54 protein-coding genes and 3 tRNA genes (1 of these 57 running past the window's edge) are annotated in these 57,671 nt (G+C 41.2%); 15 read left to right on the forward strand and 42 right to left on the reverse strand.

Translation table 11 applies throughout. The annotated features are described in order from the left end of the window. Nucleotide 1: 1 nt before the first annotated feature. The 6 genes from Q4574_RS11485 to Q4574_RS11510 all read right to left on the reverse strand — a co-directional run bounded on the left by Q4574_RS11485 (nt 2) and on the right by Q4574_RS11510 (nt 4,261). Nucleotides 2–75 (reverse strand) — tRNA-Arg (locus Q4574_RS11485). 211 nt (nt 76–286) lie between these two features. After that, nucleotides 287–363 (reverse strand) — tRNA-Arg (locus Q4574_RS11490). 33 nt (nt 364–396) lie between these two features. Next, nucleotides 397–489 (reverse strand) — tRNA-Ser (locus Q4574_RS11495). A 236-nt stretch (nt 490–725) separates the two neighbouring features. After that, entirely contained in the window at nt 726–941 is a 216-nt protein-coding gene (gene csrA / locus Q4574_RS11500) for a carbon storage regulator CsrA (RefSeq protein WP_303474265.1), read from the reverse strand. Between the two features lie 131 nt (nt 942–1,072). Then, the gene (alaS, locus tag Q4574_RS11505; RefSeq protein WP_303474266.1) at nt 1,073–3,670 is read right to left on the reverse strand and encodes an alanine--tRNA ligase; all 2,598 of its coding nucleotides are present in this window, start codon (nt 3,668–3,670) and stop codon (nt 1,073–1,075) included. 132 nt (nt 3,671–3,802) lie between these two features. Beyond that, nucleotides 3,803–4,261, reverse strand: coding sequence for a regulatory protein RecX (locus tag Q4574_RS11510; RefSeq protein ID WP_303474267.1), 459 nt, complete (start codon nt 4,259–4,261; stop codon nt 3,803–3,805). A 39-nt stretch (nt 4,262–4,300) separates the two neighbouring features. Here Q4574_RS11510 and Q4574_RS11515 point away from each other — a divergent pair, with 39 nt between their 5' ends. Further along, entirely contained in the window at nt 4,301–5,443 is a 1,143-nt protein-coding gene (locus tag Q4574_RS11515) for a GNAT family N-acetyltransferase (protein WP_303474268.1), read from the forward strand. 20 nt (nt 5,444–5,463) lie between these two features. Here Q4574_RS11515 and Q4574_RS11520 read toward each other — a convergent pair whose 3' ends face one another. From Q4574_RS11520 to Q4574_RS11570, 11 genes are all read right to left on the reverse strand, one after another. After that, nucleotides 5,464–6,051 (reverse strand): DUF938 domain-containing protein, encoded by a 588-nt coding sequence (locus Q4574_RS11520; protein ID WP_303474269.1) that lies wholly within the window; start codon nt 6,049–6,051, stop codon nt 5,464–5,466. A gap of 22 nt (nt 6,052–6,073) precedes the next feature. Beyond that, a complete protein-coding gene (metH, locus tag Q4574_RS11525) occupies nt 6,074–8,710 on the reverse strand; it encodes a methionine synthase (RefSeq protein ID WP_303474271.1) in 2,637 nt (878 codons plus the stop codon). Between the two features lie 12 nt (nt 8,711–8,722). Then, nucleotides 8,723–9,778 (reverse strand): homocysteine S-methyltransferase family protein, encoded by a 1,056-nt coding sequence (locus tag Q4574_RS11530; protein ID WP_303474272.1) that lies wholly within the window; start codon nt 9,776–9,778, stop codon nt 8,723–8,725. 11 nt (nt 9,779–9,789) lie between these two features. Beyond that, entirely contained in the window at nt 9,790–10,716 is a 927-nt protein-coding gene (gene metA, locus Q4574_RS11535; RefSeq protein WP_303474273.1) for a homoserine O-succinyltransferase, read from the reverse strand. A 194-nt stretch (nt 10,717–10,910) separates the two neighbouring features. Continuing rightward, a complete protein-coding gene (locus Q4574_RS11540; RefSeq protein ID WP_303474275.1) occupies nt 10,911–12,551 on the reverse strand; it encodes a phosphoethanolamine transferase in 1,641 nt (546 codons plus the stop codon). Between the two features lie 186 nt (nt 12,552–12,737). Further along, complete coding sequence (locus Q4574_RS11545) at nt 12,738–14,393, reverse strand: glycosyltransferase family 39 protein (protein WP_303474276.1); 1,656 nt, start codon at nt 14,391–14,393, stop codon at nt 12,738–12,740. Between the two features lie 85 nt (nt 14,394–14,478). Next, a complete protein-coding gene (locus Q4574_RS11550) occupies nt 14,479–15,195 on the reverse strand; it encodes a TVP38/TMEM64 family protein (RefSeq protein ID WP_303474277.1) in 717 nt (238 codons plus the stop codon). A gap of 3 nt (nt 15,196–15,198) precedes the next feature. Next, nucleotides 15,199–15,927: a glycosyltransferase gene (locus Q4574_RS11555; RefSeq protein ID WP_303474278.1), complete on the reverse strand. Its 729-nt coding sequence runs from the start codon at nt 15,925–15,927 to the stop codon at nt 15,199–15,201. Between the two features lie 162 nt (nt 15,928–16,089). Further along, complete coding sequence (gene map, locus Q4574_RS11560) at nt 16,090–16,860, reverse strand: type I methionyl aminopeptidase (protein WP_303474279.1); 771 nt, start codon at nt 16,858–16,860, stop codon at nt 16,090–16,092. After that, nucleotides 16,853–17,059 carry a ParD-like family protein gene (locus Q4574_RS11565; RefSeq protein ID WP_216050079.1) on the reverse strand — a complete coding sequence of 69 codons (207 nt, stop codon included), beginning with the start codon at nt 17,057–17,059 and terminating at the stop codon, nt 16,853–16,855. The genes map and Q4574_RS11565 overlap by 8 nt, the downstream gene beginning before the upstream one ends. 154 nt (nt 17,060–17,213) lie before the next feature. Next, nucleotides 17,214–17,813: a TetR/AcrR family transcriptional regulator gene (locus tag Q4574_RS11570; protein ID WP_303474281.1), complete on the reverse strand. Its 600-nt coding sequence runs from the start codon at nt 17,811–17,813 to the stop codon at nt 17,214–17,216. A gap of 199 nt (nt 17,814–18,012) precedes the next feature. Here Q4574_RS11570 and Q4574_RS11575 point away from each other — a divergent pair, with 199 nt between their 5' ends. Continuing rightward, on the forward strand, nt 18,013–18,774 hold the full coding sequence (locus Q4574_RS11575) for a haloacid dehalogenase type II (protein ID WP_303474283.1): 762 nt from the start codon (nt 18,013–18,015) through the stop codon (nt 18,772–18,774). Nucleotides 18,775–18,982: 208 nt separating this feature from the next. Here Q4574_RS11575 and Q4574_RS11580 read toward each other — a convergent pair whose 3' ends face one another. The 15 genes from Q4574_RS11580 to pssA all read right to left on the reverse strand — a co-directional run bounded on the left by Q4574_RS11580 (nt 18,983) and on the right by pssA (nt 34,442). Beyond that, nucleotides 18,983–19,999 (reverse strand): proline iminopeptidase-family hydrolase, encoded by a 1,017-nt coding sequence (locus Q4574_RS11580; protein ID WP_303474284.1) that lies wholly within the window; start codon nt 19,997–19,999, stop codon nt 18,983–18,985. Nucleotides 20,000–20,198: 199 nt separating this feature from the next. Continuing rightward, nucleotides 20,199–20,609, reverse strand: a complete 411-nt coding sequence (locus Q4574_RS11585; protein ID WP_303474285.1) for a DUF2802 domain-containing protein — start codon at nt 20,607–20,609, stop codon at nt 20,199–20,201. Nucleotides 20,610–20,641: 32 nt separating this feature from the next. Then, nucleotides 20,642–21,136 carry a chemotaxis protein CheW gene (locus Q4574_RS11590; RefSeq protein ID WP_303474287.1) on the reverse strand — a complete coding sequence of 165 codons (495 nt, stop codon included), beginning with the start codon at nt 21,134–21,136 and terminating at the stop codon, nt 20,642–20,644. Nucleotides 21,137–21,161: 25 nt separating this feature from the next. Next, nucleotides 21,162–21,899, reverse strand: coding sequence for a chemotaxis protein CheW (locus Q4574_RS11595; RefSeq protein WP_303474288.1), 738 nt, complete (start codon nt 21,897–21,899; stop codon nt 21,162–21,164). Next, entirely contained in the window at nt 21,896–22,678 is a 783-nt protein-coding gene (locus tag Q4574_RS11600) for a ParA family protein (RefSeq protein ID WP_303474289.1), read from the reverse strand. The genes Q4574_RS11595 and Q4574_RS11600 overlap by 4 nt, the downstream gene beginning before the upstream one ends. A gap of 34 nt (nt 22,679–22,712) precedes the next feature. After that, nucleotides 22,713–23,864, reverse strand: a complete 1,152-nt coding sequence (locus Q4574_RS11605) for a chemotaxis response regulator protein-glutamate methylesterase (RefSeq protein WP_303474290.1) — start codon at nt 23,862–23,864, stop codon at nt 22,713–22,715. Nucleotides 23,865–23,892: 28 nt separating this feature from the next. After that, nucleotides 23,893–26,133, reverse strand: a complete 2,241-nt coding sequence (locus tag Q4574_RS11610; protein WP_303474291.1) for a chemotaxis protein CheA — start codon at nt 26,131–26,133, stop codon at nt 23,893–23,895. A gap of 13 nt (nt 26,134–26,146) precedes the next feature. After that, complete coding sequence (locus Q4574_RS11615; protein ID WP_303474293.1) at nt 26,147–26,914, reverse strand: protein phosphatase CheZ; 768 nt, start codon at nt 26,912–26,914, stop codon at nt 26,147–26,149. Between the two features lie 33 nt (nt 26,915–26,947). Beyond that, on the reverse strand, nt 26,948–27,331 hold the full coding sequence (gene cheY / locus Q4574_RS11620; RefSeq protein WP_303474294.1) for a chemotaxis response regulator CheY: 384 nt from the start codon (nt 27,329–27,331) through the stop codon (nt 26,948–26,950). 38 nt (nt 27,332–27,369) lie between these two features. After that, nucleotides 27,370–28,101 carry an RNA polymerase sigma factor FliA gene (locus Q4574_RS11625; protein ID WP_303474295.1) on the reverse strand — a complete coding sequence of 244 codons (732 nt, stop codon included), beginning with the start codon at nt 28,099–28,101 and terminating at the stop codon, nt 27,370–27,372. Further along, nucleotides 28,098–28,964: a MinD/ParA family protein gene (locus Q4574_RS11630; protein WP_303474297.1), complete on the reverse strand. Its 867-nt coding sequence runs from the start codon at nt 28,962–28,964 to the stop codon at nt 28,098–28,100. The genes Q4574_RS11625 and Q4574_RS11630 overlap by 4 nt, the downstream gene beginning before the upstream one ends. Next, nucleotides 28,961–30,343, reverse strand: a complete 1,383-nt coding sequence (gene flhF, locus Q4574_RS11635; RefSeq protein ID WP_303474298.1) for a flagellar biosynthesis protein FlhF — start codon at nt 30,341–30,343, stop codon at nt 28,961–28,963. Before flhF ends, Q4574_RS11630 begins: the two co-directional genes overlap by 4 nt. A 54-nt stretch (nt 30,344–30,397) precedes the next feature. After that, entirely contained in the window at nt 30,398–32,494 is a 2,097-nt protein-coding gene (gene flhA / locus Q4574_RS11640) for a flagellar biosynthesis protein FlhA (protein WP_303474463.1), read from the reverse strand. A gap of 281 nt (nt 32,495–32,775) precedes the next feature. Beyond that, nucleotides 32,776–33,369, reverse strand: a complete 594-nt coding sequence (locus Q4574_RS11645; protein ID WP_303474300.1) for a PEP-CTERM sorting domain-containing protein — start codon at nt 33,367–33,369, stop codon at nt 32,776–32,778. A gap of 224 nt (nt 33,370–33,593) precedes the next feature. Next, a complete protein-coding gene (gene pssA / locus Q4574_RS11650) occupies nt 33,594–34,442 on the reverse strand; it encodes a CDP-diacylglycerol--serine O-phosphatidyltransferase (protein ID WP_303474301.1) in 849 nt (282 codons plus the stop codon). 457 nt (nt 34,443–34,899) lie between these two features. On the opposite strand from pssA, the gene xdp1 reads away from it, so the two are divergent. Both xdp1 and prsT read left to right on the forward strand, forming a co-directional pair. Next, complete coding sequence (gene xdp1, locus Q4574_RS11655; protein ID WP_303474303.1) at nt 34,900–35,703, forward strand: exosortase-dependent surface protein XDP1; 804 nt, start codon at nt 34,900–34,902, stop codon at nt 35,701–35,703. A gap of 182 nt (nt 35,704–35,885) precedes the next feature. Further along, complete coding sequence (gene prsT / locus Q4574_RS11660; protein ID WP_303474304.1) at nt 35,886–38,669, forward strand: XrtA/PEP-CTERM system TPR-repeat protein PrsT; 2,784 nt, start codon at nt 35,886–35,888, stop codon at nt 38,667–38,669. Between the two features lie 118 nt (nt 38,670–38,787). Here the strand turns inward: prsT and clpB are convergent, their stop codons facing one another. From clpB to rluD, 3 genes are all read right to left on the reverse strand, one after another. Continuing rightward, entirely contained in the window at nt 38,788–41,358 is a 2,571-nt protein-coding gene (clpB, locus tag Q4574_RS11665) for an ATP-dependent chaperone ClpB (protein ID WP_303474306.1), read from the reverse strand. A gap of 185 nt (nt 41,359–41,543) precedes the next feature. Beyond that, entirely contained in the window at nt 41,544–42,299 is a 756-nt protein-coding gene (gene pgeF, locus Q4574_RS11670) for a peptidoglycan editing factor PgeF (RefSeq protein ID WP_303474307.1), read from the reverse strand. Beyond that, nucleotides 42,292–43,275 carry a 23S rRNA pseudouridine(1911/1915/1917) synthase RluD gene (gene rluD, locus Q4574_RS11675; protein ID WP_303474308.1) on the reverse strand — a complete coding sequence of 328 codons (984 nt, stop codon included), beginning with the start codon at nt 43,273–43,275 and terminating at the stop codon, nt 42,292–42,294. Before rluD ends, pgeF begins: the two co-directional genes overlap by 8 nt. 245 nt (nt 43,276–43,520) lie before the next feature. Here rluD and Q4574_RS11680 point away from each other — a divergent pair, with 245 nt between their 5' ends. After that, on the forward strand, nt 43,521–44,288 hold the full coding sequence (locus tag Q4574_RS11680) for an outer membrane protein assembly factor BamD (protein ID WP_303474309.1): 768 nt from the start codon (nt 43,521–43,523) through the stop codon (nt 44,286–44,288). 96 nt (nt 44,289–44,384) lie between these two features. Here Q4574_RS11680 and Q4574_RS11685 read toward each other — a convergent pair whose 3' ends face one another. Genes Q4574_RS11685 through Q4574_RS11695 form a run of 3 tightly spaced genes read right to left on the reverse strand, consistent with a single transcriptional unit; the run spans nt 44,385 to nt 46,302 of the window. After that, nucleotides 44,385–45,056, reverse strand: a complete 672-nt coding sequence (locus Q4574_RS11685; RefSeq protein ID WP_303474310.1) for a ChrR family anti-sigma-E factor — start codon at nt 45,054–45,056, stop codon at nt 44,385–44,387. Further along, the gene (locus tag Q4574_RS11690) at nt 45,049–45,663 is read right to left on the reverse strand and encodes a sigma-70 family RNA polymerase sigma factor (RefSeq protein ID WP_303474311.1); all 615 of its coding nucleotides are present in this window, start codon (nt 45,661–45,663) and stop codon (nt 45,049–45,051) included. The genes Q4574_RS11685 and Q4574_RS11690 overlap by 8 nt, the downstream gene beginning before the upstream one ends. A 57-nt stretch (nt 45,664–45,720) precedes the next feature. Next, nucleotides 45,721–46,302, reverse strand: a complete 582-nt coding sequence (locus Q4574_RS11695; RefSeq protein WP_303474312.1) for an LON peptidase substrate-binding domain-containing protein — start codon at nt 46,300–46,302, stop codon at nt 45,721–45,723. A gap of 188 nt (nt 46,303–46,490) precedes the next feature. Here Q4574_RS11695 and Q4574_RS11700 point away from each other — a divergent pair, with 188 nt between their 5' ends. From Q4574_RS11700 to Q4574_RS11730, 7 genes are all read left to right on the forward strand, one after another. After that, complete coding sequence (locus tag Q4574_RS11700) at nt 46,491–46,913, forward strand: nuclear transport factor 2 family protein (RefSeq protein ID WP_303474314.1); 423 nt, start codon at nt 46,491–46,493, stop codon at nt 46,911–46,913. Continuing rightward, nucleotides 46,910–47,638: an SDR family NAD(P)-dependent oxidoreductase gene (locus tag Q4574_RS11705; RefSeq protein ID WP_303474316.1), complete on the forward strand. Its 729-nt coding sequence runs from the start codon at nt 46,910–46,912 to the stop codon at nt 47,636–47,638. Before Q4574_RS11700 ends, Q4574_RS11705 begins: the two co-directional genes overlap by 4 nt. Then, nucleotides 47,635–48,924: an NAD(P)/FAD-dependent oxidoreductase gene (locus Q4574_RS11710; protein WP_303474317.1), complete on the forward strand. Its 1,290-nt coding sequence runs from the start codon at nt 47,635–47,637 to the stop codon at nt 48,922–48,924. The genes Q4574_RS11705 and Q4574_RS11710 overlap by 4 nt, the downstream gene beginning before the upstream one ends. Continuing rightward, complete coding sequence (locus Q4574_RS11715) at nt 48,924–49,667, forward strand: DUF1365 domain-containing protein (RefSeq protein WP_303474319.1); 744 nt, start codon at nt 48,924–48,926, stop codon at nt 49,665–49,667. The genes Q4574_RS11710 and Q4574_RS11715 overlap by 1 nt, the downstream gene beginning before the upstream one ends. After that, on the forward strand, nt 49,657–50,910 hold the full coding sequence (locus tag Q4574_RS11720) for a cyclopropane-fatty-acyl-phospholipid synthase family protein (protein WP_303474321.1): 1,254 nt from the start codon (nt 49,657–49,659) through the stop codon (nt 50,908–50,910). Before Q4574_RS11715 ends, Q4574_RS11720 begins: the two co-directional genes overlap by 11 nt. Before the next feature lie 66 nt (nt 50,911–50,976). Beyond that, nucleotides 50,977–51,420 (forward strand): chalcone isomerase family protein, encoded by a 444-nt coding sequence (locus tag Q4574_RS11725; protein ID WP_303474322.1) that lies wholly within the window; start codon nt 50,977–50,979, stop codon nt 51,418–51,420. 2 nt (nt 51,421–51,422) lie between these two features. Then, nucleotides 51,423–51,971 carry a DUF3833 domain-containing protein gene (locus Q4574_RS11730; protein WP_303474323.1) on the forward strand — a complete coding sequence of 183 codons (549 nt, stop codon included), beginning with the start codon at nt 51,423–51,425 and terminating at the stop codon, nt 51,969–51,971. 25 nt (nt 51,972–51,996) lie between these two features. Here Q4574_RS11730 and Q4574_RS11735 read toward each other — a convergent pair whose 3' ends face one another. Together Q4574_RS11735 and pomA are read right to left on the reverse strand one after the other, a co-directional pair. After that, nucleotides 51,997–52,926, reverse strand: a complete 930-nt coding sequence (locus Q4574_RS11735; protein ID WP_303474324.1) for a flagellar motor protein MotB — start codon at nt 52,924–52,926, stop codon at nt 51,997–51,999. A gap of 3 nt (nt 52,927–52,929) precedes the next feature. Beyond that, nucleotides 52,930–53,694, reverse strand: coding sequence for a flagellar motor protein PomA (pomA, locus tag Q4574_RS11740; protein ID WP_303474325.1), 765 nt, complete (start codon nt 53,692–53,694; stop codon nt 52,930–52,932). Between the two features lie 313 nt (nt 53,695–54,007). On the opposite strand from pomA, the gene Q4574_RS11745 reads away from it, so the two are divergent. Genes Q4574_RS11745 through dxs form a run of 3 tightly spaced genes read left to right on the forward strand, consistent with a single transcriptional unit; the run spans nt 54,008 to nt 57,050 of the window. After that, the gene (locus Q4574_RS11745) at nt 54,008–54,259 is read left to right on the forward strand and encodes an exodeoxyribonuclease VII small subunit (RefSeq protein ID WP_303474328.1); all 252 of its coding nucleotides are present in this window, start codon (nt 54,008–54,010) and stop codon (nt 54,257–54,259) included. Next, nucleotides 54,256–55,149 (forward strand): (2E,6E)-farnesyl diphosphate synthase, encoded by an 894-nt coding sequence (gene ispA, locus Q4574_RS11750; protein WP_303474330.1) that lies wholly within the window; start codon nt 54,256–54,258, stop codon nt 55,147–55,149. Before Q4574_RS11745 ends, ispA begins: the two co-directional genes overlap by 4 nt. Before the next feature lie 38 nt (nt 55,150–55,187). Then, the gene (gene dxs, locus Q4574_RS11755) at nt 55,188–57,050 is read left to right on the forward strand and encodes a 1-deoxy-D-xylulose-5-phosphate synthase (RefSeq protein ID WP_303474331.1); all 1,863 of its coding nucleotides are present in this window, start codon (nt 55,188–55,190) and stop codon (nt 57,048–57,050) included. Nucleotides 57,051–57,086: 36 nt separating this feature from the next. On the opposite strand, the gene Q4574_RS11760 is transcribed toward dxs, so the two are convergent. After that, nucleotides 57,087–57,575, reverse strand: a complete 489-nt coding sequence (locus Q4574_RS11760; protein ID WP_303474332.1) for a phosphatidylglycerophosphatase A — start codon at nt 57,573–57,575, stop codon at nt 57,087–57,089. Beyond that, on the reverse strand, nt 57,572–57,671 hold the end of the coding sequence (gene thiL / locus Q4574_RS11765) for a thiamine-phosphate kinase (RefSeq protein ID WP_303474334.1). The gene runs 866 nt beyond the window's last position; 100 of the gene's 966 nt are visible here — the last part of the coding sequence; its start codon lies beyond the right edge, outside the window; it ends in the stop codon at nt 57,572–57,574. Before thiL ends, Q4574_RS11760 begins: the two co-directional genes overlap by 4 nt.

Genomic DNA, 57,671 nt, shown 5'->3' on the forward strand with positions numbered 1-57,671 from the left:
GCGCGTGTGGAAGGATTCGAACCTCCGACCGCCTGGTTCGTAGCCAGGTACTCTATCCAGCTGAGCTACACACGCGTGGTTTCTAACTTAAACTTTACTAACTAGTTGTCAGAAGGTAAAGCATCCTTCTAACAATTTCGAAACTCCTTCGGAGATTCTCATAATATGGCGCGTGTGGAAGGATGATTTCAGGCATCCTGCCTTACACCCCTCCGGGGCCATGCTGCGCATGTTCAAAATCGTTCCCGACGATTTTGTCGAACCTCCTTCGGAGATTCTCATAATATGGCGCGTGTGGAAGGATTCGAACCTCCGACCGCCTGGTTCGTAGCCAGGTACTCTATCCAGCTGAGCTACACACGCGTAAAACATTTAGTAACCATTCCTCAAAAGAAATGGCGGAGAGAGAGGGATTCGAACCCTCGATAGGGCTATAAACCCTATACTCCCTTAGCAGGGGAGCGCCTTCAGCCACTCGGCCACCTCTCCAAATGTGGGAGCGAAGTTTACTGAATCAGCAAAGGAAGTCAAACCTTTTTTTACACTTTACTACCCGTATGCTGGGATTTTAAACGATCGGCCTAAAACTACAATGTTATGCTGACTTTTTAAGCGATTTTTTAGGTTTACACTTACCTTTACTACTATTCAAATAATAAAAATAATTAAAAAAAATGCAAAAAAAAAGCTGGTGAACCAGCCTTTTTTATACTTTTTGCTTAGCTTTACTCAACATCTTCACTCGAATTGCCAGAACGCTCTGTTGCCGTTCCATTTTTTTCTGCTTGAATACGCATGTAAATTTCTTCTCGATGCACAGATACTTCTTTAGGAGCATTGACCCCTATTCTTACCTGATTCCCTTTAACACCCAATACGGTTACGGTGACTTCATCACCTACCATCAAGGTCTCACCTACACGACGGGTTAAAATTAGCATTCTATTGCTCCTTTTGCGTTATACCACAATGTTCCCTAGTTAAAATTAGCGTATTTACCAGCTCTTTCCAGAAAATACACAATTAGCACTCCTTGTTTTTGTCGTCACTTACAAAAACTGTCTAATAATACTTATAAGCGTTCTTCTAACCAACTATGTACAGAGTTGATAGCTGTATCCAGGTTTTCAGGCTGACTTCCTCCGGCTTGCGCCATATCGGGTCTACCCCCACCTTTTCCGCCTACTTGACTGGCAACATAATTAACTAATTCGCCAGCTTTAACTTTACCAACCAGATCTTTAGTTACACCGACAATAACACTCACTTTGTTGTCTGCCGGCAATCCTAGAACTATGACTCCACTACCGATTTGATTCTTCAAATCATCGACCATTGTACGCAAAGTTTTAGATTCTACCCCTTCAACTTTAGTAGAAAGGACTTTTACCCCTTTCACATCAGTGGTCTGAGATGCTAAATCACTTCCAGCTTGAGCAGCCATCTTCTGCTTAAGCTTAGACAATTCCTTTTCTAACTCTTTGGCATGTTCAATAACAGTGGTAAGTCTACCTTCCAGATTTACAGCATCTGTCTTTAATAGACCCGAGACCTTACCAATTAATTTCCCTTGATCTTGTACATATTTTAATGCCGCTTGACCGGTAATGGCTTCAATTCTTCGCACACCTGAGGCAATGCCACTTTCGCTGACGATTTTAAATAAGCCGATGTCGCCGGTTTGATTGACATGAGTACCACCACAAAGTTCCATAGAGAATGGCCCCATGCTGACAACACGCACATCATCGTCGTATTTTTCACCAAATAACGCCATCGCTCCGGCATTTTTAGCTTCCTCTAATCCCATCAGTTTAGTATTTAAACGGTGGTTAAGGCGAATTTGATCATTTACTAGGGTTTCAATATCCTCAAGTTGCTGCGCGGTCACCCCCTCAATATGGGAAAAATCGAAACGTAAGCGTTCAGCATCCACTAATGAACCTTTTTGGTTAACATGCTCACCTAGAATAGTTTTTAAGGCTGCATGCATTAAGTGGGTTGCGCTGTGATTAAGTTTGATAGCAGCTCGACGTTGCCCGTCTACTTGTGCTTCAACCATATCACCCAAGCTAATATCACTTTGAGCAATCCCCTTGTGAGCAACGGCATCATTGAGTTTCACTGTGTCTGTGACTTTAAATTCAGTGGACACACCTTTGAGTATCCCTGTGTCGCCAACTTGACCGCCTGATTCGGCATAAAATGGGGTTTTGCTCAATACCACAATGCCAGACTCCCCTGCTTTGAGTTGCTCAACAGCGCCTTTTTCACCGAACAGTTCCGTCACTTCTGCCTTGTCCGTTTCTAACTCGTAGCCACTGAATTCACTGACTGTTTTAGCATGCAAGGTGTCATTGTAGTCTTTACCAAAATTACTCGCTTGTTGAGCCCGTTCACGTTGTTGAGCCATTGCACGATCAAAGCCCTCTTGATCGATGGTAAAGCCTTTTTCGCGGGCCACATCATTGGTTAAATCCGCAGGGAAACCATAAGTATCATATAGTTTGAATGCTAACTCCCCGGGTACCACTTCGCCTTGCAGCTCAGACAGCGCCTCATTAAGTATGGTCATACCTCGTTCTAGAGTGCGTGAAAACTGTTCTTCTTCAACCCGCAACACTTTTTCAAGAACCGGCTTTTGAGCGATAAGTTCTGGGTAGGCTTCGCCCATTTGTACACCCAACTCATCAATCAATTTATAAAAGAACACGTCTTTTGCGCCTAGCTGATATCCGTGTCTCACCGCCCGACGAATGATTCTGCGAAGTACATAACCCCGGCCTTCATTGGATGGCATTACACCATCACAAATTAAAAATGCACAAGAACGTATGTGATCTGCGATCACCCGTAAGGACTTATCTTCTAAATCCTTTGTCCCTACAATTTTAGCAGCCGCTGCAATAAGCTCCTGAAAAATATCAATTTCGTAATTACTATGCACGTTTTGCATGATCGCTGAGATGCGTTCTAGCCCCATCCCAGTATCAATTGATGGCTTAGGTAATGGATGCATCACCCCGTCGGCAGTGCGATTAAACTGCATGAAAACGAGGTTCCAAATTTCGATAAAACGGTCACCATCTTCTTCAGGTGAACCAGGAGGCCCCCCCCAAATATGTTCACCATGATCGTAAAATATTTCTGAACAAGGTCCACAAGGGCCTGTATCCCCCATTGACCAAAAATTATCTGAGGTAGCGATACGAATAATCTTTTCTGCAGGAATACCAATTTCTTTATTCCAAATATCAAACGCTTCATCATCTTCGTGATAAATAGTAACCAGTAACTTTTCCTTAGGCAGCCCCAAAACATCGGTAAGAAAGTTCCATGCATAATGAATGGCTTTTTGCTTAAAATAATCGCCAAAACTAAAGTTGCCCATCATTTCAAAAAATGTGTGGTGACGAGCCGTATAACCTACATTTTCGAGATCATTGTGCTTTCCTCCAGCACGAACACAGCGCTGTGAAGAAACCGCTTTGTTGTATTTGCGGGTTTCAGTGCCAAGGAACACGTCTTTGAATTGATTCATTCCGGCATTGGTAAACAAAAGCGTAGGGTCATCCGCCGGGACCAATGAAGAACTGGGTACAATTTGATGACCTAAATTGGCATAATAATCCAAAAAGGCACTTCTAATTTCAGCGGTAGTTTTACTCATTCATTTTCCTGATTTTAAAGTTAGTTCCGACAAGTACTAAGACTTGCTAGTAAAGGGCTATAGGCGGCGAACGATAGCATAGATTAGGGAAGCTTGTTAAGCCGTGAATTCGTTACGCCCCGTAGTTATTTCTTATTCATCTAATTCGCTGTTTAATGCAACTCGAATTTGTTCATGGTTAAACCCTCGATATTGCAGAAATCGCATACGTTTTTGTTTATCCTGCCAATCCTGTATTGGTTTATTAGCGTATTTTTTACGATATGCTTGAATGGCTGTCTCAGCAAAGTCTGTTTCACAGTCTGCCAAAGCTGTTGACAGGGCACTATCATCAATATTATGTTGTTGTAGCTCGACTTGGATACGCTGTAAGCCCTGCCCTTTAAGCACGCGATTGCGTATAAAGGCCTCGACAAAACGTTTATCACTTTGAATATCTTTTTCAGCAAACAAATCGATTTGCTGTTTTACTAAATTTCTATCAAGCCCTTTTAACGTTAGCTTGGTAACTAATTCATGTCGGCTATGTTCTCGACGAGCTAACAGACGAGTAATAGAATGATTGATGATCTTCACATCATTGTCTGACATATTAATAGCCTATCAACTTGATTCATTGGAACCTTTGCTTTGTTTTTTCAATTTATCCATTCAACCAACGCCATACCTAAACAGATCTGGGATGATTTAAATCAAAATCAAGCGCTGTTTTGTAATTATGCATTTTTAACCGCTTTAGAAGAGTCTGGTTCTGTAGGCGGTGATACAGGTTGGTTACCCCATCATTTGGTAGCTTATCAGGACGACAAGGTTATCGGTATCCTACCAATGTACGAAAAAAGCCATAGTTATGGTGAATATGTATTCGATTTTGCATGGGCAGAAGCTTATCAGCGATATCATAAACAATATTACCCCAAATTAATTTGTGCAATTCCTTTTACCCCGGTTACCGGTATACGTTTGTTATCAGATAATACAATAGACACCAGGGCTTTATTGAGCCAAATGTATGAGTTTATCAAACAGCAATTGCCAGCCCTCAATTTGTCTTCAATCCATTTTCTTTTTCCAGCCCAAGACATGAGTCAACAATTACAAGGATTAGGTGCTGTACAAAGAAAAAGTGTCCAATTCCAGTGGTTTAACCGAGACTACCAAGATTTCCATGAGTTTTTGGCCACTTTCACAGCTAGACGTCGAAAAAGTGTGCGTAAAGAAAGACAAAAAATCGCACAACAAGGGTTAACCATTAAACGCTTCCACGGTGATGTGCTAACCTCAGTCGAGATGGATTTCTTTTACCATTGCTACTGCCAAACCTATTTGAAACGCAGCGGTCATAGTGGTTATTTAAGCAAATCATTCTTTTCAAAAATTCTCGCCACTATGGCAGATAAAATCTTATTAGTTATCGCTTCGCAACAAGATACACCGGTGGCTGGAGCACTCTATTTATACGATCAACAACAGCTTTGTGGACGCTATTGGGGTGCCATGGAAGAATTTGATGGTTTGCACTTTGAGTGTTGTTATTACCAAGGCATTGAATTTTGTATTGAGAAAAAAATCACCAGCTTTAATCCTGGAACTCAAGGTGAGCATAAAATTTTAAGAGGTTTCGAACCCATATTTTGTTACTCGAACCACTGGTTGCACAATCCTTCTTTCCAAGATGCGGTATCACGCTTTGTGGAGCAAGAAAGTCCAGGGATAGAAGCCTATAAAATTAGCGCTGCTGAAGTCTTACCGTTTAAAAAAGCACAAGATTAAGCTGACAGTTGAAACTCATGTTATTTACGCCACACTAATAAATGGTTGTTAGCGGGCAATTGAATTGTTTCAACCAAACTTAGTGGTTTAGCCCAGGTCTGTAATTCAACGATGTCTCTGATACCACCGTACCCTCTTTCCCGCAAGCTTTGATCAAATTGGTCATTGCTTGCGCTGGTAAACTTGCCGTCAAATTTAAATGGGCCATATTGGCAAAACACGCCATTATCAGGCAAATTATGTGCGATGGTTTCCATCATCATTTGTGCTTCGTGGGGCTGCATAATATGAGTAGTGTTGGCACTAAACACACCATCAATATCACTAAACGACCAACTATCTCTGCCAATAAAAAACTCAACTGGAGGCAATACATTGGAGCATTCCAATTCTTCTAACCAAGCATTAATGCTGTCATGATTGCCTGGAATATCGGTGGGCTGCCAAGTTAAATGTGGCAATGCGGGAGCAAAATAGGCTGCATGTTGCCCCGTACCCGAACCGATTTCCACTATCTTATTTTGATCAGCAAAATGCGTTCGTAACTGCGCCAGGATAGGTGTTTTATTATTCTCACAAGCTTGGGAAAAATCTTTGTTATTGACCATCGGGCACCTGTAAATTGTCAGATTAACCGTTTAAATTCGGCGCAAGCCACTTCTGAGCATATTCCAATGTCCAGCCTTTACGTTGAGCATAATCCTCAAGCTGATCTTGTTGAATTTGTGCCACAGCAAAATAGCGCGCATCAGGGTGAGAGAAATACCATCCAGATACAGCAGCTCCTGGCCACATTGCGTATGATTCAGTCAATTTCATACCGGTTGCATTTTCAGCGTCTAATAAATCCCAAATAACCTGCTTTTCAGTATGCTCAGGGCATGCAGCATAACCAGGCGCAGGGCGAATCCCCTGATACTTTTCGCGGATTAAATCGTCATTAGTTAGTTGTTCATCTGCGGCGTAACCCCAGATTTCTTTTCTGACTTTTGCATGCAAATACTCAGCAAAGGCTTCCGCCAAACGATCGGCAATAGCTTTTACCATAATACCGTTATAGTCATCACCATCATCAATATAGGCTTGAGCGAGCTCATCTTCCCCTATACCGGCTGTGACAGCAAAAGCGCCAATATAATCGGCTTTTTTACTGGCTTTGGGTGCAATATAATCACTTAAACAGTAATTAAAGCCTTTTGGTTTTTCTGTTTGTTGGCGCAAATGATGGGCTACCTGAATCGTGTTTTGGCGGCTATCATCGGCATAAATTTCCACGTCATCACCTACGCGGTTCGCGGCGAAAATACCGACGACCCCTTTCGCTGATAAACGCCCTGAATCACAAAGTTTCTGCAGCATAGTGGTTGCATCATGAAACAACTTTTTGGCTTCTTCACCCACCACTTCATCATCTAAAATCCGTGGATATTTACCCGCTAATGACCATGTTAGGAAAAATGGAGTCCAATCGATGTAATCAACCAATTCCGATAACTCAACACTTACCGTTTGCACCCCTAGTGATTTAGGTACTGGTGGATGATATACCTGCCAATCACAATCAAAACGATTCTCGCGCGCGGCGTCTAAACTGATTGGTTTCGAACGCGGCTTTTTACGAGCGTGCTGTTCTCGGACTACATCATATTCTTTTTGCAGTTGTGCGACGTATTCAGGCCTAAATTCATCAGAGATCAGTTTTTGACAAACTCCAACCGCTCGGCTGGCATTAGGAACATATACCACGGGTCCATGATAGTTTTGTTCAATTTTTACTGCAGTATGGGCTTTTGAAGTGGTAGCGCCGCCAATGAGTAAAGGCAAGTTCAACTCTAAACGCTGCATTTCTTTAGCAACGTGCACCATTTCATCTAAAGAAGGCGTAATTAAACCTGACAGGCCAATCATGTCGACTTTTTCATCTTTGGCCACCTGCATAATTTTAGCCGCGGGCACCATGACGCCTAAATCGATAATTTCATAGTTATTACATTGCAGAACGACACCCACAATATTTTTACCAATATCGTGCACATCACCTTTTACCGTAGCTAATAATATTTTACCGTTGCTACTGCTTTGGTCTTTTTCCAACTCGATATAAGGTTCAAGGTAGGCCACGGCTTTTTTCATGACCCGAGCAGATTTTACCACTTGGGGTAAGAACATCTTACCTTCGCCAAATAAATCCCCCACTACGTTCATGCCATCCATCAATGGACCTTCAATCACGTGCAAGGGTTTTTCAGCTTCTAAGCGCGCAGCTTCAGTATCTTCGACAATGAAGTCTGTAATACCTTTAACTAAAGCGTGCTCTAAACGTTTATTAACAGGGTAGTCTCGCCATTCAAGGTTTTCTTTAACAACGGCTTTGCCGTCACCTTGATATTTTGGTGCCAGTGCCAATAGATTATCAGTGGCATCTGGATGACGGTTTAGAATCACGTCTTCAACCGCGTCTTTTAATTCCTTGGGAATATTGTCGTAAACTTCTAGCTGACCAGCGTTAACAATGGCCATATCCATACCGGCCTTAATGGCATAGTACAAAAATACCGAGTGCATGGCCTCACGGACCGGATTATTTCCGCGAAATGAAAAGGATATATTCGATAAACCACCGGATACATGACAATGAGGTAAATTTTGTTTTATTTGACGAGTCGCTTCGATGAAATCAACCGCATAGTTGTTGTGCTCTTCAATTCCTGTTGCAACGGCAAAAATATTCGGGTCAAAAATAATATCTTCAGGTGGAAAGCCTATTTTTTCGGTGAGTAGTTTGTAACTGCGCTCACATATCTCGTATTTTCGTGCTTGGGTATCGGCTTGTCCTTGCTCATCAAACGCCATGACCACAGTTGCAGCACCATATCGTTTCAGCAATTTAGCTTGCTTTAAGAAGGGCTCTTCGCCTTCTTTTAAACTGATTGAGTTAACAATGGCTTTACCCTGAACGCACTTTAACCCAGCTTCGATGACCGTCCATTTAGAGGAGTCAATCATAATGGGGACACGAGAAATATCGGGTTCAGAGGCAATTAGACTTAAAAAGCGCACCATGGCAGCTTCTGAATCTAACATGGCTTCATCCATGTTGATATCGATGACTTGGGCACCGTTTTCGACCTGCTGACGAGCCACATCTAATGCTGCTTCATAGTTATCTTCGAGGATCAGACGTTTAAACATTGCTGAACCTGTTACGTTGGTGCGTTCACCTACGTTAACAAAGGTCGCGCTAGAATTTTGTTGTTCTTGAGACACGAAAAGCTCCTGTTAATGCACGAAGGGTTCTAAACCAGACAAGCGCATTCTAACTTCTTTTTTAACTGGGACTCGAGGCGCAATGCCCGCGACGACTTTGGCAATTTCAGCAATGTGCTCGGGTGTACTACCACAACATCCGCCTACAATATTTACCAGTCCTGATTTCGCCCACTCTTCAATATGTTCAGCCATTTCATCAGCTTCCATATCGTATTCACCAAACTCATTGGGTAAACCCGCATTAGGATGCGCAGATACCAAACATTCTGCTTGGTTGGCAATTTCTTCTACATATTGACGCAATAAATCAGGCCCAAGGGCACAGTTAAGGCCAAATGACACTGGGTTGATATGTCGTAGTGAATAGTAAAACGCTTCCGCGGTTTGACCCGATAAAGTGCGGCCAGAAGCATCGGTAATAGTCCCTGAAATCATAACGGGTAAAGCGATACCCAACTCGTCAAACACGCTATCTACTGCGAAGGCAGCCGCTTTAGCGTTCAATGTATCGAAAATAGTTTCGATTAAAATTATGTCTGCGCCCCCCTCAATCAAACCGTGAGTCGCTTCAGAATAAGCCTCCACTAGCTGATCAAAATTAACATTACGCTTGCCCGGATCATTCACATCGGGAGAAATTGACGCAGTTCTGTTTGTAGGCCCCAAAACGCCCGCCACAAAACGCGGTTTATCGGGCGTTTTTGCCGTGTATTCATCCGCCGCTTTGCGTGCTAACTTCGTTGCTTCTATATTAATTTCTTTCGCCAGTGATTGCATATCGTAATCGGCCATGGCGATAGTCGTGGCATTAAAGGTGTTGGTTTCGATGATATCAGCGCCAGCTTCAAAGTATTGGCAGTGAATATCATAGATAATTTGCGGTTGGCTTAGCACCAATAAGTCATTGTTACCTTTAACATCGCAGTGCCAATCAACAAATCGATCACCGCGGTAATCTTCTTCTTCCAGTTTATGCCGCTGAATCATTGTTCCCATTGCGCCGTCAAGAACAAGAATTCGCTCTTTGGCAATAGAGTACAGTTTATCGGTGTTATTTTGCGCCACGCAATTACCTCTTATTTTTTACTTGGAAGATCTGCAAGATCAAATGGTGTTGTCTGATAAACATAGTAGTTTAACCAGTTTGTAAACAGAAGCGAACCATGGGAGCGCCATGTTACATGATAGGGCTGACTAGGATCATCATTTTCGTAATAATTTTCTGGAACCTTAGGGCTCGAACCATTATTAAGATCTCGCTTAAACTCCTGATCCAAAGTTTCAGGATCATATTCTGGATGCCCAGTTACACACACCATACGTTTATCTTTGGAGGCGACTATATAAGCGCCGGTTTTTTCCGAACTGGCCAATACATTAAGACCTTCAACACTTTTATAGATATCGATGGGAATTTCCCCAAAACGAGAATGAGGGGCGTTAAATTGCGGATCGAAACCACGCATCAGAGCGTCATGAGGTTCATTAACATTATGGGTATAAACACCAGATAATTTATCGTCTCTAAGTCGACGGTTATGACCATAAAAATGAAACATCGCCGCATGAGCAGCCCAACAGGAATACAACGTAGACTGCGCATGACGCTGAGTCCACTCCATAATAGTGGTAATTTTATCCCAGTATTTCACTGCTGAATAATCAAGATGCGCAAGGGGTGCGCCTGTGATAATGAAACCATCGTAATTTTTATGGGCAACATCATCAAACGCTAAATAAAACGCATCCATGTGCGCTTTAGGCGTATTTTTAGGTGCCTGATTGTCAATCCGAATAAGATCAATATTAATTTGCAAAGGCGTATTGGAAAGCAGACGCAGAATCTGTACTTCAGTTTCAATCTTATTCGGCATTAAATTCAAAATCCCCACTTCAAGAGGACGAATGTCTTGCTTAGCAGCGGCTTCGCTATCCATAACGAATATATTTTCCGCGTTCAAGACCCCTTGGGCGGGCAGATCACTAGGTATTCGAATAGGCATAAGTTCTCCAATGTGGTGGTAAGGAAACAAATTTCGCTCATTCACACCCAAAAGTCAACATCTTTACGTCTAGACGTCTAAACGTTTATCCGGCCTTATAAGTTTACACCTTAAAATTTACGTTTTTCACATCAACTTTAACTGCATATTTCTCCTTAGCATTATGAGCATGGTTAACGGAACAGAGACGCAAGTTATTCACCCCTAGCGATTAATGCGATTGATTTGCATTGTTTAAAAATATCCATTTTAGGTTGATACACACTACTTTGGACATTGGCTAAGCCTAACAAGGTGTCAAAAATATTGTCTTGTGAAAATTCTGAACTCAGCTTTTCAGAAACACAGTCTGTAAAATCAGTATTTGACAGTTCTGTACTCCAATACAACATAGGCACATGGATTTGCTCCTCAGGAGCGATACTGTATGGAAAGCCATGCAGAAATAGTCCTTTTTCCCCCAGTGACTCACCATGGTCTGAGATGTATAACATGGATTTATTAGCCACACCGCTCTGCAGCAAAACGTCGATTAGCTGACTCAGAACAAAGTCGGTATAAGCAATAGTATTGTCATAGGTATTTCTTAATTGCTCTGTGCTACAACGTTGAATATCACTTTGCGGACAATCTGGCATAAAACGTTTAAAGCTGTCTGGATAGCGTCGGAAGTAGGTAGGCCCATGAGATCCTATCATATGCAAAACTATGAGTTGATTGCCTGATTCTTGCTGGCTAATTTGTTGTTGCAATTTTTCGATAAGAATTTCATCAAAACAATAATCACCATCACACAACGGTGAGTCTTGAGTTGGATCAAAGCGGATTTCACTCACTCTTTCACATACCCCTTTACAAGTACTGTTATTATCAATCCAAGTGACGTCCACGCCTGCTCGATGAATTATATCTAAAGCATTATCTTGGCTACTCGCCACTCGACTTTCATATTTGCTTCGTGGTAAACGAGAAAACATACATGGCACAGACACTGCGGTAGCAGTGCCGCAAGAGCTAACCTGTTTGAAACTGAGTATTGGGGTTTGCGCCAAAAACTTATTGGTATTGCGAGTATAACCATTTAAAGAAAAATTCTGGGCGCGAGCAGTCTCACCTACCACCATGACGGTTAAATTTTGATAACGTTGTTTTACTGGAACAAGCTTGGGTGACTTATCCAATACTTTAAATGGTAGAGGAGGATAAAAATAGTTGTCTCGTAAAAACCTAAATCCAGCATCATAAAATGCAAAAGGCACAATATACTTAACTAAAATATGATTATTTCTGCCGACGGCTGCATAGTCTTTATATAAGAAAGTAAAAATTGATGCAGTTACTGTTAACGCAACCATATTAATGACTAACACACTTTTTATTCGACTTTTTAAATCACCAATCATCCTTGCTTTATAAATCAATATTGCCGGTATCAGACCCAATAGAATAAAATAGATAAGAAAACTTAAATTAAAATAAGACGAGACTTCACGGGAATTAGTCTCAGCAATATTTTGAATCATACTTTTATCAAAAATTACACCGTACTGAATAGTTGCATAAAATAATAAACAAGCAAGCAACAAAGTGACGGCTGACACTGTTCTTGGGAAAAATACACCACCTAAAATACTAATCACTATTATAGTTAAGCAAAACAGCAGTAGAATAACTGATGCGTAGAAAGCCCACTGAGACAAGTTGTTAGGTTCAATGGCTTCAAATACGCCATTTAGAAAACAATAGTTAAAGATTAAGACGATAAATAGCGAGCTAATGGCTATAATTTGTGCAGCAGTATATTCACGATGTATAACGTTTAAAATTACATTCATTTTGTTTCATTGGTTGTTTATCACCCACTCATTATAAGAGCCTAATCTTAGCTGAAACTGAAGGTAACCCTATGTTTTACAAAAATTTATTTAGATGGCAGTAATTGTCAATTTAGTTATAACGCGTTACTCAATAAGTTGAAATTTCCGTTGTTATTGATACAAATTTGAAGCTCTAAGAGACACTTACGGTTTAGGAATATAATGATATTCAGTGATGCTATTCGTTGCCTCCGGGCATTCAATTTTGCGGCTAGCGATATTGAGTAAAACCCAGTCAGTTCGGTGGACAACCCCAAGGTGCATGACTTTATTTTTATCAAAACAAAGCCCCTCAACTAACTCAAAACTTAACAATATAAATCGATCTTTGCGCTTTCCAATCCATTGAAAAGCAGCTTTTACTTGCTCTGCGTTATCGGTGTGATAACCAAAATGAGTAATAGGATAAGGAGAGAATAGAATAAATTGTTCGGCAAAATCTACTAGCCCGATTTCAGCGTTTTGCGGAACAGTATGTTGCATTTGTTGAAATATTTTTTTGGGCGTTTTAACCATTTCTAATAGTCCGTATCCCATGGTGCAGTAAATAATCCATAATACCGAGATAAATAGTGGCCAACTCCGCCACTGTTGTTGTTTTACTGTAATAAGTGCCCCAACAAGTCCAGCGAGTCCAATAGTCATAAAAAAGTACCAAGGTGAAATATTGTATTTACTCACTAGCTTTTGGGTAAAACTGGCATTGCTTAATCCAGCCAATGCGAAAGTTAATAACCCTAGAGATATACAAGTCACCAATACCCATAAAATCCAATTGACTGCCCGTCGTTGTAGAATTTGTCGCACATAAGGTGCACTTATTAAGGCGAATATTGGTAATACCGGCAATACATATACACCTCTTTTACCGGGGCTGATACTGAAGAACACCAACACCAATACAATCCAAGTTAGTGGTAAAAGTATACGTGCATCTTGCTTTTTGATTGCATTTATCCAATTGGGAATTAACCATGGAAGAAGAATACTAAGGGGTAACCAAAAGATAGGGATTACGGAAACGAAATAATACCAAAATGGTTTAATATGATGCCAAGAATCAGCATAACGCGTGACGGTTTGTTTAAACAGAATGTTATCGCGATACTGCTCTAATAATGGATTTTGGCTTAATTCAACTAGTGACAACATAGGGACAAACCATAAACCTATTGCACACAGCATTACCACTAACCCCAACAACCACTTAACAATAGACTCTTTATTTGGCTTGAGTATTGACCGAGAGTGACAAGTAGAACGCATAACGAAATACGGAATTAGCATCAATACAGGTAAAAAGCCTACGCCTTTGGTAATTACACCAATCCCCATAAAAAAACAGGCTAAATAGAACCATCGCCATTTTGCATCAAGTAACAAAAACCTTAGGAGCCCATAACAACCTAAGGTGATCCAAGCACAAACCATTGCATCAATTTGCGCACTTTTAGCTTGCAGCATGAATTGAAAGCTAAACACTAGTAGTAGACCTGCTATAAAACCAGTTTCCGGATTCCATAGCTTACGTCCAATATCAAATACTAAATAAATAGTCAGTAATGAGCACAGCGCAGAAGGCAATAAGAAAGCGATGTTTAGAGAACCAAACAATGCGTAAAAAAGCGCAATTGACCACATAAATACAGGAGGTTTATCCGGATAATACTCACCAGCTCTTGCGGGGAAAAACCATTGTCCAGTTTCCACCATTTCTTTAGCAATTTGCGCAAAACGAGGTTCATCTGCAGGCCATGGATCGCGAAAACCCAATCCAATAAAAATGAGTATTATCGACATGAGCAAGAGCACGCCCAAAAGCTGCAGTTCGCGCGCATGTTTTTGAGAAGATAAATGGAACTGAATTAAATGAGTAATCATGTCACTATTTATGACCGCTCGTGGGAGCAAATTGAACAGTGTTTTGTGCACCGGTGTTAGTGGTTAAGTACTTATCAGCCTTAAACTTTTTATAGACATAAAGACTTAACAAACTGGATATGGCGAGAAATACAACACTGATAGTGATTTTCCAATAAGATTGCACCACAACGCCCTTTCCCATAAGAGCAAAAATAGCCATCTGAGGGATGTAACCAAACATAGAACCCATCACAAATGGCCAAATTTTAATAGTGGTTACTCCCGCCGTTATATTGGTAATGAGGTTATTGCCAACTGGCAACAACCTAACAATAATTGTTTTTATAAAAACTTGATTAGTCAAAAACCGATTGAGACCGATCACTTTGTTTGGGAAAAAGTGCGTGACCACAGGTTTGGCATAAAAACGAGAAAGAAGCATGGTGAGTAAACAACTCAACGTAATCGTAAACGTCGAATAAACTACACCTTCAGCAAAGCCAAAGGCATAGCCGCTTAGAAAAGCGATGAATTGTCGAGGAGCGCCCAAAGACGCCAGTAAACCGCTAACTAAGATAAAGTTAATAATCCCCTGCCATCCATTGTCTCGAGTGTGAGCATCTATCCACGATTGATTAAATGTATTAATCGATGGGATCTGAGCTAATAGCTCACTACCAATTAAACAAATCAATAATAAAGGTATTAGACGTACAAAAACGTTGAGAAACAACTTCAAAATTTATTGCTCATGAGTTGTTTCAAGCAAAGCAATTTTACCTCGTCGTTGTAGCCACATCACACCAAGAAGATCGACAATTCCCACTCGCAGCCTTCCCAACATATTATACTTGGAAGCGCCAAATTGACGATCTCTATGGCTGACTTCTACAACCACAATTTTCCCTCCAATACGGCGGACTAAGGCTGGAAGAAACCGGTGCATATGATCAAAGTAAGGGAGCTGTAAAAAGGTATCCTTGGGAAAGACTTTTAAACCGCAACCGGTATCAGGTGTGTTGTCACCGAGAATTCGACTGCGCACCTTGTTAGCGATTTTAGACTGTATGCGTTTCCAAGCAGTATCTTTACGAGACTTACGATAACCGGCAATACAATAATGCGAACCCACTGGAAATTTTTGTGCTTCTTTTAATAGGTTAGGAATGTCAGCCGGATCATTTTGACCATCGGCATCTAAGGTAACTATTAGGTTTCCTTCAGCAAAAGTAACACCGGTATGAATCGCTTTACTTTGCCCTACAGAATACCTGTGACGGATGGGTCTTACTTGCGGAAAATCACTTGCAGCGGCTAAACACAAGTTACTATAGGTATTATCATCGCTGCCATCATCAACATAGACTATTTCAAATTTTTTGTTGCTATTTAGAACAGCAACAATCTCTTGTATCAGAGGAAAGATATTGTCTTGTTCATTTTTTGCGGGGATAACTACAGAAATATCCACAATATCAACTCTCCCAAACCTATTACTTTAAACTCTCAGCAATATATCCGAGTAAGCTTAAGGTTAACTGAAGACTAATATTATTTGTGTCAGTATCTGTGTAGATATCTTAAAAAGATGAGAACTTGATCAGCCCTTTTAAGGGAAATATCGTTGTTGTAATTATTTTTCTTCATCACGTAAAGTTAATACTTCAACACCTGATGATGTGACTAACACAGTGTGTTCCCACTGTGCTGATAATTTGCGATCCTTTGTGACAACTGTCCATCCATCTCTTTTTTGCTTGGTTTTATAAGTACCTTGATTGATCATAGGTTCAATGGTGAACGTCATTCCTTCTTTCAAAACCATACCAGAGTTGGGCTTACCTACATGCAAAACCTGAGGCTCTTCATGCATTTCGCGACCAATACCATGACCACAATAATCCCGTACCACACTAAACCCTAACTTTTCGGCATAGGTTTGAATTGCATGACCGATATCACCAAGAGTCTTGCCAGGTTTAACCGACTTTATTCCTTGCCACATTGCTTGATAACTCCCATCAACGAGCTTTTTAGCAATTGGCGATACATTTCCAATCATATAGGTTTTACTGCTATCTGCAATGTAACCGTTTTTTTCTAGGGTAATGTCTATGTTAACGATGTCGCCTTCTTTCAGCTTTTTACCTATGGAAGGTACACCGTGACATACCACCTCATTAATAGATGAATTTAATGTATATTGATAGCCATATTGACCTTTACTTGCTGGCCTTGATTGCAGGGAATTGACAATATAGTCTTCCACGAAGTCATTGACCTGCATAGTTGTCACGCCAGCTTTAATAAAATTGTCTAAGACAGCAAATACACTAGCTAATAATCTGCCAGAATTACGCATTAATTGAATTTCTTCTGGCGATTTAATATGTACATTATTCATTAACTAATTTCACCGTAGTGACATTTTGACTACGCATTTCACGCTGCAGAATTTGTTCATAGGTCAAGGTGGGGTTTTGCTCAGCTAGTCTGCCAATTTTCAACCAAAACTCAGCCTGTGAATTGATTGACCTTTCCATTACTGCACTATTTTTGCGCACTTCTTCATGAAGTTCGTTTGAAATTTTGACTATGCCCATTACTACCCTATATATACGTTATGCTACAAAACATAGTATATCGTATATTTTTTGGAAAAGGTAAGTGAAAATGTTAAGTAAAATGAAACATAAACTAGCGGATCAGGAAAAATTCAAGTTCTTGGTTTTCATAAAGGCTTTTGAAAACAAGCCTCTAATGTAATGACTTGCGTGAAATAAAAGGTGAAAATATGCCGTCAATAATTTCCTCGGTCGGAACTTGCATACCATGCACTCTTATATAAGTACGTAGTCCTGAAAAGTTGATCTGCACATGCCGAGCAAGTTCTTTGCTGTCAAAACGGTTACTTAGCTCGTTTAAAGACTGAGCTTCAATAATCAGTGACTCGAAACTGCTTTCCATCGCTTTTAATGAAGATCTCGCCTGTTCTAATAACTCGGCATTGGCATCGGTCAACTCAGCTATGGTTTTAGCGAGTAAACACATGCAACTAGGGGAAGACATTTGATTTTGTGTTACTCGAGTCAACATAAATAATTTAAGTGCCGCTAAGGGAGAGGAGACTTTACTGCGACATTGTCGTAAATGTTCTGAGCCTAATTGGGTATAGCGTATAAGCGCTTGTTTAAATAAACCTTCTTTACTGCCAAATGCAGCGTAAATACTGCCTGGCCGCATATCAATTTCATCCTGTAATATGCGCATAGAAGTGCCGTGAAATCCCCTATTCCAATATAGCTGCAACGCCTTATCAATTACCTCATCGCGATCAAATTTTGTATTATTTGCCATCTGCAACCTCCTTTTGAACAACCGCTCAATATTATCTTGAACGATTGTTCAAAGCCAGATATATTACGCCAATGAATTTAAAAGCCTTCAATCGGTTTTGTTTGAAAAATTTAAATTCGTTCCTGATATTGGTTGTTTAAGGAAATGTTTTCCCCTTTTGAATAACTGTTTTCCCACCTAATAAATGTAGCGAGTACCCATGTATTTAAAAGTATTATCCCAATACGTCCGTTTTTTACTGTTAAGCATTATTTTGTTTGGCGTCAGTTTTACTAGCCAAGCTGCAATTAAACCTAAAGTCATTGTATTTGATGTGAATGAAACCTTACTTGACTTGGAGTCTATGCGCACATCCATAGGTAAAGCACTGAATGGAAATGATGATCTCATCAGCTTGTGGTTTTCAACTATGTTGCATAACTCACTGGTGACCACTGTGACCGGCGACTATCACGATTTTGGTAAAATTGGCGTTGCAGCACTGATGATGGTGGCTGAAAGTAACAATATTGAAATCTCCGAGGAGCAGGCACTTACAGCCATTAAAACCCCGTTGTTATCATTGCCTCCTCATCCAGATGTAAAAGCTGGATTAGCGGCATTAAAGTCCCAGGGTTATATGCTCGTAAGCTTAACCAACTCATCAAATAAAGGGGTGGAAACACAATTTAAGAATGCGGGTTTAACCGAGTTTTTTGATAAACGTCTGAGCATAGAAGATATCAAAATCTATAAGCCCGACTTAAGATCTTATGCTTGGGCGCTTAAACAATTAGGGATCAAGCCTGAAGAGGCCTTAATGGTCGCAGCCCATGGATGGGACGTTGCCGGCGCTAAGGCCGCGGGTATGCAAACAGCATTTATTGCGCGTAAAGGAAAAGCCCTTTATCCCCTTGCTGAAAAGCCCGATTATATCGTTAAAGATTTACAGCAATTAGTAACGATTTTAGAATCTAAATAGAAGCGATAATGATGCAAAGAACAATCTAAATTACTCGACAAAGGGCATTAATCGGCTCTTATCACAAGCGCTCATATCAGATATTACGGTTGAATTTGAATAGATCTTTTTCCTTCGACTTAACTGATATGAGCGAATAACAACACAGATGTTTGTTGCACTTTACCTAGTAATGCTACTGTTAAAGTCTTGTGTTAAATGCACTTATTTAAAAACCAGAATCTTTTCGAGCAAGCCAGTCTTTTAATATGGCTTGGGTGATTATCGGCCGATCGGAATAGAAACCATGAGCCCCTCCTGGTACCACAGCCAGTTCAGCACCCGGGGTTAGTTTAATATAATCTTGAACGGTATCAATGCGCGCCGAGTCATATTGGCCAATCATGAAAAGAGTGCGACTGCCATCAATCTCTGTCAATAAGTGGGTGGCATCGTAGTGTTTAAGCACACCTGTGGATGAAAACTCACTTGGCCCCCACATTTGATTATAAATAAGCGGATTAAATCCATTTCCACCTACGTTTTTATAATAGGCTTTTGCCGCTTCAGTGGCTGGTTTAGGCTGGTAATAGGGTGAATACAATACACTGTAGGCATTTTCACAAATATCTTCAGCTGGCGGCGATTCAGACTCACATTGTTTAAGGCTTTCTCTTATAGTTTTTGGTGCTGCCGTTACAAGCAAGTTGGCATCCATGATCCAGTGTGGCGTAGAGATAAATGTACCGCCCAACACCGTGGAGACAGTATGCTGCGGATATTTCGCCGCATATTCGAGAGCCAGCGCAGAGCCCCAACTATGTCCAACCACATGCCAGCGTTCAATGTTAAGTGCTAGGCGTATTTTATCCAATGATTCAACAAAGCGCTCAACGCGCCAATTTGCCGGGGCGTTGGGCTGATCAGATTTACCGCTGTCGAGCTGATCATACATTATAACCCTGCGCTCATTAGCCAGTCCCAACATTGCAGCAAAGCCGTTATGTGTGCCCCCGGGCCCTCCATGAACAAAAATAACCGGGATAGCATCACTGTGAGACAGGCCATTTTGCCTGACATACACTTTGCCGCCTTCGACTTCGACCATTAATTCCTGTTCAGGTGGACCAAAAGGCTCTGTGATATCTGTACTACTTTCAGCTTGTGTAGCTGAAGCCGAAAATGGTATCAGGGTTGATTGAACAGCAATTAAAAAAGCGAGAACTTGCAAAACAGTCATTTTCATAAATGTATATCTCATTAAGGGAATTTTAGTCATTCGATACATGGTTAACACCACGGTAAATCAACTTATCGACGATAAAGATCATCTGCTGATATTACAGAACATATCGCTTAGTTGCGCCATAACTTTATAAACACGACTAAGGAAACCTTTTCAAGAATGGATACGAATAAATGCAGTTAGCGAGATTAGAGATATGTTACTGAGATTTTTTAACCGCGATTAACAATTCAGCTTCTGCCCGAGGAAGCTCACATTCACGCATGAGTTCTTCAACACTTGCACCTGCATCGGCCATTTTAGCGGCTTGTGAATACAATTTGGTTTCCGGATCAAGATATTCAATCTCTTCTAATTTATCTTGCATCAAACCAATTTTAACCACTAAATCCTTGACCTTTGCCGCAACTCCCATAGCACCGGATCGCACTTCATGTAATTCTTCTTGGGAATAGGAAAGCTGTTGTTGTAATTGATGAACTTGTAACTGCAAGTCATCAATACGCTGATGACTTGTTCTGTTTCGACGAGAAAAAACGTAGGCTACAATACCGATTAAAATAGTGAATAAAAACACCATCAACACAGACGCCAATTGCCAGGTGAGCATTTAACTATGCCTTTTAAACAAAATAAAACGAATTATAAATCACCTATTTCGTCCCATTCTTCGTCACTGAGTAATTTGTTCAAATCTACCAAGATCAGTAACTCACCATCGCGATTACTCACACCTTGAATGAACTTAGCACTTTCTTCGGTGCCGACATTTGGCGCACTATCTATTTCAGACGAGCGCAAATAAACCACTTCGGCAACACTGTCCACTAGAATACCCACCACCTGCTCTTCAGATTCGATGATAACGATACGAGTGCTATCGGTAATTTCATGGGGCGGAAGTCCAAATCGAGTACGCGTATCAATGACGGTAACCACGTTACCGCGCAAATTAATAATACCTAGCACGTAATCCGGCGCACCAGGAACAGGAGCGATCTCTGTATGCCTAAGCACTTCTTGTACTTGCATAACATTAATTCCATAGGTTTCATCACCTAATCGATAAGTTACCCACTGCAGCACTTCATCATTACTATCAACGGCTGCATTTTTAGCACTTCTTTCATCACTCATATGACTCGCTCCCTACAAGCTGCGTCTAGTTATCATTACTGTTATGTCCCTTGTCTAACAATGTAATCAATTGTTTCACATTCACAAGAGCACACATCTTATCTTTTACCATTCCAGCCAACCAGGGTCTTTTAGAGTTAGCCTTTCGCCATTTGACATCATCTGGCGCTAACGTTGTGGTTGTAACCAAACTTTCGCACGCTAACCCCCAACCACTTGAATCTAACATTATTAAGTATTGATAATTTAATGATTCTGCCAGTTCTTCATTGTATTTTTCTGGCATGACCCACAAGGCCGTATCGACTACGTTTAATTTTTCATCTCTGTGAAGCATAACACCTTTAAACCATTTAGGTTTAGCAAACAAGGGCCCCACTTTTTTAATCTTATGTATGCCACCAAGCTCTGTAAGAGGCAATGCCAAGGTTAAACCAGCCACGTCAAAAAATAACACTTGAAAATCAGCGGTTGGCACTAAAAAATCTGGCTCTGTCGATTCATTCTCTGATGAACTTTTAGCACTTACCAATGCCTCGGGGGTAACTTTAGCTTGGAGTACTTGTGGTTCATTAACAGGGGCGGCAAGGCCCTCTTGCTTTTGCTTTGGTGTAACAGCAGCTGTTGATAGTAACTTAGCAACGCTTTCTAGCTGCAAAGTATCCTCAGCTGCATCTTCGGTCAACGGCAAAGCATCCTCGGTCAACAGTGACGTGAGGTAATCTTCTACCACATCTTCTTTTGCAAAGGTGTCTTTACTCATTTGACATAATCGATTTTATTTTTTAATTGTGACAGTAAATTTTTATATGCAAAAACCCCTCGGGTTTTAGGGCTAAACAACGAAGGAGGTGACTGTGCCTGACTAGCATCCCGGAAGCGCGTATCTACAGGAATAACGCCTGACCACACCCTGCCCTTGTAATTGTTGCATAAATCTTTGTATGCATCTGAAGCCGCATTAACGCGCTTGTCATACATTGTAGGTACAATAATATAATCAAAATCTCGCTTTTGCGACCTCGACATTATTTTTAAGGTGTGCATCATCCGCTGCAAACCTTTGAGGGCTAAAAATTCAGTTTGTACCGGTACAATTAGCTTGTCACAAGCGGCTACCGCATTGACCATTAAAACACCCAATACAGGAGGACAGTCGATTAGAACATAGTCAAATTCATCTTCAATTTTTGAAAACGCTTTTTTCAATATCAGCCCCATACCTGGACGGGTGCCCATGGTACGATCTAAGGTAGCTAACGCCATTGAAGAAGGCAAAATAAACAATGAATCGAGTTTGGTAGAACATAGACTGTCCAACACAATGTCTTTATCTAGTTCATCTCCCGCGATGAAAACGTCGTGGACGCTATGGGATAATTGCTCAGCATCAACTCCAAAATAATAACTCAAAGACGCTTGGGGATCTGTATCAACCAGTAATACTCGCTTTCCTTGTTGAGCGAGAATTCCCCCTAAGGTCACAGTAGTTGTGGTTTTACCTACACCACCTTTTTGATTAGCGATGGCCCAAACTATCACCGGAGAGCTCTTTTAGAAGAATGGACATAGGTGCTCATTTTACTCGCATTTCCAGCATAATGCTCTTAGGGATTTCAAACAATGGTAGGTTTCGCTCAGAAATATTCGCTTTAGTAATCGCTTGAGGCATGCCATAAACCACGCTTGTCTGTTCGTCTTGTGCCCAAATTTTAGCGCCTTTTTGTTTCAGCGCTGCACAGCCTTCTTTTCCGTCTGCCCCCATACCAGTTAAAATAATAGCCAATACGTTCCCAGCGTAAACCTGACTCAACGACTGAAAGGTTAAATCGACACTTGGCTTGTACAGGTGATGGTCGCGACTCTCAACCTCGGTTATTTTTACTCTCGCATTATGGCTTAAGCCCTCAATTAACATTTGTTTACCGCCAGGTGCTAAATATGCACAACCGCTAACTAAGCGCTCACCATGGGTCGCTTCTTTCACTGTTATGTTGCACATCTGGTTCAAGCGATTGGCAAAGGCTTTAGTAAAGCTGCCAGGCATGTGTTGCACAAGAACAATGGGGTGAGGAAACGTCTCCGGTAATTCGGTCAGGATATTTTGCAAAGCAATAGGCCCACCTGTAGAGGTGCCAATTGCCAACAATTGATACTCTTTTCCCGAAGATCGGCGAATATTAGTAAATGCTGGTTCTAAATTAGTTTGTGCTGTTGCAGGTGCTACGGCAACGCTAGAACTTCTCATAAACACGTGAGTATTGCCAGGTCTGCCAGGAGAAGATAACGGTGTATTTGGTTTGACTCCGTGACGTCGAGCTACCAAGCCTCGTTTTGAGGCTAGTATTCGTACTCGAGTCTGCAGTAACTCACTCGACTCTTTACTATTTCTGGCAATATCTTCAAACTTTTTAGGTAAAAAGTCTAATGCACCAGCATCAAGTGCGTCTAAAGTGGCTTGTGCGCCCTCTGAGGTTAACGATGAAAACATTAAAATGGGTAGGGGATGCACTTTCATGATCCGCTTAACAGCTGTAATACCATCCATGACGGGCATTTCAACGTCCATTGTAACAACATCCGGCTTTAGCTCTGCGACCATTTTAATCGCTTCTTCACCATTACGGGCAATACCTATTACTTCCAACAGGCGGTCTTGATTTAGAATGTCTTTTACACGTCGGCAAAAAAAACTAGAATCATCAACTACCAATACCCTATATGCCATTACAAAAAAGCGTCCTTTTATTTAATTATTATTTCTTTTTAGCATACCGCTTTAATAAGCTCGGAATATCGAGAATTAGGGCAATGCCGCCATCACTAGTGATGGTTGCCCCCGCCATACCAGGCGTACCTTGTAACAGTGCATCAAGCGGCTTAATCACCACTTCTTCTTGGCCAATTAAACTATCGACAACAAAACCAACTTGCTGGGTTCCAATTTGTACAACCACGACGTGTCCCTGATTTTTATCGCCACTGCCACCTAGCTTAGTTAACCAGTCACGCAGATAAAAAAGAGGAATCGCTTTTGAACGCACTATCATAGTCAATTGACTATCAACGGTATTGGTTTTACTCAAATCCATATTGATAATTTCATTTACCGCGCCCAGGGGCAAAGCAAAAGTTTGTTCGCCCACAACAATCATCAAAGTAGGCAGGATAGCTAAGGTTAAAGGAACTTTAATTTCTAAGCGAGTACCTTTACCTAACTCGGAACTAATATTGACAGTACCATTGAGTTGATTAATCTTGGTTTTCACCACGTCCATGCCCACACCGCGTCCAGAGATATCAGATATTTCTGTTTTAGTGGAGAACCCCGGGGCAAATATAAGATTGAATGCTTCTTCATCAGTCATTCGAGCAGCAGCATCAGCGTCTAACACGCCGCGACTAATAGCGATATCTTTTAACTTGTCAGGATCCATGCCTTTACCATCATCCTCAATGGTAAGCAGTATATGATCACCTTCCTGTGAAGCTGCCAGCTTTACTGTTCCTAGTGAAGGTTTTCCCACAGCTAAACGCTCTTCAGGCATTTCAATACCGTGATCGACTGAGTTTCGCACCAAATGAACCAGAGGATCGGCCAAAGCTTCAACTAAATTTTTATCTAAATCTGTTTCCTCACCTTCTAGAATCAAAGAAATTTCTTTTTTAAGGCTTCGTGCTAAATCTCTTACGACTCGGGGGAATCGGCCAAATACCTTTTTAATGGGCTGCATACGAGTTTTCATAACCGCGCCTTGCAAGTCGCCAGTCACTACATCAAGATTGGCAATGGCTTTGGTCATGCTTTCATCGTTGATATTAACCCCTAAACTCAACAATCGATTTCTAACCAAAACCAACTCACCAACCATATTCATAATCTGGTCAAGACGCTTGGTATCCACCCTTACGGTCGTCTCACCTTGGGCACCGGCAACAGGTTTCTTTTCTTTTTCGTCTTTTTTCACTGCCGGTTTAGGGGCCGCAGGTTTAGGTGTAATAGAGGGTTTCTCGTTAGTTACCCCTGATTGAGATTTAGTCTCAGATGTAGGAGTTTGTTTTGCTGTTGGCGCTGGTGTCGGCGCTGGCGAAACAGGTTTGCTAACCGCTGCAGGTCCTTTGCCTTCCCCGTGCAATTGATCAAGCAAGGCTTCAAATTCATCATCTGAAATATCATCTGAATCAGAACTGCCTGCTGATGCAGAAGGTGCTGTTGGCTCGGGTGGAGACGCGGGATTAGAAGGCTCTGTTGGTGTAGAAGGTTCTGTTGGTTGCGCTTTATCAATTGAAAAGCTTCCTTCACCATGGAGTTGATCAAGTAAGGCTTCAAATTCGTCATCAGTGATATCTTCATCACTGGCACCACTCATCAAATCCGCAGGGACTGCGTCTTCATTTGCTGAGTTTGTTGAAGAGCCTTCAGCATCTTCATCAGTTTCTGTTTTACTTCCATTAAAAGTTTTGGAACCATGGAGCTCATCTAATAGCGCTTCAAATTCATCCTCGGTAATATCTTCCATGTCGTCATTCGATTCATCGCTTTTTACCTCAACCACCTCTTCTGTAACCACAGGAACTTCAGGGGTAGGCGAAGATGGATCTTCTGATTCAGGTTTGCTCAAACGGTGAAGGGTTTCGATAAGTTGGGGGTCGGCTGCTTCCAGGGGTTCGCGCTTTTTTACACTCTCAAACATTTCTACAACCACATCTGTGGCTTGCAAAATAACATCCATCAACTCAGGTGTTAACGTTCGTTGCCCATTTCGCATAGTATCGAAAACGTTTTCGGCACCATGACAAATGTCCACCAGCTCAGTGAGCGACAAAAACCCTGCCCCCCCTTTTACCGTGTGGTAGCCACGAAAAATCGCATTCAATAAGTCAGAATCATCAGGGTTGTTTTCAAGATCTACAAGCTGCTCTTGCAGTTGCTCTAGTAGTTCACCTGCTTCTACTAGAAAGTCCTGTAGAATCTCTTCATCAACTTCAAAAGACATGAATAAATACCTCTTAAAACCCTAGACTAGACAATAAGTCATCTACATCGTCTTGACTGGTAACTACATCGTCTCGCAATTCTGCATCAATAATAGGTCCTTCAGCTTTCACCACTTCTGTTTCAGCTTTAGATTTGTGAGGACTTTCATCTGCTTTTGTGATTAATGGACTGGTTTCAGAAGCACCAAAGACTTTCAACATATGGACTAAACTATCTTCCACTTCTTTTACAAGTTCAATGACTCTGCGTATCACTTGTCCGGTAATATCTTGATACCCTTGAGCCATCAGTATATCGGTTAACAAACCTGTCAATTTATCGGTATCTTTTGAAGACTCCTCCAACAAAGCATCCAAGTCATTGCACAAGGATTTAAATTCACCCAGTTGCAATTCCCTCGACATCAGCTTTTTCCATTCCGGTAGCAAATTACTAATTCCGGAATGCAGTTTTTCAGCAATTGGCATACTCGCTTCCACGGCATCCATTGTATTATTGGCTGCTTTTTCGGTCGTTTCTAAAACATAATTGAGACGACTTTGCGCATCGGGAATATCTTCGTTGGCTAAATCTGAAATACGTTCGTCGAGTTGAAAGCTGTTCAGGGAATCATGAAGTTGGCGGGTCAATTTCCCCACCTCTGCAAATAATTCAACAGAATTAGTTAACGAGGTTTCTTCAAGTAATTCACTGGCTGCCTGGTTATCTCCACGCTCCAGCAACTCAACTAATTTTTTAGCATCATCAAGAGACATTGGAGCTTTATTAGAACCGGTCATATAGACACTCCTAACTTCATTACAGATTAATTATCAACCAAGTCTCTCAAAAATTTTGTCTAGCTTTTCCTTTAACGTTGCCGCAGTAAAAGGTTTTACAACGTAACCGTTTACACCGGCTTGCGCGGCCGCAACAATTTGCTCTTTTTTAGCTTCAGCAGTAACCATTAACACAGGTAAATGTTTTAAACTATCATCTGCGCGTATTGCTTTGAGCAAGTCAATTCCTTGCATTCCTGGCATATTCCAATCAGTTACCACAAAATCAAAGTCACCTTGTTGCAGCATAGGTAGTGCGGTACTGCCGTCATCGGCTTCTTGAACACTGGTATATCCCAGATCTTTAAGTAAATTTTTGATGATACGTCTCATCGTTGAAAAGTCATCAACAACAAGAATTTTCATATTTTTATCCAAAACTATCTCCAATGAGGATTAAATCAAATGGTGTTTTATTATTCTTCGCTTAATCGCCAAGATTGCATTTTGCTTTTCAGTTTTAGCATTGCTTGACTGTGAATTTGGCTCACTCTAGACTCACTGACTTCGAGTACTTCGCCAATTTCCCTAAGATTCAACTCCTCATCATAATACAATGACAAGACGATTGCTTCTCGTTCTGGTAATGTCGTGATTGCATGGGCTAATGCTTTTTGAAATGAACCTTGTAGTAAATCTTGAAATGGCGTATCACTGCCTTTATTTTGCTCAGTAGAAATAACATCTTCAGTAATACCCAAGTCTTCGATACCGATGATTTTGCCAGCGTTAACTTCATTCAACATTTGATGATATTCAGCTAAACTGACTTCTAACTTTTCAGCGATGTCTACGTCTCTGGCATCTCTACCCGTTTCACGCTCAACCTGATTAATAGCTTGGGTGATTGCCCGACCATTTTTGTGAACAGATCTTGGTGTCCAGTCACCTTTGCGGATTTCGTCTAACATGGCACCGCGAATACGGATCCCTGCAAAGGTTTCAAAACTTGCCCCCTTAGAGCCATCGAAATTTTTTGCAGCTTCAAGCAATCCAATCATGCCAGACTGAATTAAATCATCCACTAAAACACTGGCTGGTAACCTGGCTAACAAATGATGCGCAATACGCTTAACCAAGGAAGCATGTCTTTCTACAAGTTGAGCCAAATCGGCTTGTTGTTGATAAGCTGCTGCCCTTTTATTCACCGTTGCCCACCTACCATTTTCTCGCTGACAAGTTGTTCTAGGAAGAACTCTAAATGCCCACCGGGTTGATTAGGGATTGGCCAATGAATAGCTTTATCTGCGAGTCCTCTAATGGCCACAGATGCTGGTGAACCTGGGTATGCATCTACAATGGCTTTTTGTTTGCGAACGGATTTTCGAATATTTTCGTCGTAAGGAACGGTTGCGACGAGCTCTAGCGCAACATCAAGAAAGCGGTTAGTCACTTTAGATAACTTAGCAAATAACTCTTGACCTTCGCGCATATTACGCACCATGTTAGCCACAATTTTAAAGCGAAACACACCATGCTCTCTATTCAGTAACTTAATCAGAGCATAGGCGTCAGTGAGTGACGTTGGTTCATCACATACCACCATCATGATATCTTGAGAGGCTCTGGAGAAACTTAACACCATATCGGAAATACCTGCCGCAGTATCGACAATAAGCACGTCTATATTAGTGCGCAATTCACTAAATGCTCGGATCAGACCAGCGTGTTCCGTCGGACTAAGCTCCGTCATTGATTGGGTACCGGAGGTTGCCGGCGCAATCAAAATCCCATGGGGTCCCATCACTAAGACTTCATCTAAGGTACACTCACCAGATAAAACATGGGAAAGATTTTTTTCTACTCGCAAGCCTAACATGACGTCAACGTTTGCCAACCCTAAGTCAGCATCCAATACCATGACGCGCTTGCCCATTTTAGCCATTGAGATAGCCGTATTTAAGGTGATATTAGTTTTACCAACTCCACCTTTGCCACCGGTTACCGCAATCACTTTAATTAATCGAGATTGATTCATTCGTCTTAAGCTTCTCGCTTGGTCGTCGATCATATTGCTAATGCCGATTTTTTCTGTTCTGAATTAGCAGTATGGATCAAACCATATTTTTTATAAAGCTTAGCTGCTGCAGAGATTAAAAACTTCGCATCTGCAACTTTAATATCTTCCGGGACTCGTTGCCCATCGGTTAAATAGCTTACAGCTAGCTTATGTTCTATTGCCACACTTAACGCTTCTCCGAGACTATAACTCTCATCGAGCTTGGTTAAAATACATCCCTGCAAATCAGTTGTGCTAAATGCACTAAGAGTATGTTCCAACACTTTATATTGAGCATTGGCTTGAATTACAACATACTTCTTGATGTTAGCACATGAATGCTGATTTAAGGTATCTAACTGCTTGATTAAGCGAGAATCTCTTTGCCCAAAACCGGCAGTATCAATTAAAACCAAACGTTTGTTGCGTAGTTGAAAGAGTATATCTGACAATTCTTCTGCGTTTTGTGCTTTTTTTACGCTACAGCCAATAATTTTACCGTAAGTTGCCAATTGTTCAAAAGCTGCAATACGATAGGAATCAATTGTCACCATGGCAATTTGGTCTGCGCCGTACTTTTGCGCGGCTCTAGCAGCCAATTTTGCAATAGTTGTGGTTTTACCCGTGCCCGTAGGTCCCACAAGGGCAACCACACCTTTGTCAGCAAGAATAGCATTACCCGTGGTTTGAATACGATTAGACAATAGTTTAAGTAAAAATAACCATGCTTGTCTTTCATCTGCATTTTCGGGGGTATAAGACACTATGTCATCGGCAATTTGGCTACTTATGCCCATATCAACTAATCGTGAGGTTAAATATCCATGCATAGGATGAGCACTTTGACGCTCTTGCTTGAGCAATCCAGAAACTTGAAATTGAAGAACGTTTCGTAACGAATTCAACTCGCTCTTTATTTCACTTATGGCGGAACTTGACACCGTTTCAGGGGTAGCACTTTTTACCTGACTTAGGTTATTCACGTTGTGAACATGGCTTTCACTCTGGGCATCGGAAGAATTCGCAGCGGCTTGCTTTTCGAGTAATTCACGCAAACTGTCTGGGCCAGTATCACCAATAATTTCACTTAGGCTGGGGACTTTTTGCTTACTAACTGGTGCACTTTGCCCTTGGGTCAATTTAGCGCTGCTAGAATGTGACTGGGCATGCTTCCCAGTGGTTGCGGTACTATTCACACCGGTGCTAGGTTGCATATTAATGTGATTAGGTTCGCCAATGGCTTCCGGTTTTGCTTGATCGTATGCCGCAACAATCTCAATTCCTTCCGAAGTTTTCTTGTTGGACATAATCACTGCATCTCCACCAAGTTCTTTTTTAACTTGGTTAAGTGCATCACGCATGTCTTTTCCGATAAAACGTCTAATTTTCACATTGCCCCCCAAAGAAGCATCTGGTCTAGTTTAAATAAATTACTCTGCGCCATTTTATTGACCCACTGCACTGACAATTCGAATTTGTTTGTCGCTTGGAATTTCCTGATAAGACAACACATGCAATCCCATCACTGAATGTTTGAAAAACTTTGAAAGTACAGGTCTGAGCATACCCGAGGTCAGCAGAACAGCAGGCTCACCTTCAAGCTCTCTTTGTTGCGACGCTTCTGTTAACGAAGTTTGCAATTTTTCTGCCAAGCCTGGCTCTATTCCCGCACCATCTTCCCCACCGGCTTGCAATGATTGATGGAGCATTTGTTCTAAATCTGGTGCCAATGTAATAACCGGTAACTCTTGTTCGTTATTATTGATTTCCTGCACAATCAAGCGTTTTAACGATATTCTCACCGCAGAAACCAACACATCTGGATCTTGAGTTTTAGGACCATATTCACAAAGGGTTTGTACAATGCTACGCATATCACGAATAGGCACGCCCTCGTAAAGTAGGGTTTGCAACACTTTCACTATTGTGCTCAATGGCAGGACTTCTGGTACTAACCCTTCAACTAATTTAGGGCTGTTTTTAGCGAGCATATCGAGAAGTTGTTGCACTTCTTCATGACCTAATAATTGATAGGCATTATTGGTGAGCAATTGGCTAAGGTGTGTTGCAACGACGGTAGCGGCATCTACAACGGTATAACCTAAGGTTTGCGCGTGCTCCCGCTGTTGCGGACGGATCCAAACGGCTTCTAAACCAAACGCCGGATCTCGTGTTGCGGTGCCGTCTAACTTTCCAAATACTTGTCCAGGATTGATAGCCAATTCATCATCATGACTAATCTCAGCATCCCCCACAGTTACGCCTAGCATAGAGATGGTGTAACTATTTGGGTTTAAATCTAGATTATCGCGGATATGCACAGGAGGAATTAAGAACCCCAATTCTTGAGATAACTTTTTACGGACACCTTTTATGCGCGTCAGTAGCTCTCCACCTTGGGTTTTATCCACCAGTGGTATTAAGCGATACCCCACTTCTAGACCAATGGTGTCAACATGTTGTACATCATCCCAACCAAGCTCTTTAATCTCTTGAGGTTGGCTTGGCTCCTGAGTATTTTCCAATACCTGAGGTTCCGCCGCTTGTTTCTTTGCATTCCAAAAGTTGTAGTAGGCTACGCCACCAACAAAAGCGCTAAAACCAAGAAAAGCTAAATGAGGCATTCCTGGTACTATGCCCATCACGAACAAAATGCCAGAGGTCACATAAAGGGCTTTTTGATTCCCTAATTGACGTCTCATTTCCTGACCCATTTCTTGTGAATCATTTTCACGGGTCACAATAATGGCAGTAGCAACCGATAGTAATAAGGAAGGTATTTGGGCAACTAGGCCATCACCTATGGTCAGTATTGTGTATATTTCAATCGCTTCACTAAAGGCTAAGTCATGCTGAATAATACCGATAAACAAGCCACCAACAATATTAATAAGCATAATGAATAAACCAGCGACGGCATCTCCTTTTACAAACTTCGATGCACCGTCCATTGAGCCGTAAAAATCCGCTTCGCTAGTAATTTCCATGCGTCTTTTTCTTGCTTCGTCTTGATCAATATAGCCAGCATTCAAATCCGCATCTATTGCCATTTGTTTACCCGGCATGGCGTCCAAGGTAAAACGTGCACTTACTTCTGAAATACGTCCTGCACCAGCGGTTACCACTTTAAAGTTAATGATCAGTAAGATGGCAAAAACCACAATACCTACTGCATAATTGCCTCCAATGACCACTTCACCAAAAGCTTGTATAACCTTACCGGCGGAATCGCCACCTTCATGTCCCTCTAATAAGACAATTCGAGTGGAAGCTACATTTAATGCCAAACGCAGTACCGTCGCGACTAACAATACGAGAGGGAAAATACCAAAATCCACAGGTTTATTGGTAAAAACTGCCACCAAAATGACCATAAGTGATAGGGCGATATTAAAACTAAAAAGAATATCCAGCAGAAATGCAGGCATCGGTAGAATCACCATGCCCATAATGGCTAGCACTACGATTGGGGCGCCGATCCCATTCATAAAGCTCTTGACCTGATTTTTATCTACCCGATTAAGGTAACCTGCAAGTTCCATAAACAATTTTTTGACGGTTGTGAATATAATCATAGGTTTTGCAACAAACGCGCCAAAAATATCGACTGATAATTGACGTTTTCCTAACTTAGAATAATCAACTAAACCAATAGGACACGGTTGCTAAGGAAATTGGGGGGGGGTAATTGAAATAGCACGTAATAAGCGTTTTAGTTGAGCTAGATGTGAGTGTTAGATAGCCGCGTTTCGTAGTGTTCTTGGAACAACAAACATAAAAAAACCCGGCAAAACTGCCAGGTTTTTTGATAAATTAGTTTAGCTTACTTAGCAGCAATTTTTCTGCGCACTAATAAACCTAGGCCAGCTAACATAAGCACTAAAGCCGAAGGCTCTGGAACATAGGTTACGTCGCCAAGTGTTGCAGTACCAAAGGCGTCTTCAAAAATGTCGACTATATCGCCATTTGCATCGTAGAAATATTCATCAATAGCAAAAAAACCATCGAAATTGCCAACATCTAACGTTAATACGTAGTCTGGCATAGCGCCAAATAAAGCGAATGTTTCCTCCAAAAATTCTAACCCAGCATTTGGATCAAATGGATTAATACCCGCTATAATTGGAAGACCAAAATCCGCTGACTCACCATCAGCCATGGTTAAAGCTAAGTCACCGATAGACAAATCAAGGTCTACAGTGCTTAAGAAACCTACTGCATCCGCGTCTTCAGTATTGTAAGTAACAGAACCTATAACCTGAGGACCTAAATCAATATTGAATGGATTAAAATCAGAATACCAAACATCTGCATAGATATCTTGTTGAATAATCGCGCCAGCGTTTGCTGACAGAGACATTCCCAATGTTGTTGCCATAAGACCTGTCGCGAGCAAAACTTTTTTCAAATACTTCATACTAGTGAACCTTAATTATTGTTTTAAACGATTTCGTTCATTATTTATTGTTATTGTTATAGTGTTTTTGAATCATCGGTCACAACTTAAACAGTACGACCTCTGCCACTAAGTAAAGCAATTACCGAACCAATTTATTTTTATCAAAATAATCAGTAACTTATTTTCACATGAATAAATAGGGCAAGAGAGATCGTTAAAATATTTGACACTTAATCGCTATATCATTGCTCACTTTCTGGTGTTTTTTTATGCGTCTGTTTTTGTTCTGATGTTTTTTCTTGCTCTGGCTCCGATACTTTATTCGGTGATACGGCAAAATCGCAATCGGACTCTTCATGGTCGCCAACCACATCTTCCAATCGCACTTTATCGACACTGCGAAAAGTGTTAATTGGTCCTGCTAACGCATACAAGGCGAAAACGAAAAACAATACTAAAGAAGGAGCGGTAGCCACTATGATGAAAACCAACATCACGATTAATAGCCCAACAAAAGGTACCTTGCCATGCCAGTCCACTTCTTTGAATGAATTGTATTTGAAATTACTCACCATTAATAAACCAGCTAAGCCAGTTAGCACAGCAACGACAAGACCAAACTCTTTACCATCAACATCATAATCAACGCCAACCCATACCATACCCGCAACCAATGCCGCAGCTGCTGGACTAGCCAACCCTTGGAAGAATCGCTTGTCGGCTACCCCTAATTGGGTATTAAACCTAGCGAGCCTCAATGCTGCGCCTGCAACATAGATAAAAGCAGCTAACCAGCCTACTTTACCTAAATCAGTTAACCCCCAATTATAAGCAACAAGAGCTGGTGCCATTCCGAATGACACCATGTCTGCCATGGAGTCGTATTCAGCACCAAACTCGCTTTGGGTATTTGTCATACGTGCAACTCGGCCATCAAGGCCATCAAATATCATCGCCACAAAAATCGCAACGGCGGCGGCTTCAAATCGACCATTCATTGATGCAACCACGGCATAAAAGCCAGAAAACAGACCTGCCGTTGTCAGCAAATTTGGCAATAAATAAATACCTTTACGTTTAGATTCTGACATTATTCCCCCTTCAAAATGAGCGCACAAGATAGCACAACCCTGAATTAGCTCAAAATCATAGATACATTCATATGGTTTAATTTTACCCCTTACAATGACAAATATAAGTTTTCTTTTTGAAAAAACTTTTACAGTTTGTGTTTTCCATTTTAATTTTGCGCTTATTCCTCAACATACCTATGTGACAAACGATATACACAACAGCATTCAATCCCAGGCTACAATTGGTCTTTCGAAGATTTGAAGGGTGGCATTTTGTTTAAGTAGCCATTTGGAAACAGGTAATTTTTTTACTGTCCATTATTTTTACAGTAGAACTATTCCACCTGATAAAAAATCACCAAAAAAACGCGCAAGCCCTTGTTTACAGTGAATTAACTAAAGTTGGTTTAATTATTGCTTAAGACCTCTGGCAAAGGCTTAGGCCAACAGTTTCGAAGATGTAGGAATAATAGTTATGGTTAATAAAATTTTAGCGGGTTTTTTCGCATTGGCAGTAGCAGGTTACGCCTCAGCAGGCACAACAACCTATGAAACCCAATCCTGGAATTTAGCTTCAAGTGGCAGTTGGGGATCGAATTCCCTTAGTTATACCTCTGGAACAATCGGTATGACGGTAACAGCTTGGTCATCAACCGGCTATGCCAGTTGTGGCACGGGCCCAGAGTGTAACAGTAGTAATGTCGCATACGATCAAGACCCGTTTATCGAAAGCGCAGATTTACAACGTTACTCCTCTGGTCTTGGCGCAATAAACGACGATGATTCTGATTATTCTCCTCATCATGCTTTAGATAATAAAGGTAGTAGTAGCGGTTGGCTTGACTACGACATGGTGTTGTTTGAATTTGATACTGCGGTAGAGTTAACCAGTATTAAAGCTGGTTGGACTAAAAATGACTCTGATGTCAGTATTTTGGGTTATACAGGTACAGGCGATTTAGGAAGCACACCATTTTCAACCAGCACCAAATGGAGCGATTTGATGTCTGATGGTTGGGGATATCAAACTGACAAATTTAATATTGGTACTAACACCGCAACCATATCTGCCGGATTTGAATCCAAGTATTGGTTAGTGGGCGTATATAACTCGGTTTTTTCAGGTAATTCTGGAGACAACTATTACGATGCGATTAAATTAAAGAACATCACGACTCGTAAAAGTGAAGGTCAAACCCAAGAAGTACCTGAGCCAGCAACATTCGCTTTATTGCTAATTGGTGCTGCGGCGATATTTAGACGCAAACTGTCAGCCTAAACAATAAATCTGTGAAAAAGACGGTTCGCCGTCTTTTTTTATGCCTGCTTGTTAGCGATATAACCTCCTCTATGTTCAGTATTTTATCCACTAACGGTGTAAAGTCTTTACGCTTTGCGGTATCTTGTTGTATCAACTTACGAACAATCCTTGAGCTCACAATTATAGAGAGATCTTACGTGGTGAAACTTGCCAAAAAAATATCTATCGCTGCCTTATTGTTATTGAGCAGTCAGGTTTTCGCACAGAGCAGTAGTGAATTTTATGAAAAAGCTCTGGCCTCATTTGAAGATAAAGATTTTGAAACTGCTTATATCCACCTAAAAAACAGCTTAAAAGAAAATGAAGATAACCTTCCCGCTAAAATACTCATGGGAAAAGTATTATTGATTAGCGGCTATATGTATGAATCAGAAGAAATTTTAGAAGAAGCTTTAGCTATGGGTGCAGACCCTAGTTTAGTTGTCGATACCCTTGGTAAAGTTTGGCTTTATACTAAGCAAAATGAAAAAATCATTGATAGCCAATTCAATAACCTTAGCGCCAAGAGTTTAAATGAATGGCAAATTATTGTTGCCACAGCCCAGTTAAATCTTAAAAATGTTGAAGCAGCACGTCAGGGTTATGAGTTAGCTTTAAAGAATGATCCAGCCAATATTCGAGTTCTCAATGCCCTTTCCTCTCTTGAGATGCGAGATGAAAAATACGACAAAGCATCGTCCTATTTAGAACTGTCAATTGCTTTAGAACCTGACAACGCACAGACTCTGCGGATAAAAGGTGATTTATATCTTTTTCAACAAAAGTTGGACGAGGCAATTAAATATTATCAACAAAGTTATGCTCTTGAACCTGAAGACCCAATCATAAAACGCTCATTAGTTAGTGCGTATTTGAAAAATCAAGATATCGACTCTGCCAAACAACTTTTAGATGAAATATTAGAACAAACACCTGGTGATCCTACCGGCATGCTATTGAAAGCGTGGTTATTGGCGAAGAATCAATTGAGTGATGATGCCGCTAGAGAATTGGAAAAGTTAAGCGCTCAGTTAGCCGGTCTTAGTGAAGAAAGTTTGCAAGACGATCCCTCTTTATTTTACGTGAGTGCGTTGTCTGCTTATGCACTACAGAATTACATTCAAGCAAAAACGTTTTTCATTCAGTATCTTAACTTTGTGCCAGATAATTTAGAAGCGGTAGCTTTATTAGCAAAAACACATTTAAAACTAAATGAATCGAAACTTGCCCTTGAAGTGATGCAGCGACATGAACGCCACCTCATTGAAAAACTCGACAACGCTTTACTCCTTGCCGAATTATATTTAGCCAATGACAAAGCGTTTAAGGCTGTCGAAATATCAGGAAAATTGAAAAAGCAGTATCCTGACAACCCCAACGTAGAATTATTAGAAATAAAAACCCTACAATCTCGGGGTAAAGTTGAAGATGCCTTAGCACAACTAGAGCAATCTAAACATGCAAAAACGAACCTTAGGTTTGTGATTTTACGCAGTGAATTATTGATGAACCTGAATCGGTTAGCGGAAGCCGATGAAATAGCTGATCAACTCCTAGAAGCAGTACCAGAAAATATTGATTTTCTTAACTTAAAAGCAGGAATTCAGATTCGCCTAGGTAAGCCTACGGAAGCCGAAGAATACCTAGACAAAGCACTAGCCATTAATCCTGATCACTTTTCAGCACAATACAATAAGGCTAATCTCCTAAGCTCCCGAGGTAAACATCAAGAAGCACTGGAAATTGTCGAAAAACTTAACACCATCCAACCTGATAACATCCGTGTACTAACCCTTTTGGCCCGCTGTCAATTTAATGCAAGTATGTTAGAAGACGCGGAAAAAAACCTGCAAAGAGTACTACAAAAAGACATTAACAATTTGGCAGCACTTGAATTATTAGCCACGATTTATACTCAGCAAGGTGAGCTTGAAAGAGCCGTTAGACAATTAAATATTGCAATTAAAACTGAGCCGGATGCGGCTGTTTATCAGATGCGTCGAGTAGAGCTATACATTGCGTTGAAGCAAACGGATAGAGCCGCTCGGGAAATTAAAAAGATCTACAATTTGGTTCAAGATAATGCAATAGGCTTAGTTGAATTAAGTAAACTCCAGTATAAAGCAGGCCTGATTGAAGACGCTAAACAAAGCATTGTCGAAGCTTACCAAATTCATCCTGATAGCTTATTCTTAGCCACTGAATATATAAGTTTACATCTAGCAACGAATGATCTTAACAGTGCCAGTGAAATGGTTGAGAAGTGGTTGAAGACCCACCCACAAGAGTCAAGACTGTTGATATTATCGGGTGACTTAAATATCGCAAAAAATGCACTCGAAAACGCCTTTGACAATTACTTTAGCGCCTTACAGATCAATAATTTAAACCGCAACGCCATGTTTAAATTATATCAACTCGCTTCCAGAGGGATTAACAATAATAAATTTGAAACTTTTGTCACGGATTTTTTAGAACAGAACCCAGAACAACATTTTCAACGTAGTATCTATGCAGACTATTTACTGAATTTAAATCGTTTTGATGAAGCCACACCCCATTATAGAAAGCTAGTAACGGTTGAAAACATACCTAATAAAGCATTTATGCTCAATAATTTAGCCAATATTTATGTGGCCAAAGATTTAGCCAAAGCAGAGCAATATGTCGAGCAAGCATTAGCCATTGAATCTGAAAACTCAGCGATTTATGACACTCAAGGGTGGATAAAAACCTTGCAAGGTAAATACAATGAAGCACTTACTATACTGCGCAAATCATTTGCTATGGATTCTAATTCCCCTTCGAATCAGTACCATTTAGCCGTCACTTTACAAAAACTTGGTAGAACAGCTGAAGCCAAAACTTCAGTGCAAAGAGCCTTAAACGCTAACCAAGATTTTATGGAAAAGAAACAAGCAGAAGAATTGCTAAATCAGTTATAAAACACGCCCTCTAATTAAGCAACATAGTAAAAAACGCCGCCTTTAAATAATAAGGCGGCGTTTTAGTTTTTAGTTGAATCGCATCAACATCAGCGAGACAAAGGTTTTATCCCCTTGCTTAACTGATTTTCAAAGCATCTCCATCCATATCAATTCGAATAGTACTATCAGGTTGAATATCGCCAGCTAGCAGGCGTTGTGCTAGCGGGTTTTCAATTTCTATTTGAATTGCCCGTTTAAGGGGTCGTGCTCCGTATACAGGGTCAAATCCTGCTTCGGCTATTTTTTCCAAAGCCGCGGGAGATAGGTCTAGTTCAAAGCCTTTCTCAAGCAAGCGTTCACGTAAAGACGATAATTGTATTTTCGCTATTGCTTTAATTTGCTCTAAGCCAAGGGGATGGAAGACCACCACATCATCAATACGGTTAATAAACTCGGGTCTGAAATGCTGTTCGACCGTTTGCATCACCATATTTTTCATTTCATCATATTGACTCTCTTGGTGTTTATCTTGGATCACATCAGAACCAATATTTGAGGTCATGATAATAACCGTATTTTTAAAGTCTACGGTTCTTCCTTGTCCATCTGTTAAACGGCCGTCATCAAGGACTTGAAGCAATATATTAAACACATCGGGGTGAGCTTTCTCCACCTCATCCAATAAAATAACGGAATAGGGTTTTCTTCTCACAGCTTCAGTTAAGTACCCCCCTTCTTCATAACCGACATAACCCGGAGGCGCGCCAACTAAACGAGAAACAGAGTGTTTTTCCATAAACTCTGACATGTCTATTCTTACCATCGCTTGCTCGGTATCAAACAAGAAGTTGGCTAAGGATTTACATAACTCGGTTTTACCTACCCCCGTTGGACCTAAGAACAAAAATGAACCTATAGGTCTACTTGGGTCAGACAGTCCCGCTCGGGAACGTCGAATAGCGTTACTGACTGCATTCACCGCTTCAGTTTGGCCGATTACACGACTTTGCAGAGCTTCTTCCATGCGCAGTAATTTGTCTTTTTCTCCTTCGAGCATTTTGCTCACAGGAATGCCCGTCCAACGCGACAGCACATCTGCTATTTCGTTTTCCGTCACTTTGTTTTTCAACAACTGGGTTTCAGTTTGTTCAGCTTCTGATGCTTGTTCTAGCTTTAGCTCTAACTCTGGAATACGGCCATATTGCAATTCAGACATCCGATTAAGATCAGACGCCCTACGTGCGATTTCCATATCGAGTTTGGCTTGTTCAAGCTCAGATTTAATGTGTTGGGTACCTTGCATGGCACTTTTTTCAGTATTCCAAATCGTTTCAAATTCAGAAAATTTATTTTCGAGTTGCTCGCGCTCCAACTCAATGAGCTCTAAACGCTTATGACTGGCATCATCCTTTTCTTTAGATAATGCCTGCTCTTCAAGTTTTAACTGTATAATTCTACGCTCTAAACGATCCATATCTTCTGGTTTAGAGTCCATTTGCATACGAATACTTGATGCTGCTTCGTCAATGAGATCAATAGCTTTGTCAGGTAATTGCCGATCCGGAATATAACGATGAGACAATGATGCCGCAGCAACAATTGCCGGATCCGTAATATCGACTGAATGATGCAACTCATACCGCTCTTTAAGTCCACGCAATATGGCAATGGTGTCTTCCACACTAGGCTGATCTACAATGACCTTTTGGAAACGACGCTCTAGTGCAGCATCTTTTTCAATATATTGGCGGTATTCATCTAATGTCGTTGCTCCAACGCAATGTAGCTCACCTCGCGCCAAGGCCGGTTTTAGCATATTACCGGCATCCATTGCACCTTCGCCTTTGCCCGCTCCCACCATTGTATGCAACTCGTCAATAAATAGGATCACCCGACCTTCTTCTTTAGAAAGCTCGTTTAAAACGGCTTTTAAGCGTTCTTCAAACTCACCTCTAAATTTGGCACCTGCGATAAGTGCGCCCATATCCAAAGATAAAACTCGCTTATCCTTTAGTCCCTCAGGTACTTCAGAATTAATGATCCTTTGTGCCAAGCCCTCTACAATCGCGGTTTTACCCACACCAGGCTCACCAATTAACACGGGGTTATTTTTAGTGCGGCGTTGTAAAACTTGAATAGTACGGCGGATTTCTTCATCCCGGCCAATCACTGGGTCAAGTTTTCCTTGCTCAGCTCTTTCTGTGAGATCCGTAGTGTACTTTTCTAATGCTTGACGAACGTCTTCTGCATTAGGATCTGTTACTTTTTGACCACCGCGCATGGTTTCTATACCTTGCTCGATTTGCTCTTGAGTAATACCTAATTGACGGAAAATGTCCCCCAATTTGCCTTTATCTTGCAAAGCCGCCAGCACGAATACTTCAGAACTGATGTATTCATCCTTGCGTTTTTGCGCAATTTTATCGCTCAGGTTAAGCAACACTATGGTGTCTTTACTCAATTGCACATCACCGCCTATGCCCTCAACTCTGGGCAATCTTTCGATCGCTTCAGCCAAGGAAGAACGCAGCGCATTGACATTGGCGCCAACACTATCAAACAGCGAGCGAATCGAACCACCCTGCTGATTGAGCAAAGCCGTCATTAAGTGTACAGGATCGATGTATTGATGATCTCTGCCCAATGCTATTGATTGTGCGTCAGAGATTGCCATCTGAAATTTACTGGTAAATCTATCTAATCGCATAAAATTTCCTCAAAATTGATTTACTAGATTAATGGGTACTTTTAGTAACCAATTCAAGGTAACGATGTAGTTTGATTGATCTAGATCAGTAAAAACGTTAATTTTTTGAGGCTATTTAGGGTTGAATCTTGGTTTCAAAAATTTGTGCTAAAAAAAGATTATATTTTACACAATGCGTTGGATTTTTATTGCAAATAAATCCCGCACACAAAACGACCTGTTTGGGACTGACCTTGATGCTGAGCGTAGCGATGGGAATAAAAGTCAGCATGATGAACATAGGTACAGATACCACTTTCAACAACGTTATTTACGCCAATGGCACGGCACTTTTCACGAGCGATTTTGGCTAAACTGCACAAGTATTTTCCATGCTCCACATCCGCAACAAATGCCTCTGGGTAGTTAGCAAATACTTGCTTTAAATCTTCAGATACTTGGAAATGTCGTTGTGAAATATGCGGACCAATCCAAATTGTTAAGGTGTCTGGATCACAATTCATGCTAGCAAGGGTATTTTCAATCACACCATTCACCAATCCCCTCCAGCCAGCGTGAATTGCCGCCACACAAGTACCGGCGGTATTGGCGACTAAAATTGGCATACAGTCAGCAGTCATCACCGCGCAGACGTTTTTTGATTCAGTGGTAAAACTGGCGTCTGCTTTGGCCACTTCTAAGGGCAAAAAATAATCTTTAGTGATGCGTACACAGCGAATTCCGTGTACTTGGGTTAGCCAAGCGATTGAATCACTCAGGGGCAATGCATCCCGATTTAACTGCACATCTGCTGAGTTATCGCCAACGTGCATCGCCAAATTATTACTGTCATAAGGCGGCTGACTTGCGCCTATATTACGTGTAGTGTAAAACGCCTTAACACCCGCAGGTAAGTTCCAGTGCGGCGTCCGAATAGGGCTTGTTAACACGGCTTCAGTCATCGGCAATTCCATGTTCGCTAGTATCTTCTTTTAGCACACTGAGAAGTTCCACCATGTCATCCGGTAACGGCGCTTGCCAACTCATCCACTCCCCTGTCGTTGGGTGAGATAATTCCAATTGAATAGCGTGTAATGCCTGACGTTTAAACCCCCTAAGCATATTAATCATATCTTCAGAACAGGCCTTAGGCAGGCGCGGTCTGCCCCCGTACAACACATCGCCCACTAGGGGATAACGTAAATGCGCCATATGAACGCGAATTTGGTGGGTGCGGCCAGTTTCTAATTTTAATCGCAGATGAGTATGGGCGCGAAACTTTTGTTTAATACGATAGTGAGTCACGGCTGGCTTGCCAGTTTCACGAACCGCCATACTGGTGCGTTTAGTGGGATGACGACCAATAGGCGCATCCACTATCCCACCAGCAACCATAGTGCCATAGACTACCGCTTCGTATTCTCGACTAATTTCTCGCGCTTGCAGTTGTTCAACAAGATGAGTTTGTGCAGGCACTGTTTTGGCAACCACCATCAGACCCGTCGTATCTTTATCGAGACGGTGAACTATGCCAGCTCTAGGCACACTAGCAACCTCTGGAGCGTGATTTAACAACGCATTTAAAATTGTTCCATCAGCGTTACCTGCCCCCGGATGAACGACCAAATCAGTGGGTTTGTTAATTACCAATATATGCTCATCTTCATAGACAATGTTCAGTTCAATATCTTGTGCTTTGTGATTTTCCTGAATTTGCAACCAGGCTTCGATAGCAATTTGTTCACCACCAAACACTTTTTCTCTGGGTTTATCACAAACAGAGCCGTTTAAATGAACATTTCCGGCTAAAATCCATTCTTTTAAGCGAGATCGTGAATAATCAGGGAACAATTCGGCTAAAGCTTGATCTAACCGTTTACCAATTAACGTTTCTGGTACATCTGCAGAGAGTTTTATCGCTTGTGGATCGCTGGGCATGTAAAATAGTGTCCTTTAAGAGCTGTGTTTAAGAGCTATAAAAATATAATATCCCGCAACTGGCGATTTGATTCACATTATGCGGGGACAAATGCAAACACCAGACATCACGATTAGGTGATTTATAACAAAACGTGCATCCCATGGATCCCTAGGGTAGAATGCCTCGGATCGATGGATTACTGAAAACAAAGTTTAGCGGATTTTTTAATGCCTGCTAAATCCCTGTATAGAATAAGAGTAACATGACATTTAAAAATTCATTCTACAAACTAATCGTTCTGATTTCTGTTGCCACTATGTATGGCTGTTCTTCTTCACCTGATGATGATGACATCCTAATTGGTAACAGAAGCGAAAGTGCGCTGTATGATCAAGCAAAAGAAAGTATGTCGCAAGGTAATTTCAACGTTGCCACAGAAATTTTAAGTACACTTGATTCCCGCTTCCCTTTTGGCCCCCATTCTCACCAAGTGCAACTGGATCTAATTTACTCTTATTACAAAGTAGGTAAAACAGACGAAGCTATCGCAACTATTGATAGATTTGTGCGACTTAATCCCAACCATTCAGATGTGGATTATGCACTATACATGCGTGGTCTAACTAATTTAGATGCCGACAAAAATCTTTTCCAAGAACTAGTGGGCATTGATCGTTCTGATAGAGACCCAAGCCGTTCAAGGGAAGCATTTGCTGATTTCCGGCGTTTAATCAATAAGTTTCCAGACAGTAAATACGCTGCGGATGCGAAAAAACGCATGGTTTTCATTAAAAATCGTTTAGCTAAATATGAAATAGCCATTGCACGTTTTTATATGCGTCGAGAAGCCTATGTTGCCGCAGCGAATCGCGGGCGATATGTACTTGAATACTTCCCTGACTCTAGTGAAATTCAAAATGCGTTGGAAATCATGGTTGAATGTTATGACCAATTAGACCTTGAAGACTTGAAAAACAATGCATTAAAAACCTTAAAACTAAATTATCCAGATAGTCGCTATGTAAGCTAATTTTTTAATGGTTTGATCATTTCATTAAGATCATAAAAAACCGCCGTTGATGAGTCATCAACGGCGGTTTTTTCATGCTTTAGATTTTCTAAGCGACTAAAAAAACAGGTGACTAAAGGGATTGAGTAAACGTGCAATTCCAGAAGTAAAATGTAATGGTGCGTCAACAATGGTAAACACTAAACACCCCTCACTAGCTTCGGAATAAGGCGCATGGGTATTATTAGAGTCCATCAGAATAAAGTCACCAGTATCGTAATGTGAGATACCGTCGCTGAACTCCCCATCAATGACTAACGTTAGCTCTGTGCCTCTGTGGGTATGTTCTGGTACCCGACCTTCTTTTTGCATGAAAATAAAATTAGCTTTACCCACTGGCCCTAAGTCCACTGGCGCCTGCCAAAGATTCCCCAATAAATGCGACCAATTACCGGTTTTTTCCACATAACGTTTCAGCGCCCGTGGTACGGTAAACTTACGCCCGTCCAGTTCTATTTGACGGCTTATGCTGTTACTGCTCGGTACCTCTGCAGCAGGAAGGCAGGTAATATCAGCAAGCATAGATGCAAAATCAACAACTTGCTCAGACTGGCCAACCAACCTTGCGTCATCCAGCGCCTTTGCTGATTCCCTTTCCATTTGAGCCAGTTGTTTGCGGCAAATGGGACACATGTCTGCATGGGCAGAAATAACCAGGGAAAGTGCTGGTGCGCTCAAACCTTGGGCAAATTCTCTCAGCTGTTGTTGAGAAGGGTGGAAATTAATCATCGTCTTTAATCAACTCTTTTAAGCGCTGTAACGCTAATCTGGTACGAGACTTCACAGTCCCTAAAGGAATATCTAATTGAGAAGCAACTTCCTGTTGTGATTTTCCTTCGATATAAATGGCTTCTATCACCACTTTTTGCTTCTCTGGCAGAGAGTCAAACAGGGTATTAATTTGCTGCATAGTCATTTGCTGCTCAAGGGATACCTCATTAGCATCTGCAGTATGCTCGCATAGCACTGGCCACAAATCGTCTGAGCAGATATCTTCTTTTCGATTTTGCTGCTTTCTCAGCATATCAAAACGCAAATTTCGAGCGATGGTGAAAATCCAAGTAGAAGGGGAGCCTTTTTCAGCATTAAATAAGTGCGCCTTCTGCCAGACGTTAGACATAGTGTCTTGCACTAACTCCATAGCTAAAGCTTCGTTGCCAGTTTGTTTCAAACAGTACGATCTAAGCCTGGGGGCGAAATAGTTAAATACCTCAGCAAATGAGCGCTTACACCGATTTTCAGCCACAGTGACCAAATGCTCAGACATTTCTTTGGCGCATTCTTTAGGTGTTGGTATGTTTGCATTTTTCGACTGCAATGGAATTCCGACTAACATGCGTATTTTCCTGAAATCATTCTTGTTCCAGTTTTTACGCGGTAAAATAATAAAGGATCACTTTACCAGTTGTGATAAAAATTCCAAGACTGGTCGACAATCTTTCTGCTTTAAAAATATTTGTTTCTTATCTGCATCGACGGGAAGCAGCTCTAACCAGCGATAAGCAACCCAAACTATATTCTCATATTCTGGCTCTGAATAAAGGGAATCCACTTCGGGGTAACTATCAAAAATTTCTTTTAATTTAGACGCTATAATAGTGTCTTGGCTGTCAGGTTTTGAGGGAACCCAGCTTTCCTGCCGACGGCACTGCCCTATTCTAAGGTCATCCTTTGCCGTTTCCACGGATTCGATAGTCACGCAAAAGTGCCCCTTCACAGTGATACCTAGTAAACCATCTTCCAATAAATCGAAATCTTCAACGGTAACAAAGGTCCCTATGGGATAAAAATGTTGGTTTAAGTCCTTGTCTCCCATCGTATTGAACATGCAAATAACAAATCCAGATTGTTGCGCACATGCTTCTTTCACCATGCGGATATACCTAGGCTCAAAAATGCGCAATGACATCACCCCACCTGGCAGTATGTGTGCAGACAACGGAAATAAGGGATAGGTTAAATTTTCAAAAGCCAAATTGCTGTTCCTATTAATTCATCACAGTCAATTACGCTAGTAACAGCAAATTAGATCCAATTAATTCATCCGATAATTCAGTATCATTGATAATTTAACCGCAAACGAGAATATTTTAAGTTTTAATATGATCCCAATGATAGTAGACAAAGTAATGCTAATCATGGTCAAACAAAAAATGACAACTTATGAGTTTATTAACAAAATTCGAAGATTTTTATCGAGATATATCAATACAGTCTATTGCTCGTTTAAGTGAAATCTATGCTCCAAACGCAGTCTTAATAGACCCCCTGAGCAAACACCAAGGGCTTGATAATATTCAACATTATTTTGGAAACTTGCTCACTAATACATCTAAATGTGAATGCACTATTCAACTTATAAGCCAGCTCAGATCAGATATTTTTGTGACTTGGAAAATGCTGATTATTCACCCCAAATTAAATTCAGGAAAGGAGTTTGAAATAGATGGGGTGAGTCATTTAAAAAGTGACGATGAAAAAATTATTTTTCACAGAGACTATTATGATTTAGGGGAGATGATCTACGAACAAGTTCCTGTACTAAAATTTGTGATTAAAACACTTAAAAAAAGGTTAGTGTCGTGAAAACTATTTTAATTACCGGCGCCACCTCAGGGATTGGTAAAGCGCTCTCTCTTTTGTGTGCTAACAATCAATATCAGGTGATTGCTTGCGGAAGAAATCAAGTCGAGCTGAACAAAATGGCGGTACACGATAATATTTCAACCTTAAAGTTTGATACATCCGACCAACAGCAGGTAAGCGAAGCCCTTCAAAACGTGACAATGGATATTGCCGTTTTAAACGCAGGTGTGTGCGAATATGTTGATATAGATAACTTTGAAGTTAACCTTTTTAAACGCGTATTCAATGTTAACTTTATGGGCGTAGTAAATTGCACGGCGGCTTTACTCAAAGAAAATCAACCTCCTTCACAAATTGTTATCGTGGACAGCCTTGCCAGATTGCTGCCTTTCACCAAAAGCCAAGCTTATGGTGCAAGCAAAGCCGCGTTGCATTACTTTACCAAGAGCATGCAAGTTGATTTAGCGTCTAAAGACATATTGGTGCAAAGTGCGTCGCCGGGCTTTGTGGAGACGCCATTGACCGATAAAAATGACTTTGAAATGCCCATGAAAATAAGTGTTGAAGAGGCTGCACAATCCTTTTTGCACGGCATTGAACAACGGCATTCAAGTATATATTTCCCCAAAAAATTAAGCTTTATTTTGCGTTTTTTAAATCTTTTTCCTGCATGGGCAAAATTCAAAATAAGCAGCAAGCTAAAGAACACTCAGGATACTAAATGAAAAAGCGAATAGCGATTATTGGAAGCGGCATTTCGGGGATGACATGTGGTCATTTGCTCCATGAAAAATTTGACATCACTGTTTTTGAAGCCAATGACTATATTGGTGGCCACACCGCTACAATTGACGTTGAACTGGAAGGAAAGCAATATGCCATAGACACTGGTTTTATTGTTTATAACGATTGGACCTACCCCAATTTTATTAAATTGCTTAGGAAAATTGGGATCCAAGGTCAGCCAACAGAAATGAGCTTCAGTGTTAAAAACATAAGAGACCAGTTAGAGTACAATGGCAACACAATTAATAGTCTTTTTGCTCAACGTCGAAATATTTTCCGTCCCAAATTCCATCGCATTGTCAGGGACATTTTACGCTTCAACAAATTATGTAAGCAGCTTTTTCAAGATCAAACACCTGAACAAATTGGGGAAGTCACTCTCGGCGAATTCTTAATTCAACATAAATTTAGCGAAGATTTTAATCACAACTATATTTTACCTATGTGCGCAGCAATTTGGTCAGCGACATTGGAAGACATAAAAGGGTTTCAGTTAGCCTTCTTTTTACAGTTTTTCAATAATCACGGACTATTAAACATTACTGACAGACCACAATGGTACACAATTATCGGTGGCTCCAGAGAATATATCGCCCCATTAACTAAGGGCTTTAAGGATAAAATTCTGCTCAACAGCCCAATAAGTCAGGTGGAGATTAGAGATGGTAAATACGTTATCTCATTGGCTAAGTCCAATGACGAAAATGGCAATACCGTACTTGAATTTGACGAGGTTATATTTGCTTGCCATAGCGATCAGGCACTTAAAATGATAGAACACCCAACACCGCCTCAAAAAGAGATTTTATCGGCTATGCCCTACAGTGCCAATGAAGTAGTGCTGCATACAGATACCTCAGTGTTGCCAACACGCAAGCTCGCCTGGGCCAGCTGGAATTATTTACTTAAAGGTAATCCTAACGAGCAACACGAACCAACATCCTTAACCTACAACATGAATATTTTACAACGTTTGGAATCTGAACATACCTTTTGCGTCACTTTAAATAATAGTGATCACATTGCACCGGAGAAAATTTTAAAACAGTTTGAGTATCACCATCCTCAATTTAGTTTGCAAAGCGCCAAGGCACAATCTCGCCGAGACGAAATTTGTGGAATATCAGGTATGCATTTTTGCGGTGCATATTGGTACAACGGTTTTCATGAAGATGGTGTGCGTAGCGCCTTAGATGTTTGCCGGCGATTTGGAGTAGAACTCTGATGCACAGTGCACTTTATACCGGCCAGATTTTCCATGCGCGACATTTTCCTAAAAAACATGCATTTAGCTATAAGATATTTATGTTTTGGTTGGATTTAGATGAAATAGAACAGCTGTGTGAAACAGTAAAAGGGTTTTCGCAAAATCGTTTTTCCGTGGTCAGGTTTAAACGTTCTGACTACTTAGGAAACCCCGAAAATGACCTTAAGTCTTCAGTTTTGAAAAGGATGTCAGAGTTAGCCAACAAACCACTCACAGGGAAGGTTTTTCTTTTGGGACAATTACGCATGTTTGGTTTGTATTTCAGTCCAGTGAATTTCTATTATTTACAGCAAGCCGATGGCACATTTAGCCATTTGCTTGCCGAAGTAAGCAATACACCGTGGAATGAAAGACACCATTATTTAGTTGATTTAGCGGACCAGCAAGACTGTGAAAAAGAGTTTCATGTGTCACCCTTTAATCCATTGGACATGCAATATAAATGGCAAGTTAAGCAACCTGACAAAAAGCTCAACCTCGTCCTTAGTTGCTTCAAAAAGCAGAAACATTTTGACGCAAAACTTAACCTTGTGCGCGAACCTTTGAACTCAAAACATCTTTTACGCGTATTACTAAGTATCCCAAGTATGACAATAAAAACCGTTGTTGGTATTTATTGGCAGGCATTGAAATTATTTATCAAAGGTGTGCCTTTCTATGGTCATCCTGGCAATAAGGAAAAAGAAGCAGATGTTAAATAGTGAAAACACCCTGACGGGAACGGAAACTTTATCCACAACAGACCGTATTTGCAGAAATATTTTGCTTAAAGTTTTCAGTCAAATCCCCCAAGGGATGATGACGGTAAAAGAACGTGGTGTGTTAGTAGATAGATTTGGTGACGCTAATTCGGATCTTCATGCTGAAATTAACTTTCTCGATCTCACGGCTTATCGAAAGTTGCTGTTTGGCGGCAGCGTGGCATCAGGAGAAACCTTCACTGACAATTTATGGGAAACGCCCAACCTCACTGATGTGATTCGTATCTTTGCTCGTAACTTACCAATGTTGGATGCTTGGGAAGCGAAAATGCGTTGGTTAGCGACGCCCCTTCGTCAACTCAGCCATTTGAAAAACAAAAATTCTAAGCAGCAAGCTAAAAAGAACATTTCTGCACATTATGATTTAGGCAATAAATTATATACCGAATTTTTAGATAACAGCATGATGTATTCGGCTGCCATTTATCCCACTCCAGATACCACTTTAGAACAAGCACAACAAATCAAATTAAAAACAATTTGCGACAAATTGCAGCTCACTGAACAGGATCACCTTCTAGAGATTGGCACGGGTTGGGGCGGATTGGCGATATTTGCGGCTAAACACTATGGTTGTAAAGTAACGACTACCACGATTTCCGATGAGCAATTCGCCTATGCTCAACAATGGGTTTGTGAAGAAAACCTATCAAATCACATCACTCTGCTGAAAAAAGATTATCGTGAGTTAACGGGCAAATTCGATAAATTAGTATCCATAGAAATGATTGAAGCCGTTGGCAAAACGTTCTTACCTAACTTCTTTGAAAAATGCTCTTCGTTATTAAAAAAGGATGGTTTGATGCTTTTGCAGTCTATCACCATCGACGATCGTCGCTACGAAAGTTACAGTAAAGATGTGGATTTCATTCAGAAACACATTTTCCCAGGTGGATTTTTACCCTCGCAATTTGAATTGAACCGCCACTTAAAATTGTACAGCGATATGATGATCCGCGACTCACATGACATAGGTCTTGATTACGCGCAAACCCTCAATCATTGGCACCAGCGATTTTTGGCTAAACGGGAAGTGCTTGCCAAAGAGGGATATGATGACAGGTTTGTGCGTATGTGGCGTTACTATCTTAGTTACTGTGAAGGGGGCTTTTTAGAGCGCACCATCTCAACACTACAGCTAGTGCTGAGTAAGCCATCATTTATTGGACAAGTGGTGAGATAGAGTATGTACAGAATACTCCGATTTTGTCTTATTTTAATGCTTAGCATTTACCCCCTAGGTTCAGTTATGGCAAATCCAATTGCAGATCTATCAAAAGTGGGTTCTGCCAAGTTAGAAGTGTTCTTTTTCGATATTTATTTCTCTACCCTTTACAGCAAGAGCGGCAAATACAGCGAAGATGAGCTGCCACTAGCACTACAAATAAAATACTTAAGAGCAATTAAGAGTGAAGATTTACTCAATCGCACAAAACAAGAATGGCAGAAACTCGGCTTTTCTTCCCAGGATGTGGAAAACTGGTTACAGACACTCGATTCCATTTGGCCCAATATTAATAAGCATGACGTACTAACCTTAAAGGTTGGATCTAACGGTCATAGTGAATTCTTTTTTAACGATGCGCCAATAGGCGTTATTGAAGATCAGAAATTTGGCCCAAGCTTTTTAGCCATTTGGCTAGATGAAAAGTGCAGTTATCCTAAGCTTCGTAAACAACTTATTGGGAGTTAACGATGAACCTTTTTCAATCTGCTACTGTTTGCGCAGCGGCACTAGCATTAACAGGCTGTTCAACGTCAATAGATGAGTATCAAAATACCTCACCAAAATTTGACTTGAAACAGTACTTTTCAGGAGATGTCACCGCTTGGGGGATTGTTCAGGATTATAGTCAAAAAACAGTGCGTCGTTTTTGCGTTGACATTGTTGGCACTTGGCAAGGCGATACTGGCCAATTGCATGAAACCTTTTACTACGCAGATGGTGAAACACAAATCCGAGTATGGCAGCTTAGTATTCAGCAAGATGGTTCTGTGACGGGTTCAGCGGGCGACGTTATCGGTCAAGCAAGCGGTAGTGCTTCTGGCATGAGTTTCAATTGGCATTATACCCTTAGAGTCCCCATTGATGACTCTGAATATGACCTAAAGGTAGACGATTGGATGTTTATGATGGACGATAATCGTATGATGAATCGTTCTTATATGAGTAAATTAGGTATCGGTGTGGCGGAGATATCCATCTTCTTCGACAAAACCCCGCCCATTAGAAAGTGTCAATAGACTATTCGTTAACGAGAAGCCCATATTAAGGTTCAACCACCGAAATAGGTTGTGAATACATGGGTTTCCCTTGATTGATGGCAATTTCCACACGACGATTTCGGCTTCTATCTCCAGAGTTTTCATTGGTGGATAAAGGTGAAGTATCGGCTTTACCTACAACCACCATACGCTGCTCATCAAAGCCATCAGCCTTTCTTATTTCTTCCGCGACTGCTACCGCTCTTTGGGCTGATAGATCCCAATTGGAGCGATACAATTCATTGGATATTTGCTGACTATCACTGTGCCCTGAAATTTCAATTTCACCCGGGACATCTGCCAATAATTCACCTATGGTATTCAAGATAGGTCTGAATTGAGGTTGTAAAAACGCAGAGCCTGCTGAAAATGAACCATTTTCTCGGATACGAATGATAATTTGTTGGCCTAATGATTCCATTTCAATAGAACCATCTAATATTTGCTTTTGTAATTGTTGCGCTACTTTTTTCATCAGTTCATTGGTTTGCTCTTGACTAGATTGCTGTTGAGCAGAAGAAGAAGACTGATCGGTGGCCGTTTGCTGTGCTGCCCCACCTCGTTGTTCACCCCGTTGTTTTTGACGTCCCCCTGCGGAATCTTCGTCTCCCGCTTGGAACTCCAGCATTTCTTGGGTCATATCCACCGTCTGTTGTTGGATATTTTCGATGGGAGTGGGATCCGGTCGACCGGGTCGAAATTCCATGGCGATAACACTCGTACCTTTTGGAATATCCTTAACCTCGATTTTATTTTGCACCCCAAAGGCAAATTTCATAGAGCCGGCAATTTGCTTAAATTTCAGCACATCCATTTCAGAAAAGGCCAATAAAAGCACAAAGAAGCACATTAGCAGAGACATTAAGTCCGCAAAGGTTCCCATCCATGCAGGCAGCCCTTCAGGAGGACATTTGGGACATTCTTGCTCTGCCATTAACTATTCTTCCTCTGTTGCCGCACCGCGTTTATTCGCAGCAAGATAACTTTTCAAAATCCCTTCAATGACCCTTGGGTTTTGCCCATCAGCAATACCAATGATGCCATCTAAGACTAAGCTTTGATTCAGTTTTTCCTCATTAGCACGGTTATTGAGTTTTACCGACATAGGTAAACAAATTACATTGGCAAAAAAAGCACCATACAAAGTCGTTAGCAGTGCTACCGCCATTGCCGGACCGATAGCTTTGGGATCATCCATGTTAGACAACATGGCTACCAAGCCTATGAGGGTACCAATCATCCCCATGGCTGGAGCAACATCCCCCATGCCTTTATAAATTGTAGCACCAAATTCGTGGCGTTCCGTTGTCATTGCTATGTCTTTAGCTAATGTATCTCTTACCACATCTACATCATGGCCATCCACCAGCATGTCGACACCTTTTTGCATAAAGGCATTCTCAATTTCAGCTTCTTCAAGGGCTAAAAAACCGCCTTTTCTTGCTGCATCAGCCATTTCTACAATTTTTTCAATTAAATCGTCTGGCGATTCAATTTTAAACATGAATGCTTTTCCGCCGATTTTTCCAGCACCGAAAAACTGCCCAAGTGTGTATTGAGATAACACAACAAACAAGGTACCACCGAATACGATTAGAATAGATGGGACATTCATAAACATACTAATGTCGCCACCCATAACCATGGCCATGACGACGAAACCGATTGCACCAAGCATACCTATAAGGGTCGCTAAATCCACATTGTCCTCCCTAGGATTCGATAAGCTAATCGAAAAAAGACCCGATTACCTTGCTCTTTTTAAGGCATTTGACCGGATAAGTCACTGAATTATTCCATTTTATCGACTGTGCAAGCCAATTCTAAAGGAGTTATCTCCAAGTTATAGGAAAACATAGCATATACCGTGCAAGTTTGGGATAAGTGAACGATGAATTTTATTACCTTTATTACATACAAAATGCTGAGTTGAGGTAAAATCCATTGACCACAAATGGTGCCTCAGGTATCGTTCCCAACTTTCAAAATATTCGCTATTAAGGACACTGTGCCAGATGAGTAAAAACAACGAACTATCTGAAAATTCGTTTGAAGATACCATGCAGGAACTAGAGCAACTGGTTACAGAAATGGAACAAGGGGATATTCCTTTAGAACAAGCATTGGCGAAGTTTGAAAGGGGCATAGCGTTGGCCCGCAACAGTCAAAAAATGCTCAAAGCTGCAGAACAACGAGTTCAGATATTAATGCAACAAGATCAAGAGGAAGTCCTTCAAGATCTAGACCAACAACGGATAGATGAGTGAATCCCTTAGTTCAAAATCAGCAACGTTACCACCTCCGCATTGACAATTTACTCAATCAATATTTTGAAGATCAAACGTCAGCAGCACTACGATTGACCCAAGCAATGCAATATGCGCTGCTTAATGGCGGCAAACGAACACGCCCTTTTTTGGTCTACGCAACGGGTGAAATGCTAGGTGTGAATTTGGATAAGTTGGATGTGCCCGCATTTGCGGTGGAATGTATTCATGCCTATTCATTGATCCATGATGACTTGCCTGCAATGGATGATGACGAACTAAGACGTGGTAAACCCACTTGTCATATTGCCTTTGACGAGGCGACAGCCATTTTGGCAGGAGATGCATTACAAACGTTAGCCTTTGATGTACTTGCTTCGCCTGCATCAGTCATTAATGATGCAACTAAACAATTAAAATTGGTGAAATTGCTCGCAGAAGCTTCTGGAGTGCAAGGAATGTGTGCCGGTCAGGCATTAGACTTGGCGGCAACAGATGCCCCCATTTCGCAATCGCAATTGCAACAACTACATAACCTTAAAACCGGAGCCTTGTTTAAAGTATCTGTTTCAATGGCGACTATTTTGGCAGATGATCTGCCCCAAGAAGTGACTCAAATGCTGAGCCAATATAGCGAAGCTTTGGGCTTAGCTTTTCAGGTTCAAGATGATATTTTAGATATCGTAGGTGACTCTGACGTGATTGGAAAACCCCAAGGATCAGACCAAGCCCAGAATAAATCCACCTACCCTTCACTGTTGGGATTAGAAGGTGCGAAGACATATTTGCAACAACTTCATCAACAAGCACTTCACGCGTTAGACGCTTTGCCATACAATACAAGGTTATTACGCGAATTTTCCGATTTTGTTGTTAATCGACGTTTTTAGACTCGCTCGCCACAAACATAATTAATACTAGGCAAAACATGACACTAGATTTAGCTCACTACCCTATCTTGGCAAAGGCCAATACGCCTGAAGAATTGCGTAAATTACCACAAGAACAATTAAGACAGTGCGCTGATGAATTACGTCAATACCTTTTGTCATGTGTGAGTAAAAGCAGTGGCCATTTTGCTTCTGGTTTAGGGACTGTTGAGTTAACTGTTGCCCTTCATTATGTTTACAACACCCCTTTTGACCGCTTGATTTGGGATGTGGGTCACCAGGCCTATCCCCATAAAATTCTCACTGGTCGCCGAGAGAAAATGACAAGTATCCGTCAAAAAGACGGTTTACATCCCTTTCCTTGGCCACCAGAAAGTGAATACGATACTTTTGCTGTAGGTCATTCATCTACATCAATTAGCGCAGCGTTGGGGATGGCTGTCGCGGCAGAAAAGGAAGGCAAAGATCGTAAAGTGGTCGCAGTCATTGGTGATGGTGCAATGACCGCTGGTATGGCCTTTGAGGCCTTGAACCACGGTGGCGACATCAATAAAGATGTATTGGTTATTCTTAACGATAACGAAATGTCGATTTCAGAGAATGTAGGGGCTTTAAATAGTCATTTGGCTAGACTGCTTACCGGTAACTTTTTTAATTCTATTCGCGATGGTGGTAAAAAGTTATTAAGCAATGTTCCGCCCATTAAGGAATTCGCCAGTCGAGCAGAAGAACACATTAAAGGGATGGTTGTACCTGGCACCATATTTGAAGAACTTGGATTTAATTATATTGGCCCAATCGACGGTCACGACGTAAAAGGCGTGGTGGAAACCCTACGTAATATGCGCTCGATTAAGGGCCCGCAAATCCTTCATGTAGTCACCAAAAAAGGCAAAGGATTTGAGTTGGCGGAAAAAGATCCCATAAAGTTTCATGCTGTACCTAAGTTCAATCCCGCAGACAATGGTCTGCCCAAGTCCGCGCCAAGCGGACCTACATTCTCAGATGTATTTGGTGAATGGTTATGTGACATGGCAGCTTTAGACAGTAAATTGATGGCTATCACGCCTGCCATGCGCGAAGGTTCTGGCATGGTTAAGTTCTCTCAGGAGTTCCCAGAACAGTATTGTGATGTGGCTATCGCCGAACAACACTCAGTCACCTTCGCAGCCGGTCTGGCTAAAGAAGGATTAAATCCAGTTGTCGCCATTTATTCTACATTTTTACAGCGAGCCTATGATCAATTAATTCATGATGTGGCGCTGCAAAACCTCCCTGTACTTTTTGCCATTGATAGAGCCGGTATAGTGGGCGCAGATGGCCCAACGCATCAAGGTGCATTCGATATCCCATTTATGCGCTGCATTCCCAATATCGTGATCATGGCTCCTTCTGATGAAAACGAATGTCGTCAAATGCTATACACTGGTCATAAATTAAATCAACCCGCAGCTGTACGATATCCTCGTGGTACGGGCATCGGCGCTAGAATAGAAAAAACCATGGACGAAATAACCATTGGTAAATCTCGTACCCTTAGGCACGGTATTAAAGTAGCGATTCTAAATTTTGGTACCTTACTCCCCTTCGCCCTTGAAGCGGCAGAAGAACTAGGTGCAACTATGGTAGACATGCGTTTTGTAAAACCCCTAGATACGGAAGTCATTGATTCATTAGCACAAGACGTTGATTTATTCGTGAGTGTTGAAGATGGAGCTATCGCAGGTGGTGCAGGCAGTGCTGTAGGAGAATATCTACTGAGTCAAAAGTACAACTGCAAACTATTGCAAATAGGCCTACCAGACGAATTTATTATGCAAGGTACCCAACAAGAGATGTATCAAGCGCTACAGTTAGACGGTGCTGGGATTGTGACTAAAATAACCGAGTTTCTAGACTGACTCGGTTTACTAACGTCACATAGGAGGGATAGCCCGTTAAAGAACAGTAAAGTGAACTAATAAATGTAAACTCACTAACGCTGCAATGCCCGCCAGCACATCATCAGCCATAATTCCAAAACCACCATGTACGTATTTATCTAGGTAACTAATTGGCCAGGGTTTAAGAATATCGAAAATACGAAATAACACGAATCCGGCCAGCATGGTCTGCCAACTAAGTGGCACTGCAATCATTGTAATCATCATCCCTGCCACTTCATCCCAAACAATAGATGAGTCATCGTGGACACCCATATCATCGGCGGTTTTGCCGCAGATCCAAATACCCGCGACACTGGCTATTAGACACAGAAAAATATAGACATTAAGGGAAACAGTTTCGAGTAACAACCAAACTAATGGGACGGCGGCAAGGGTGCCGAATGTACCCGGCATCTTAGCAGCAAGTCCCGAGCCTGCTCCTAGCGCCAGAAAATGAGCAGGATTACTTAGCCTTACCCGGCTTCGCTGTTCAGCGTTCAAGCGCTGAAATGCTCAAAACATGCACCCTGTTGTTCATAAGGCTCGTCATCGTAAACTAATTCAAGTTTTCGTTTTACGCCTGTAAGCTGACCAATG

The sequence above is a fragment of the Aliiglaciecola sp. 3_MG-2023 genome (genome assembly GCF_030548205.1).
Taxonomy (GTDB): Bacteria; Pseudomonadota; Gammaproteobacteria; order Enterobacterales; family Alteromonadaceae; genus Aliiglaciecola.

Bases quoted from the DNA above. Each gene is read 5' to 3' on its own strand.
- csrA (WP_303474265.1), bottom strand. From the start codon at position 941: ATGCTAATTTTAACCCGTCGTGTAGGTGAGACCTTGATGGTAGGTGAT.
- alaS (WP_303474266.1), bottom strand. From the start codon at position 3,670: ATGAGTAAAACTACCGCTGAAATTAGAAGTGCCTTTTTGGATTATTAT.
- Q4574_RS11510 (WP_303474267.1), bottom strand. From the start codon at position 4,261: ATGTCAGACAATGATGTGAAGATCATCAATCATTCTATTACTCGTCTG.
- Q4574_RS11520 (WP_303474269.1), bottom strand. From the start codon at position 6,051: ATGGTCAATAACAAAGATTTTTCCCAAGCTTGTGAGAATAATAAAACA.
- metA (WP_303474273.1), bottom strand. From the start codon at position 10,716: ATGCCTATTCGAATACCTAGTGATCTGCCCGCCCAAGGGGTCTTGAAC.
- Q4574_RS11540 (WP_303474275.1), bottom strand. From the start codon at position 12,551: ATGAATGTAATTTTAAACGTTATACATCGTGAATATACTGCTGCACAA.
- Q4574_RS11545 (WP_303474276.1), bottom strand. From the start codon at position 14,393: ATGTCGATAATACTCATTTTTATTGGATTGGGTTTTCGCGATCCATGG.
- map (WP_303474279.1), bottom strand. From the start codon at position 16,860: ATGAATAATGTACATATTAAATCGCCAGAAGAAATTCAATTAATGCGT.
- Q4574_RS11565 (WP_216050079.1), bottom strand. From the start codon at position 17,059: ATGGGCATAGTCAAAATTTCAAACGAACTTCATGAAGAAGTGCGCAAA.
- Q4574_RS11570 (WP_303474281.1), bottom strand. From the start codon at position 17,813: ATGGCAAATAATACAAAATTTGATCGCGATGAGGTAATTGATAAGGCG.
- Q4574_RS11575 (WP_303474283.1), top strand. From the start codon at position 18,013: ATGTATTTAAAAGTATTATCCCAATACGTCCGTTTTTTACTGTTAAGC.
- Q4574_RS11580 (WP_303474284.1), bottom strand. From the start codon at position 19,999: ATGAAAATGACTGTTTTGCAAGTTCTCGCTTTTTTAATTGCTGTTCAA.
- Q4574_RS11585 (WP_303474285.1), bottom strand. From the start codon at position 20,609: ATGCTCACCTGGCAATTGGCGTCTGTGTTGATGGTGTTTTTATTCACT.
- Q4574_RS11590 (WP_303474287.1), bottom strand. From the start codon at position 21,136: ATGAGTGATGAAAGAAGTGCTAAAAATGCAGCCGTTGATAGTAATGAT.
- Q4574_RS11595 (WP_303474288.1), bottom strand. From the start codon at position 21,899: ATGAGTAAAGACACCTTTGCAAAAGAAGATGTGGTAGAAGATTACCTC.
- Q4574_RS11605 (WP_303474290.1), bottom strand. From the start codon at position 23,864: ATGGCATATAGGGTATTGGTAGTTGATGATTCTAGTTTTTTTTGCCGA.
- Q4574_RS11610 (WP_303474291.1), bottom strand. From the start codon at position 26,133: ATGTCTTTTGAAGTTGATGAAGAGATTCTACAGGACTTTCTAGTAGAA.
- Q4574_RS11615 (WP_303474293.1), bottom strand. From the start codon at position 26,914: ATGACCGGTTCTAATAAAGCTCCAATGTCTCTTGATGATGCTAAAAAA.
- Q4574_RS11630 (WP_303474297.1), bottom strand. From the start codon at position 28,964: ATGATCGACGACCAAGCGAGAAGCTTAAGACGAATGAATCAATCTCGA.
- flhA (WP_303474463.1), bottom strand. From the start codon at position 32,494: ATGGAACTTGCAGGTTACCTTAATCGGGTAGATAAAAATCAGGTCAAG.
- Q4574_RS11645 (WP_303474300.1), bottom strand. From the start codon at position 33,369: ATGAAGTATTTGAAAAAAGTTTTGCTCGCGACAGGTCTTATGGCAACA.
- pssA (WP_303474301.1), bottom strand. From the start codon at position 34,442: ATGTCAGAATCTAAACGTAAAGGTATTTATTTATTGCCAAATTTGCTG.
- xdp1 (WP_303474303.1), top strand. From the start codon at position 34,900: ATGGTTAATAAAATTTTAGCGGGTTTTTTCGCATTGGCAGTAGCAGGT.
- clpB (WP_303474306.1), bottom strand. From the start codon at position 41,358: ATGCGATTAGATAGATTTACCAGTAAATTTCAGATGGCAATCTCTGAC.
- pgeF (WP_303474307.1), bottom strand. From the start codon at position 42,299: ATGACTGAAGCCGTGTTAACAAGCCCTATTCGGACGCCGCACTGGAAC.
- rluD (WP_303474308.1), bottom strand. From the start codon at position 43,275: ATGCCCAGCGATCCACAAGCGATAAAACTCTCTGCAGATGTACCAGAA.
- Q4574_RS11680 (WP_303474309.1), top strand. From the start codon at position 43,521: ATGACATTTAAAAATTCATTCTACAAACTAATCGTTCTGATTTCTGTT.
- Q4574_RS11685 (WP_303474310.1), bottom strand. From the start codon at position 45,056: ATGATTAATTTCCACCCTTCTCAACAACAGCTGAGAGAATTTGCCCAA.
- Q4574_RS11690 (WP_303474311.1), bottom strand. From the start codon at position 45,663: ATGTTAGTCGGAATTCCATTGCAGTCGAAAAATGCAAACATACCAACA.
- Q4574_RS11700 (WP_303474314.1), top strand. From the start codon at position 46,491: ATGAGTTTATTAACAAAATTCGAAGATTTTTATCGAGATATATCAATA.
- Q4574_RS11710 (WP_303474317.1), top strand. From the start codon at position 47,635: ATGAAAAAGCGAATAGCGATTATTGGAAGCGGCATTTCGGGGATGACA.
- Q4574_RS11715 (WP_303474319.1), top strand. From the start codon at position 48,924: ATGCACAGTGCACTTTATACCGGCCAGATTTTCCATGCGCGACATTTT.
- Q4574_RS11720 (WP_303474321.1), top strand. From the start codon at position 49,657: ATGTTAAATAGTGAAAACACCCTGACGGGAACGGAAACTTTATCCACA.
- Q4574_RS11725 (WP_303474322.1), top strand. From the start codon at position 50,977: ATGGCAAATCCAATTGCAGATCTATCAAAAGTGGGTTCTGCCAAGTTA.
- Q4574_RS11730 (WP_303474323.1), top strand. From the start codon at position 51,423: ATGAACCTTTTTCAATCTGCTACTGTTTGCGCAGCGGCACTAGCATTA.
- Q4574_RS11735 (WP_303474324.1), bottom strand. From the start codon at position 52,926: ATGGCAGAGCAAGAATGTCCCAAATGTCCTCCTGAAGGGCTGCCTGCA.
- Q4574_RS11745 (WP_303474328.1), top strand. From the start codon at position 54,008: ATGAGTAAAAACAACGAACTATCTGAAAATTCGTTTGAAGATACCATG.
- dxs (WP_303474331.1), top strand. From the start codon at position 55,188: ATGACACTAGATTTAGCTCACTACCCTATCTTGGCAAAGGCCAATACG.